The sequence below is a fragment of the Streptomyces sp. TRM68367 genome (genome assembly GCF_014495685.1).
Classification (GTDB): Bacteria; Actinomycetota; Actinomycetes; order Streptomycetales; family Streptomycetaceae; genus Streptomyces.
Map to the genome: position 1 here is coordinate 56343 of NZ_JACTVI010000016.1, position 55169 is coordinate 111511.

54 protein-coding genes and 7 pseudogenes (2 of these 61 cut by a window edge) are annotated in these 55169 nt (G+C 71.5%); 30 read left to right on the forward strand and 31 right to left on the reverse strand.

Translation table 11 applies throughout. The annotated features are described in order from the left end of the window. The 6 genes from H8R17_RS13810 to H8R17_RS13835 form a co-directional block, all read left to right on the forward strand. Positions 1-689 carry the 3' portion of an ABC transporter permease gene (locus tag H8R17_RS13810; protein ID WP_187823464.1) on the forward strand. It extends 358 nt beyond the left edge of the window, so 689 of the gene's 1047 nt are visible here — the last part of the coding sequence; its start codon lies beyond the left edge, outside the window; its stop codon occupies positions 687-689. Positions 690-781: 92 nt separating this feature from the next. After that, positions 782-2149: an L-fuconate dehydratase gene (locus H8R17_RS13815; RefSeq protein WP_187823465.1), complete on the forward strand. Its 1368-nt coding sequence runs from the start codon at positions 782-784 to the stop codon at positions 2147-2149. Then, complete coding sequence (locus tag H8R17_RS13820; protein ID WP_187823466.1) at positions 2146-2901, forward strand: SDR family NAD(P)-dependent oxidoreductase; 756 nt, start codon at positions 2146-2148, stop codon at positions 2899-2901. Before H8R17_RS13815 ends, H8R17_RS13820 begins: the two co-directional genes overlap by 4 nt. Next, positions 2898-3884 (forward strand): aldo/keto reductase, encoded by a 987-nt coding sequence (locus H8R17_RS13825; protein WP_187823467.1) that lies wholly within the window; start codon positions 2898-2900, stop codon positions 3882-3884. The genes H8R17_RS13820 and H8R17_RS13825 overlap by 4 nt, the downstream gene beginning before the upstream one ends. Beyond that, positions 3881-4195, forward strand: coding sequence for an L-rhamnose mutarotase (locus H8R17_RS13830; RefSeq protein ID WP_187823468.1), 315 nt, complete (start codon positions 3881-3883; stop codon positions 4193-4195). Before H8R17_RS13825 ends, H8R17_RS13830 begins: the two co-directional genes overlap by 4 nt. Further along, on the forward strand, positions 4180-5034 hold the full coding sequence (locus H8R17_RS13835; RefSeq protein WP_187823469.1) for an amidohydrolase: 855 nt from the start codon (positions 4180-4182) through the stop codon (positions 5032-5034). The genes H8R17_RS13830 and H8R17_RS13835 overlap by 16 nt, the downstream gene beginning before the upstream one ends. Here the strand turns inward: H8R17_RS13835 and H8R17_RS13840 are convergent. After that, the gene (locus H8R17_RS13840; protein WP_187823470.1) at positions 5022-6446 is read right to left on the reverse strand and encodes a lipase maturation factor family protein; all 1425 of its coding nucleotides are present in this window, start codon (positions 6444-6446) and stop codon (positions 5022-5024) included. The two genes, H8R17_RS13835 and H8R17_RS13840, sit on opposite strands and share 13 nt — an antisense overlap. 191 nt (positions 6447-6637) lie before the next feature. Here H8R17_RS13840 and H8R17_RS13845 point away from each other — a divergent pair, with 191 nt between their 5' ends. The 3 genes from H8R17_RS13845 to H8R17_RS13855 all read left to right on the forward strand — a co-directional run bounded on the left by H8R17_RS13845 (position 6638) and on the right by H8R17_RS13855 (position 10896). Next, a complete protein-coding gene (locus tag H8R17_RS13845; RefSeq protein WP_187823471.1) occupies positions 6638-7762 on the forward strand; it encodes a DUF6777 domain-containing protein in 1125 nt (374 codons plus the stop codon). Between the two features lie 154 nt (positions 7763-7916). Continuing rightward, entirely contained in the window at positions 7917-10001 is a 2085-nt protein-coding gene (locus H8R17_RS13850) for a SpoIIE family protein phosphatase (RefSeq protein WP_187823472.1), read from the forward strand. Positions 10002-10032: 31 nt separating this feature from the next. After that, positions 10033-10896: an Fpg/Nei family DNA glycosylase gene (locus H8R17_RS13855; RefSeq protein ID WP_187823473.1), complete on the forward strand. Its 864-nt coding sequence runs from the start codon at positions 10033-10035 to the stop codon at positions 10894-10896. A 36-nt stretch (positions 10897-10932) separates the two neighbouring features. Here H8R17_RS13855 and H8R17_RS13860 read toward each other — a convergent pair whose 3' ends face one another. The 3 genes from H8R17_RS13860 to H8R17_RS13870 form a co-directional block, all read right to left on the reverse strand. Next, complete coding sequence (locus tag H8R17_RS13860) at positions 10933-11595, reverse strand: zf-HC2 domain-containing protein (RefSeq protein WP_187823474.1); 663 nt, start codon at positions 11593-11595, stop codon at positions 10933-10935. Positions 11596-11736: 141 nt separating this feature from the next. Continuing rightward, the gene (locus tag H8R17_RS13865) at positions 11737-12252 is read right to left on the reverse strand and encodes a hypothetical protein (RefSeq protein WP_187823475.1); all 516 of its coding nucleotides are present in this window, start codon (positions 12250-12252) and stop codon (positions 11737-11739) included. 134 nt (positions 12253-12386) lie between these two features. After that, positions 12387-12932, reverse strand: a complete 546-nt coding sequence (locus H8R17_RS13870) for a sigma-70 family RNA polymerase sigma factor (protein ID WP_187823476.1) — start codon at positions 12930-12932, stop codon at positions 12387-12389. 224 nt (positions 12933-13156) lie between these two features. On the opposite strand from H8R17_RS13870, the gene H8R17_RS13875 reads away from it, so the two are divergent. After that, positions 13157-14308: a CapA family protein gene (locus tag H8R17_RS13875; RefSeq protein WP_187823477.1), complete on the forward strand. Its 1152-nt coding sequence runs from the start codon at positions 13157-13159 to the stop codon at positions 14306-14308. 108 nt (positions 14309-14416) lie between these two features. On the opposite strand, the pseudogene H8R17_RS13880 reads toward H8R17_RS13875, so the two are convergent. Both H8R17_RS13880 and H8R17_RS13885 read right to left on the reverse strand, forming a co-directional pair. Then, positions 14417-14832: pseudogene (locus H8R17_RS13880) on the reverse strand (pyridoxamine 5'-phosphate oxidase family protein). Between the two features lie 176 nt (positions 14833-15008). Next, positions 15009-15470, reverse strand: a complete 462-nt coding sequence (locus tag H8R17_RS13885; protein WP_187823478.1) for a universal stress protein — start codon at positions 15468-15470, stop codon at positions 15009-15011. 90 nt (positions 15471-15560) lie between these two features. Between H8R17_RS13885 and H8R17_RS13890 the strand changes: the two are divergent. Then, positions 15561-15695 (forward strand): annotated as a pseudogene (locus tag H8R17_RS13890) (amino acid--tRNA ligase-related protein); the annotation flags it as partial. Between the two features lie 89 nt (positions 15696-15784). After that, positions 15785-16621, forward strand: a complete 837-nt coding sequence (locus H8R17_RS13895; protein ID WP_187823479.1) for a polysaccharide deacetylase family protein — start codon at positions 15785-15787, stop codon at positions 16619-16621. Between the two features lie 15 nt (positions 16622-16636). Here H8R17_RS13895 and H8R17_RS13900 read toward each other — a convergent pair whose 3' ends face one another. Next, on the reverse strand, positions 16637-17305 hold the full coding sequence (locus tag H8R17_RS13900; protein WP_187823480.1) for a class F sortase: 669 nt from the start codon (positions 17303-17305) through the stop codon (positions 16637-16639). A 333-nt stretch (positions 17306-17638) separates the two neighbouring features. On the opposite strand from H8R17_RS13900, the gene H8R17_RS13905 reads away from it, so the two are divergent. Beyond that, entirely contained in the window at positions 17639-18136 is a 498-nt protein-coding gene (locus tag H8R17_RS13905) for a hypothetical protein (RefSeq protein WP_187823481.1), read from the forward strand. 138 nt (positions 18137-18274) lie between these two features. On the opposite strand, the gene H8R17_RS13910 is transcribed toward H8R17_RS13905, so the two are convergent. The 3 genes from H8R17_RS13910 to H8R17_RS46675 form a co-directional block, all read right to left on the reverse strand. Continuing rightward, on the reverse strand, positions 18275-18790 hold the full coding sequence (locus tag H8R17_RS13910) for a hypothetical protein (protein ID WP_187823482.1): 516 nt from the start codon (positions 18788-18790) through the stop codon (positions 18275-18277). Between the two features lie 246 nt (positions 18791-19036). Beyond that, positions 19037-19801 (reverse strand): DUF4239 domain-containing protein, encoded by a 765-nt coding sequence (locus tag H8R17_RS13915; protein ID WP_187823483.1) that lies wholly within the window; start codon positions 19799-19801, stop codon positions 19037-19039. A gap of 23 nt (positions 19802-19824) precedes the next feature. Next, the gene (locus H8R17_RS46675) at positions 19825-19953 is read right to left on the reverse strand and encodes a hypothetical protein (RefSeq protein WP_262505234.1); all 129 of its coding nucleotides are present in this window, start codon (positions 19951-19953) and stop codon (positions 19825-19827) included. Positions 19954-20131: 178 nt separating this feature from the next. On the opposite strand from H8R17_RS46675, the gene H8R17_RS46680 reads away from it, so the two are divergent. From H8R17_RS46680 to H8R17_RS13935, 4 genes are all read left to right on the forward strand, one after another. Then, complete coding sequence (locus H8R17_RS46680) at positions 20132-20431, forward strand: hypothetical protein (RefSeq protein ID WP_187823484.1); 300 nt, start codon at positions 20132-20134, stop codon at positions 20429-20431. A 301-nt stretch (positions 20432-20732) separates the two neighbouring features. Then, positions 20733-21719 carry an SCO0930 family lipoprotein gene (locus H8R17_RS13925; RefSeq protein WP_187823485.1) on the forward strand — a complete coding sequence of 329 codons (987 nt, stop codon included), beginning with the start codon at positions 20733-20735 and terminating at the stop codon, positions 21717-21719. Between the two features lie 354 nt (positions 21720-22073). Beyond that, a complete protein-coding gene (locus tag H8R17_RS13930; protein WP_187823486.1) occupies positions 22074-22886 on the forward strand; it encodes an SAM-dependent methyltransferase in 813 nt (270 codons plus the stop codon). After that, the gene (locus tag H8R17_RS13935) at positions 22883-25021 is read left to right on the forward strand and encodes a bifunctional diguanylate cyclase/phosphodiesterase (protein ID WP_187823487.1); all 2139 of its coding nucleotides are present in this window, start codon (positions 22883-22885) and stop codon (positions 25019-25021) included. Before H8R17_RS13930 ends, H8R17_RS13935 begins: the two co-directional genes overlap by 4 nt. A gap of 378 nt (positions 25022-25399) precedes the next feature. Here the strand turns inward: H8R17_RS13935 and H8R17_RS13940 are convergent, their stop codons facing one another. Then, positions 25400-26344, reverse strand: a complete 945-nt coding sequence (locus tag H8R17_RS13940) for a helix-turn-helix domain-containing protein (RefSeq protein WP_187823488.1) — start codon at positions 26342-26344, stop codon at positions 25400-25402. A 245-nt stretch (positions 26345-26589) separates the two neighbouring features. Here H8R17_RS13940 and H8R17_RS13945 point away from each other — a divergent pair, with 245 nt between their 5' ends. Beyond that, the gene (locus tag H8R17_RS13945) at positions 26590-28062 is read left to right on the forward strand and encodes an MFS transporter (RefSeq protein ID WP_262505235.1); all 1473 of its coding nucleotides are present in this window, start codon (positions 26590-26592) and stop codon (positions 28060-28062) included. 268 nt (positions 28063-28330) lie between these two features. Here the strand turns inward: H8R17_RS13945 and H8R17_RS13950 are convergent, their stop codons facing one another. Together H8R17_RS13950 and H8R17_RS13955 are read right to left on the reverse strand one after the other, a co-directional pair. After that, entirely contained in the window at positions 28331-28657 is a 327-nt protein-coding gene (locus tag H8R17_RS13950; protein ID WP_223125002.1) for a hypothetical protein, read from the reverse strand. Positions 28658-28682: 25 nt separating this feature from the next. After that, complete coding sequence (locus tag H8R17_RS13955; protein ID WP_187823489.1) at positions 28683-29567, reverse strand: LysR family transcriptional regulator; 885 nt, start codon at positions 29565-29567, stop codon at positions 28683-28685. A gap of 119 nt (positions 29568-29686) precedes the next feature. Here H8R17_RS13955 and H8R17_RS13960 point away from each other — a divergent pair, with 119 nt between their 5' ends. The 5 genes from H8R17_RS13960 to H8R17_RS13980 all read left to right on the forward strand — a co-directional run bounded on the left by H8R17_RS13960 (position 29687) and on the right by H8R17_RS13980 (position 34858). Next, positions 29687-30355, forward strand: a complete 669-nt coding sequence (locus tag H8R17_RS13960; protein ID WP_187823490.1) for a succinate dehydrogenase — start codon at positions 29687-29689, stop codon at positions 30353-30355. A 1-nt stretch (position 30356) separates the two neighbouring features. After that, complete coding sequence (locus tag H8R17_RS13965) at positions 30357-32309, forward strand: fumarate reductase/succinate dehydrogenase flavoprotein subunit (protein WP_187823491.1); 1953 nt, start codon at positions 30357-30359, stop codon at positions 32307-32309. Continuing rightward, positions 32306-33055 carry a succinate dehydrogenase/fumarate reductase iron-sulfur subunit gene (locus H8R17_RS13970; protein ID WP_187823492.1) on the forward strand — a complete coding sequence of 250 codons (750 nt, stop codon included), beginning with the start codon at positions 32306-32308 and terminating at the stop codon, positions 33053-33055. The genes H8R17_RS13965 and H8R17_RS13970 overlap by 4 nt, the downstream gene beginning before the upstream one ends. Before the next feature lie 148 nt (positions 33056-33203). Continuing rightward, positions 33204-33971 (forward strand): GNAT family N-acetyltransferase, encoded by a 768-nt coding sequence (locus H8R17_RS13975; RefSeq protein ID WP_187823493.1) that lies wholly within the window; start codon positions 33204-33206, stop codon positions 33969-33971. Then, the gene (locus H8R17_RS13980) at positions 33971-34858 is read left to right on the forward strand and encodes a 1-acyl-sn-glycerol-3-phosphate acyltransferase (protein WP_187823494.1); all 888 of its coding nucleotides are present in this window, start codon (positions 33971-33973) and stop codon (positions 34856-34858) included. Before H8R17_RS13975 ends, H8R17_RS13980 begins: the two co-directional genes overlap by 1 nt. A 93-nt stretch (positions 34859-34951) precedes the next feature. Here the strand turns inward: H8R17_RS13980 and H8R17_RS13985 are convergent. The 5 genes and pseudogenes from H8R17_RS13985 to H8R17_RS14005 form a co-directional block, all read right to left on the reverse strand. After that, positions 34952-35368, reverse strand: a pseudogene (locus H8R17_RS13985) (LLM class flavin-dependent oxidoreductase); the annotation flags it as partial. Positions 35369-35375: 7 nt separating this feature from the next. Then, a pseudogene (locus H8R17_RS48655) lies at positions 35376-35632 on the reverse strand (GTP-binding protein); the annotation flags it as partial. Between the two features lie 6 nt (positions 35633-35638). Further along, positions 35639-35809, reverse strand: coding sequence for a 50S ribosomal protein L32 (gene rpmF, locus H8R17_RS13995; protein WP_187823495.1), 171 nt, complete (start codon positions 35807-35809; stop codon positions 35639-35641). Positions 35810-35914: 105 nt separating this feature from the next. Continuing rightward, positions 35915-37522, reverse strand: coding sequence for a cation acetate symporter (locus tag H8R17_RS14000; protein WP_187823496.1), 1608 nt, complete (start codon positions 37520-37522; stop codon positions 35915-35917). After that, on the reverse strand, positions 37516-37974 hold the full coding sequence (locus H8R17_RS14005) for a DUF485 domain-containing protein (protein WP_316959394.1): 459 nt from the start codon (positions 37972-37974) through the stop codon (positions 37516-37518). The genes H8R17_RS14000 and H8R17_RS14005 overlap by 7 nt, the downstream gene beginning before the upstream one ends. A 443-nt stretch (positions 37975-38417) precedes the next feature. Between H8R17_RS14005 and H8R17_RS14010 the strand changes: the two genes are divergently transcribed. After that, on the forward strand, positions 38418-38816 hold the full coding sequence (locus H8R17_RS14010; protein WP_316959395.1) for a hypothetical protein: 399 nt from the start codon (positions 38418-38420) through the stop codon (positions 38814-38816). A 24-nt stretch (positions 38817-38840) separates the two neighbouring features. On the opposite strand, the gene H8R17_RS14015 is transcribed toward H8R17_RS14010, so the two are convergent. The 5 genes from H8R17_RS14015 to egtA all read right to left on the reverse strand — a co-directional run bounded on the left by H8R17_RS14015 (position 38841) and on the right by egtA (position 43753). Next, positions 38841-39056 carry a dodecin gene (locus H8R17_RS14015; RefSeq protein ID WP_187823497.1) on the reverse strand — a complete coding sequence of 72 codons (216 nt, stop codon included), beginning with the start codon at positions 39054-39056 and terminating at the stop codon, positions 38841-38843. Positions 39057-39175: 119 nt separating this feature from the next. Continuing rightward, positions 39176-40138, reverse strand: coding sequence for an L-histidine N(alpha)-methyltransferase (gene egtD / locus H8R17_RS14020; RefSeq protein WP_187823498.1), 963 nt, complete (start codon positions 40136-40138; stop codon positions 39176-39178). Further along, complete coding sequence (gene egtC / locus H8R17_RS14025; RefSeq protein ID WP_187823499.1) at positions 40135-40941, reverse strand: ergothioneine biosynthesis protein EgtC; 807 nt, start codon at positions 40939-40941, stop codon at positions 40135-40137. The genes egtD and egtC overlap by 4 nt, the downstream gene beginning before the upstream one ends. After that, a complete protein-coding gene (egtB, locus tag H8R17_RS14030) occupies positions 40941-42293 on the reverse strand; it encodes an ergothioneine biosynthesis protein EgtB (RefSeq protein WP_187823500.1) in 1353 nt (450 codons plus the stop codon). The genes egtC and egtB overlap by 1 nt, the downstream gene beginning before the upstream one ends. After that, positions 42290-43753: an ergothioneine biosynthesis glutamate--cysteine ligase EgtA gene (egtA, locus tag H8R17_RS14035; RefSeq protein ID WP_187823501.1), complete on the reverse strand. Its 1464-nt coding sequence runs from the start codon at positions 43751-43753 to the stop codon at positions 42290-42292. Before egtA ends, egtB begins: the two co-directional genes overlap by 4 nt. A gap of 298 nt (positions 43754-44051) precedes the next feature. Here egtA and H8R17_RS14040 point away from each other — a divergent pair, with 298 nt between their 5' ends. Next, positions 44052-44909: a TIGR02452 family protein gene (locus H8R17_RS14040; RefSeq protein WP_187823502.1), complete on the forward strand. Its 858-nt coding sequence runs from the start codon at positions 44052-44054 to the stop codon at positions 44907-44909. A gap of 18 nt (positions 44910-44927) precedes the next feature. Here the strand turns inward: H8R17_RS14040 and H8R17_RS14045 are convergent, their stop codons facing one another. Continuing rightward, positions 44928-45374: a type II toxin-antitoxin system PemK/MazF family toxin gene (locus H8R17_RS14045; RefSeq protein ID WP_187823503.1), complete on the reverse strand. Its 447-nt coding sequence runs from the start codon at positions 45372-45374 to the stop codon at positions 44928-44930. Positions 45375-45451: 77 nt separating this feature from the next. Continuing rightward, a complete protein-coding gene (locus H8R17_RS14050; RefSeq protein ID WP_187823504.1) occupies positions 45452-46879 on the reverse strand; it encodes an amidase in 1428 nt (475 codons plus the stop codon). A gap of 239 nt (positions 46880-47118) precedes the next feature. Between H8R17_RS14050 and H8R17_RS14055 the strand changes: the two genes are divergently transcribed. Then, positions 47119-48510, forward strand: a complete 1392-nt coding sequence (locus tag H8R17_RS14055) for a glycoside hydrolase family 43 protein (protein WP_187823505.1) — start codon at positions 47119-47121, stop codon at positions 48508-48510. A gap of 243 nt (positions 48511-48753) precedes the next feature. Here H8R17_RS14055 and H8R17_RS14060 read toward each other — a convergent pair whose 3' ends face one another. Then, on the reverse strand, positions 48754-49449 hold the full coding sequence (locus H8R17_RS14060; RefSeq protein WP_187823506.1) for an ester cyclase: 696 nt from the start codon (positions 49447-49449) through the stop codon (positions 48754-48756). A 356-nt stretch (positions 49450-49805) separates the two neighbouring features. Between H8R17_RS14060 and H8R17_RS14065 the strand changes: the two genes are divergently transcribed. Then, positions 49806-50678 (forward strand): phosphotransferase enzyme family protein, encoded by an 873-nt coding sequence (locus H8R17_RS14065; RefSeq protein ID WP_187823507.1) that lies wholly within the window; start codon positions 49806-49808, stop codon positions 50676-50678. Positions 50679-50699: 21 nt separating this feature from the next. Beyond that, positions 50700-50845, forward strand: a pseudogene (locus H8R17_RS48660) (IS630 family transposase); the annotation flags it as partial. Between the two features lie 84 nt (positions 50846-50929). Here H8R17_RS48660 and H8R17_RS14070 read toward each other — a convergent pair. The 4 genes and pseudogenes from H8R17_RS14070 to H8R17_RS45690 form a co-directional block, all read right to left on the reverse strand. After that, positions 50930-52105 (reverse strand): pyridoxal phosphate-dependent aminotransferase, encoded by a 1176-nt coding sequence (locus H8R17_RS14070; protein ID WP_187823508.1) that lies wholly within the window; start codon positions 52103-52105, stop codon positions 50930-50932. A gap of 162 nt (positions 52106-52267) precedes the next feature. Then, positions 52268-52540 (reverse strand): annotated as a pseudogene (locus tag H8R17_RS14075) (nucleotidyltransferase); the annotation flags it as partial. Positions 52541-52603: 63 nt separating this feature from the next. Continuing rightward, complete coding sequence (locus H8R17_RS14080) at positions 52604-53140, reverse strand: TerD family protein (protein WP_187823510.1); 537 nt, start codon at positions 53138-53140, stop codon at positions 52604-52606. Between the two features lie 102 nt (positions 53141-53242). Next, the gene (locus H8R17_RS45690) at positions 53243-53548 is read right to left on the reverse strand and encodes a hypothetical protein (protein ID WP_223125005.1); all 306 of its coding nucleotides are present in this window, start codon (positions 53546-53548) and stop codon (positions 53243-53245) included. Positions 53549-53720: 172 nt separating this feature from the next. Here H8R17_RS45690 and H8R17_RS14090 point away from each other — a divergent pair, with 172 nt between their 5' ends. Together H8R17_RS14090 and H8R17_RS46685 are read left to right on the forward strand one after the other, a co-directional pair. Then, positions 53721-54140, forward strand: coding sequence for a CBS domain-containing protein (locus tag H8R17_RS14090; RefSeq protein WP_187823511.1), 420 nt, complete (start codon positions 53721-53723; stop codon positions 54138-54140). Between the two features lie 190 nt (positions 54141-54330). Beyond that, positions 54331-54702: pseudogene (locus tag H8R17_RS46685) on the forward strand (LacI family DNA-binding transcriptional regulator); the annotation flags it as partial. Positions 54703-54941: 239 nt separating this feature from the next. Here H8R17_RS46685 and H8R17_RS14100 read toward each other — a convergent pair. Further along, positions 54942-55169 carry the final stretch of an alpha-lytic protease prodomain-containing protein gene (locus H8R17_RS14100; RefSeq protein WP_187823512.1) on the reverse strand. Its footprint extends 1146 nt past the window's final position, so the window shows 228 of its 1374 coding nt (coding positions 1147-1374); the start codon falls outside the window, past its right edge; it ends in the stop codon at positions 54942-54944.

Sequence of the window (55169 nt, forward strand, 5' to 3'; positions counted from 1 at the left end):
AACTCCCCGCCGCCCTCGCCCTGCTCGCGATCCTCGTCGCGGGCGCGGCCGTCGGCGCCTTCAACGGCATCCTCGTCGTGAAATTCAAGCTGAACGCGTTCATCGTGACGCTCGCGATGCTGATCGTGCTGCGCGGACTGCTCGTCGGCGCGACCAAGGGCAAGACACTGTTCGGGATGCCGGACGCCTTCTACTCGCTGGCGACCACCACCTTCCTGACGGTCCCGATGTCGGTGTGGCTCGCCGCGGCGGCCTTCGCCATTGCCGGGCTGGTGCTGAAGTACCACCGCGTCGGACGCGCCCTGTACGCCATCGGCGGCAATGCGGACGCGGCGCGAGCGGCCGGCATCCGGGTCGAGCGCGTCATGCTCGGCGTGTTCGTCATCGCGGGCGTCCTCGCCGCCGTCGGCGGGCTCATGCAGACCGGGTACGTCGGCGCGATCAGCGCCAACCAGGGCCAGAACATGATCTTCACCGTGTTCGCGGCGGCCGTGATCGGCGGCATCGCCCTCGACGGCGGCAAGGGCACCATGTTCGGCGCCCTCACCGGCGTCCTCCTCCTGGGCGTCGTACAGAACCTGCTCACCCTCGCCCAGGTGCCGTCCTTCTGGATCCAGGCCATCTACGGCGGGATCATCCTCGTCGCCCTCATGATCGCCCGCGTGACCACGGGGCGCGCACAGGACTGACCGCCGTGACTCCCGGATTCCGACCGACCCCGCCGACCCCGCCGACCCCGACCGACCCAGCGACTTCCCTGCCGCCGACCGAAAGGCCGTCCGTGTCCGCGACCCCCGTCCGCATCACCGCTGTCGACACCCACGACATCCGGTTCCCCACCTCGCGCGAGCTCGACGGCTCCGACGCGATGAATCCGGATCCCGACTACTCCGCCGCGTACGTCGTGCTGCGCACGGACGCCGCCGACGGACCGGAGGGGCACTTGGAGGGGCACGGATTCGCCTTCACCATCGGGCGGGGCAACGACGTGCAGGTGGCCGCGATCGACGCGCTGCGCGGACACCTGCTCGGCCGGTCGGTCGACGAGCTGTGCGCCGACCCGTCCACCCTGAACCGCGACCTGATCGGCGACAGCCAGCTGCGCTGGCTCGGACCCGAGAAGGGCGTGATGCACATGGCGATCGGCGCGGTCGTCAACGCCGTGTGGGACCTGGCCGCCAAGCGCGCGCACAAGCCGCTGTGGCGGCTGCTGGCGGAGGCCGAGCCCGAATGGCTGGTGCGCCAGATCGACTTCCGGTACATCACGGACGCCCTCACACCCGAGGAGGCGCTGGCGATCCTCGGACGGGGGAGGCAGGGCGCCGAGGAGCGCGCGGCCCGCCTGCTGGAGCGCGGCTACCCCGCCTACACCACCTCCGCGGGCTGGCTCGGCTACGACGACGACAAGCTCACCCGGCTCGTCGCCGAGGCGGTCGCCGACGGCTTCCGGCAGATCAAGCTCAAGGTCGGCGCCGACCTCGACGACGACATCCGCCGCTGCCGGGTCGCCCGCGCGGTCGTCGGCCCGGACGTGCGCATGGCGATCGACGCCAACCAGCGCTGGGACGTCGACGAGGCGATCCGCTGGACGCAGGCCCTCGCCGGGTTCGACCCGTACTGGATCGAAGAGCCCACCAGCCCCGACGACGTGCTCGGCCACGCCGCGATCCGCAAGGCGGTCGCCCCGGTGAAGGTCGCCACCGGCGAGCACGTCCACAACCGGATCGTCTTCAAGCAGCTCCTCCAGGCCGGAGCCGTCGACATCGTCCAGATCGACGCGGCCCGCGTGGGCGGCGTCCCCGAGAACCTCGCGATCCTGCTGCTCGCCGCCAAGTTCGGCGTGCCGGTCTGCCCGCACGCCGGCGGCGTCGGCCTGTGCGAACTCGTCCAGCACCTGTCGATGTTCGACTACGTGGCCGTCTCCGGCACCACCGAGGACCGGGTCATCGAGTACGTCGACCATCTGCACGACCACTTCCGCGACCCGGTGGTGATCCGCGAGGGTCACTACACGGCACCCACCGCGCCCGGATTCTCGGCCGCCATGCGCCCCGAGTCCATCGCGCGGTACACCTATCCCGGCGGCACCTTCTGGGCCGCCGACCTCGACACGCGGACGAACCCTGACAAGGAGGGGCACGCGGCATGAGCGACTTCGAGGGCCTGAAGGCCCTGGTGACGGGCGGCGCCTCCGGCATCGGCCGGGCCACCGCAGACCTCCTCGCCGAGCGCGGCGCGCAGGTCGCCGTCCTCGACCTGGACCCGTCGTCGGTCGACAAGCCACTCCTGGCGTTCCGCGCCGACGTCACCGACGACACCTCGGTCCGCGAGGCGGTGGCGGCCGCCGTCGACGGCCTCGGCGGCCTCGACGTCCTGGTCAACAACGCCGGGATCGGCGCCCAGGGCACCGTCGAGGACAACTCCGACGACGAGTGGCGGCGCGTCCACGACGTCAACGTCCTCGGCATGGTCCGCACCACCCGCGCCTGCCTGCCCCAGCTGCGCGCCTCACGGCACGCGGCGATCGTCAACACCTGCTCCATCGCCGCCACCGCCGGTCTGCCGCAGCGCGCCCTGTACAGCGCGACCAAGGGCGCCGTGTACTCCCTCACCCTCGCCATGGCCGCCGACCACGTCCGCGAGGGCATCCGCGTCAACTGCGTCAATCCGGGGACCGTGGACACCCCGTGGGTGGGCCGCCTGCTCGACGCGGCCGACGATCCCGCCGCCGAGCGCGCCGCCCTGGAGGCACGCCAGCCCACCGGTCGCCTGGTGAGCGCCGCCGAGGTCGCGGGCGCCATCGCCTACCTCGCCGGCCCGCTGTCCGGCGCCACCACTGGCACCGCCCTCGCCGTGGACGGCGGCATGCAGGGCCTGCGACTGCGACCGGTGGCCCGGTGAACCGGCTCGGCAGGAGCGGCGTCGAGATCAGCCCCCTGGCCTTCGGCACCTCCGGCATCGGCAACCTGTACACCGAGGTCGGCGAGGCGCAGGCGCGAGAGGCCGTGGACGCCGCCTGGCAGCGCGGCATCCGCTACTACGACACCGCTCCGCACTACGGCCTGGGCCTCGCCGAACGGCGCCTGGGCGACGCCCTCCGCGACCGGGACCGCGCGCAGTACACGCTCTCCACCAAGGTGGGCCGACGGCTCGAACCGGCCGACTCGCCGGGCGACGACCTCGCAAGCGGCTTCGCCGTCCCCGCCACCCACCGCCGCGTGTGGGACTTCAGCGCCGACGGCATCCGCCGCACTCTGGACGCCAGCCTGCACCGCCTCGGCCTCGACCGCGTCGACGTCGTCTACCTGCACGACCCCGACGAGCATGCCGATCAGGCCTTCCGGGAGGGCTATCCGGCGCTGGAGAAACTCCGCTCCCAGGGCGTGGTCGGCGCGATCGGCGCCGGCATGAACCAGGCGAAGATGCTCACCCGTTTCGTTCAGGACACCGACATCGACGTCGTGCTGTGCGCGGGCCGCTACACGCTCCTCGACCAGAGCGCCCTTGACGAACTGCTGCCCGCGGCGCAGGGACGCGGGGTCTCGGTGGTGATCGGAGGCGCCTTCAACTCCGGCCTGCTGGCCGCGCCGAAGCCGGGAGCGACGTACAACTACGCCGAGGCGCCCGGCGAGTTGCTCAAGCGTGCCCTGCGCCTGAAGTCCATCGCCGACCGGCACGGCACCACCCTGCGCGCCGCCGCCCTCGCCTTCTGCGCCGCCCACCCGGCCGTCGCCGGCGTCCTCGTCGGCGCCCGTTCGGCGCACGAGGTGCGCGACTGCGCCCACCAGTTCGCGGCGCCCGTGCCTGCCGCCTTCTGGCAGGAGCTGCGCGAGAAGGACCTGCTGCCCGCCGACGCCCCCGTACCCGCCGAGGAGCCGTCATGAGAGTCGCCCTGCACACCAAGGTCCGCGCCGACCGCATCGCCGAGTACGAGGCCGCCCACCGCGAGGTACCGACGGAACTCACCGACGCGATCCGCGCCGCCGGCGCCACCTCCTGGACGATCTGGCGCAGCGGCACCGACCTGTTCCACGTCCTGGAGTGCGAGGACTACGCCCGCCTCCTCGCCGAGCTGGAGAAGCTGCCGGTCAACGTCGCCTGGCAGGCCCGCATGGCCGAGCTGCTGGACGTCGTGCACGACTACTCCGGCGACGGCGCCGACGCGGGCCTGCCCGTCGTATGGGAGCTGCCGTGACCGTCGTCGACGCGCACCACCACGTGTGGGACCTGTCCGTGCGCGACCAGGACTGGATCACCGGGCCCGAACTGCAGCCGCTCCGCCGCGACTTCACAATGGCGGACCTCGCACCCGAGGCGAGCGCCGCCGGGGTCGGCCGCACGGTCCTCGTCCAGACGATCACCGTGCCGGAGGAGACCCCCGAGTTCCTGGCCCTGGCCGACGAACACGAGCTGATCGCCGGCGTGGTCGGCTGGACCGACCTCACCCGCCCGGACGTGACCGACGAACTGGCCCGGCTGCGGGAACTCCACGGCGGGCAGTACCTGAAGGGTATCCGCCACCAGGTGCAGGGCGAGCCGGACCCGCAGTGGCTGCTGCGCGCGGACGTACGGCGGGGCCTTGCCGCCGTGGCCGACGCTGGGCTGGTCTACGACCTGGTCGTCCTGCCGCACCAGCTGCCGGCGTGCGTCAAGGCGGCCGAGGCGCTGCCGCAGCTCACGTTCGTCCTCGACCACCTGGGCAAGCCGCCCATCGCCTCCGGAGCACGCGAACCCTGGGCGTCCGGCATGCGCGCCCTCGCCGCGCTGCCCCACACGGTCGGCAAGCTTTCCGGGCTGGTCACCGAGGCCGACCGGGCCGCCTGGACCGTCGGGGACCTCCGGCCGTACACCGACATCGCGCTGGACGCCTTCGGACCCGGCCGGCTGATGTTCGGCTCGGACTGGCCGGTGTGCACGCTCGCCGCGCCGTACGGCGACGTACTCGGCGCGGCACGGGAGTTGACCAAGGGCCTCGACGACGGTGAACGCGCCCAGGTCTTCGCGGACACCGCCGCCCGCGTTTACGGCCTCTGAGCCAGCTCCGCCAGCCGCGTCGGCGGCAGGTACTCCCGCACGTACGTCCGGTCCCAGCACGCGCCCGTCTCCCGCAGCTCGCGCCAGGTCGTGTAGCGGTAGCGGAAGAGACGGGCGCGGATGTAGCGCGGCGGCGCGTCCGGCGGGAACGGGGAGCGGCGCAGCAGCTTCAGCGTGGCACGGTCGTTCTCCAGCAGCCGCTCCACCAGCGCGCCGAACCACGCCCCGGCGTACGCGGGGGACAGGGCGGCGAACCACATCAGCCAGTCCAGGCGCAGATGGTACGGGGCGAACTGGCGCGGCCAGTGCCGCGGATCACCCGGCTTGCCCTTGAACTCGTACTCCCGCCAGTCTGAGTCCTCGCGCGGCACGTCGTCCGCGGTGCCCTCGATCACCACCTCGTACCGGACCCGGCTGACGCTGCCGAACGCCCCGTAGGTGTTGACCAGATGCAGCGGGTCGAAGGAGCGGTTCATGATCTGGCGGCGGGAGATCATGTTCGCGACCGGGTGGTAGCTCAGGCCCACGAGCAGCGCGGCGACCGCGAGGACCACGACCTGGTACCACAGCGGCGCCTCCGGCACTGATGACGGTGCGGTGCCCTGGAAGTCCACCGCGGACAGGGCCAGCACGATGGTGATCCAGTTCAGCCAGGAGAAGTTGCCCGACAGCACCAGCCACAGCTGGGTGACGATCATCAGGGAGGCTGCGGCCGTCGCGATCGGCTGGGGGGTGAAGAGGAGGACGGGCACCACGAGTTGAGTGACGTGGTTCGCGGCCGTCTCGACCCGGTGCAGGGGCCTCGGCAGATGGTGGAAGAACCAGCTCAGCGGGCCCGGCATCGGCTGGGTCTCGTGGTGGTGGTCGAGGCACGTCAGCTTCCGCCAGCACGCGTCGCCGCGCATCTTGATCAGCCCCGCGCCGAACTCGACCCGGAACAGGATCCACCACAGCAGGAACAGCACGACGACCGGCGGCGCAACGTCGTCGTTGCCGAGGAAGGCGGCGAGGAAGCCCACCTCCAGCAGCAGCGACTCCCAGCCGAACGAGTACCAGGTCTGGCCCACGTTGACGATCGACAGATACAGCGCCCACGGCACCAGCCACAGCAACATGGCGCCCCACAGCGGCAGCAGCGAGTCGAGCCCCGCGGCCAGCGCCGCCGAAACCGCGACCCCCGACCAGGCGCACCCCGCGAAGAACCGGTCCGAGTAGTGCAGCTGGAACACGCTCGGCGCCACCCGGAACGACACCTGCTCCACGAACCGCGGCACGGGCAGCATGCCGCGCTGCCCGATCAGCGCGCGGAACTGCAGGGCCGCCGTCAGGAACGCGACCAGGTACAGGCCGGCCAGCGCACGCTGGAAGACCAGCCGGCTCAGCCAGTAGTCGGGTGCGGTGAACCACTCCACGGCCGCGTACGCCCTCCTTTGCGGCTAGACCGCCGCCGCTCTCGCGGACCTGGCTGGTCGTCGTCGTGGTTGCTCAATTGGTGGTTGCGGTTCTCGCTGCCTCCTATCCTGGCCCTTCCTCAGGTTGCGAGCCAAATGAGTGCGCTGCAGACAATTGGGAGGAATTATCCGAGACGAGGCGGGAGGACGAGGTGCGGGCACCCACCGGAATCGTCGTGACGTCCTGCGCGCTCTCGGCGGCGCTCCTCCTCGTCGCAGGCTGCGGTGGCGGCCACGACTCCGGCGACTCCGGCGCGAGCGGGGAGCTGTTCCTCCAGCCGGTCGCGGACCGGGGCCCGGACCCCTTCACCGCCTCCACGGTCACCTCGACCGGCACCCCGCCCCCGGCGGCCCCCCGGACACCGGCGACGGCACCGGCCGAGAGCTCACCGGCCGCCCTGCGCGGAGTGCGCTCCGTCTCCGGCGGGACGCCCGGCCTGTACGGCGGCACCGAGCGGATCGGCAGCTGCGACGTCGGGCGGCAGATCGGCCACCTCTTCGCCGACCGGGCCAGGACCCGCGCCTTCGCGCAGATCGCCGGCGTCTCGCCGGCCTCGGTCCCGGACTACCTGCGCGGGCTGACCCCGGTCGTACTGCGCGCCGACACGCGCGTCACCAACCACGGCTTCCGCGCCGGACGGACCACCGCCTACCAGTCGGTGCTCCAGGCCGGTACCGCCGTCCTCGTCGACAACCGGGGCGTGCCGCGCGTGCGCTGCGCCTGCGGCAACCCGCTGAAGCCGCCGGTCGCGATGCACGGCACCGCGGCCAGCAGCGGACGGTCCTGGTCCGGCTACCGGCCCGCCGACGTGATCGTGGTGACCCCGGCCCCGCGGGCGATCACCAACATCACCATCCTCAGCGTCATCACCCACACCTGGATCGAGCGGCGGCTCGGCCACGACGTCCGCCGCGACCGTCCCGTACGCCCGCCGGACAAGGTCACCAAGACCCGCACGCCCACCCCGTACGACCGCGCCTCCAGCGGCGGGAGTTCCACGCCGGACGACTGCCTCACTCCCACGGCCACGGGGATGACCGGCCGCGCCGATGAGCCGACGGACGACCCGTGGACCGACGAACCGGCGGACGCCTCCCGGACCGACGAACCCACAGACTGCCCCTCGGCCACCGTCACCGCCACACCCCCGACGACGACCAAGCCCGACCGCCCGAGCGTCGCCACGCCCGACACCGACGACGAGATCGGCCCCGACACCGTGCCGGAGACCCCCAACCTGCCCGACGGCGGCGGACCGATCCCGGACGCCCCGTAGGACCGTTACGGCGCGGAGGCAGAGGACAGTATCTTCGGTACCCTCACGGACACCTTCGGCAGTTGACGGTCCTCGCGAAGGGCCGACGATCACCTCTCGAAGAGCGACTCCTCAAAGAGTCGAAGAATCGGACGAATCCTGGCAAGGTGGGCCCATGACTGATCGGGGAGCGAGCGCCCTGTCAGTCCCGGACGACTGGCCCGCCCACCCGGATCCGATCCTGGCGCTCAATCGCATGGGCAGCTTCGACTGGGACCTGGACACCGGTCTGATGCACATGGATGCCCAGGCCCACGAGGTCTTCGACGTGCGCCCCGAGGAATACGACGACCACCCCGAGACACTCGCGATGCGGGTCCCGCGCGGGGAGGCGCAGCGCCTGGACGCCCTGGTCTCGCAGGCGATGAAGGACGGCAGCGAGAACTACGGCATCTACTTCCGCATCCGCTGCCGCGACGGCAGCCTGCGCTGGACCCACACCCAGGGCTACATCCGGCGCGACGAGACCGGCCGGCCCCGCCGCATCATCGGCATCGTCCGCGACGCCACCGAGGAACTGAGCGACACCGAGGCCCGGCGCGAACGGGCCGGGCAGCACCAGGCGCGCCGGCAGCAGACCAACGTCGTCCAGCGCGCCACGGCCGCCCTCGCCCACGCCCGCACCGTCGACGACGTGATCGACGCCCTGAAGGACACCCACGGCCTCACCCACCTGGGCGCGACCAGCCTCGTCATGGGCCTGGTCGAGGCCGGCCGCATCCGGCTGGTCGCCGAGGGCCCCGCGGGCAGCTTCGTCCCCGGCACGCGCATCACCCGGATCGACGAGCCCTATCCGATGAGCGAGGTCGTACGGACCCTCAGCCCGCGCTTCATCGAGTCACCGGAGGATTTCGCCGAGCGCTATCCCGCCCTGTGGCCGCACCTCACCGGGCTGAACATCACCTCGGCTGCCTACCTGCCGCTGATCGCCCAGGCCAGGCCCATCGGCGCGATGGGCCTGCTCTACAACGACCGGCGCGGCTTCACACCGGAGGAACGCAACGTCCTGGTCGCGCTCGGCAGCAGCATCGCGCAGAGCCTGCAACGGGCCATGTTCTACGAGCAGGAGAAGGACCTCGCCCAGGGCCTCCAGCAGGCCATGCTGCCGCGCACCATCCCCAGCGTGCCCGGCGCCGACGTCGCCGTCCGCTACCGCGCGGCCACCATCGGCGGCTCCCTCGCCCGCGACATCGGTGGCGACTGGTACGACCTGATCCCGCTGCCCGGCGGCCGGGTCGGCGCCGTCATCGGCGACGTCCAGGGACACGACACGCACGCCGCCGCCGTCATGGGCCAGCTGCGGATCGTGCTGCGCGCCTACGCCGCCGAGGGCCACACCCCGGCCACCGTGATGGCCCGCGCCTCGGTCTTCCTGCACGAGCTGGACACCGACCGCTTCGCGACCTGCCTGTACGCCGAGGCCGACCTGGCCACCGGTGTCGTCCAGGTGGTGCGGGCCGGACACATCGACCCGCTGGTGCGGCGCCCCGACGGCAGCTGCCGCCGCGTCCGCGTGGAGGGCGGCATGCCGCTCGGCCTGTCCGCCGAGTTCGGCCGTCTCACCTACCCCGTCTCCACTCTGGAACTCGACCCCGGCGACACCCTGCTGCTGTGCACCGACGGCCTCGTCGAACAGCCCGGCGCCGACGTGGACGAGGGCCTGCAGACCCTCATCGCGCTGATCACCGGCGGCCCCGACGACGTGCGCGACCTCGCCGACCGGCTCATAGACGTGGCCGAGGAACGCAGCAGCGACGACGACGTGGCCCTGCTCCTGCTGCGTCGCCGCGCCCCGGACGCCCCGCAGCCCGGCGGCCGGCTCCAGCAGCACGTGGCCCCCGGCGACCCGGAGGCGCTCACCGAGGCCCGGCACATGATCCACGCCGCCGTGCACGCCTGGGGCGGCGGGGACCGCGCCGACGAGGTCGTCCTGGTCGCCGACGAGCTGATCACCAACGCCCTGATCCACACCGAGGGCTCCGCGATCGTCACCCTCAGGGTCCTCACCGCCTCCGACCGCCGGCTGCGGGTCGAGGTCGAGGACTCCTCCAGCGCCCTGCCGCGCCGCCGGGACGCGGGGGAGTCGGGCGTCTCCGGGCGGGGCCTGCTCCTGGTCGACCTGCTCACCGATGTGTGGGGGGTGGAGGCGCGGGGCGGGGGCAAGGCCGTGTGGTGCGAGTTCGTGGTGGAACGGAGCTGACCACTCCGGTCCCGGGTGGCACTCTGGACGTATGCCGGAACTCCCCGAGGTCGAGGCGCTCAAGGACTTCCTCACCGAGCACCTCGTCGGCCACGAGATCGTCCGGGTGCTGCCCGTCGCGATCAGCGTCCTGAAGACGTACGACCCTCCCGTCACGGCCGTCGAGGGCCGCGCGGTCACCGCCGTGCACCGCCACGGCAAGTTCCTCGACCTCGCCACCGACGGCGGCCCGCACTTCGTGACCCACCTGGCGCGTGCGGGCTGGCTGCACTGGCGGGACAAGCTGCCGGACGGCCCGCCCCGCCCGGGAAAGGGCCCGCTGGCCCTGCGGGTGGCCCTGGAGACCGGCGCGGGCTTCGACCTCACGGAGGCGGGCACCCAGAAGCGCCTGGCCGTGTACGTCGTGGCGGACCCGCAGCAGGTGCCGGGCGTGGCCCGCCTCGGCCCCGACCCGCTCGCCGACGACTTCGACGGGCCCCGCTTCGCGGCGCTGCTGGCCGGGGAACGCAGACAGCTCAAGGGCGCCCTGCGCGACCAGGGCCTGATCGCCGGCGTGGGCAACGCCTACAGCGACGAGATCCTGCACGTGGCGAGGATGTCCCCCTTCAAACTGGCCGCGTCCCTGACCCCCGAGGAGACCGGCCGTCTGTACGAGGCCCTGCGCACCACCCTCACCGAGGCGGTCGAACGCTCCCGCGGCGTGGCGGCGGGCCGCCTCAAGGCCGAGAAGAAGAGCGGCCTGCGCGTCCACGGCCGCACCGGCGAACCCTGCCCGGTGTGCGGCGACACCATCCGCGAGGTCTCCTTCAGCGACTCCTCGCTCCAGTACTGCCCCACCTGCCAGACGGGCGGCAAACCACTCGCGGACCGTAGGCTGTCGAGACTGCTGAAGTGACGCGACGCAGGACGGGAAACCACAGCGGGCCGAGCGTCACCGGCTCGTCGGCGACTCCATGGTCACCAGGCGTTCCCCTTTGGCGGTGCGGACCTCGTAGCGGGCGATCTGGTCCGCGTACAGGGCGGAGCCGCCCATCATCGTGTTGGAGCGGGCGTCGAGGTGGGGCGTCATCCAGCTGGTCACCGTCTCCTCGGAGCCGTCGCGGCCGATCGCGACCAGGTGGCAGGCGCGCGGTCCCGCCGCGTCCTTGACCTCCAGCTCCACCTGGCTGCCCCAGACCTCGCGCTCGGTCGTGACCTGCGCCCACACCCCCGATCGCTCGTCGGTCGCGGCGACCCGGACGACAGAGTCCCCGCCGCCCGCGACGACGGCGATCGCCGGCCCGGCCACCGCGAAGGACACCGAGGCGGCCACGGCGAACAGCAGTCGTCTGCGCCCGGCCCGGTGCCGCGCCGCCACCTCGCCCAGCAGCCGGTCCAGCAGGCGCTGCCCGGGCCTGGCCGTCGGGTGTACAAAGCGCGGCGTGGCCCGCCGGTACAGCATCAACTGCCGTGTCGTAGCGCCGAATTCGGTCACCTGCGCCGCGCACCGAGGGCACTCCATGAGGTGGTCCTCGAAGCGGAAGGCCTCCGCCTCGTCCAGCACGCCGAGCGCGTAGGCGCCGACGTCGCGATGCCTCTCCAGGGACGACCTCATGCCGAATCCTCGTGCCTTTGGGTGCGGGTGGGGTTACTCCTTGCTCCCACCGGTACGCACCAGACAGCGGAATCACTCAAGGACGTTTTGGAATCGCAACCAAAGAATTCGGAGCGGTCCGGCCTGCGGATTGGTCCGGAATCAAAAAAGATGGATGGCGAGATGCCCCAGCGGCAGCCCCAGCTGCCAGGCGGGCGTCCACACCTTCGGGCCCTCGTCCTCGCTGATCACGGGCGCGCCGCCGGGCACCGCGTCCAGATCGGGCGCGAGCAGTTCGGTCTCCTGCAGCCAGCGCCACGCGGCCTCGGCCAGCACCAGGTCCGGCGCGTGCCGGCCGGCGGCGGCCGCGTCGGCGGCCAGCTCGGTGAGTCTCTCGCGCACCCACTCCTGCCACGGCTGGTCGTACGCCGTCAGCGACAGCCAGGTCTCCAGCTGGGAGACGACCCGGATGCCGGAGAGCTCCCCGTCGGTGTCGGACAGGAAGATGGTCAGCGCCAGGGCATCCCGCCCGGCGCGGAACTCGAAGGACGTCGGCGGCATCAGATCGCCCGTCCGCAGCAGCTCGTCCGCAATGTATTCGGCGTACAACCACGCCATCGGGACGGTGAGTTCGCCGCCGCCGGCGCCGTCCGTGCTCTCTTGACCTCTGTGCAGCATCCCTTCCTGCCTTCCTCCGGTACGTCGCGTCACCCGATACCGGGTCCCAGTCCGGAACACGGATGGGAACAGCCGATTACTCAACCGGGGTGTTCAGCAAGGCGCTTTACGGAGGTTTGACTCAGCTATTGGTTTCACCGCAGGTCGGTGGCGTATCCCGGAAGGACCCGGCGCAGGGCGCGCAGCGCGTAGTACGCGCGGGACTTCACGGTACCGGGCGGGATGCCCAGGGTTTCCGCGGCTTCCGCCACACTCGCCCCCTGAAAGTACACGAGCACCAGGACTTCACGGTGCTCGGGAGTGAGTGTCTTCACAGCCCGGCGTACGTCGAGCATCGCCGCGGCCCGCTCGGCGTGGTCGGAGATCACCCGCGCGTTCTCCAGGACCGCGTCGCCGACCTCGGCGGGCCGCGCCTGCCGGGCTCGCCGCGCGTCGATGGCGAGCCGCCGGCCCACGGTCATGAGCCAGGGGCGTACGGACTCGAAGTCGTCGGCGCGCAGGGCCTCGGGGTGCTGCCAGGCGCGCACCAGGGTCTCCTGCACCAGGTCCTCGGCGCGCTGCCGGTCGCCGTCGCAGAGCCGGAGCAGCAGCGCGAAGAGCGGCCGGCCGTGCTCCCGCTGCAGTGCGGCGAGCTCGTGCTCGGCGGTCGTCCCGTTCGTGATGGTGGATCCGGCCGTCATGGGCGTATGGCATCGCAGAGCGCGGCCGGTGGCACAGAACACGGACGCGGCTCTGCGGCGGACGGTCGATCGGATCGGCGAACGGTTCGACGAACGGTCGCTACCCGCCGTATTCGTACCCGCCGAACGGGTCAATGAGCGTGTCGGAGCCATGCCCCACCGAACAGGGATTCTTACCTATTTAGGAGCATTCGTATGTAAATACATCTACAGCGGGGTGACTGATGATCGCACGCAGACGACAGCTGGCCCTGGCCCTGACCGCCGTCCTCGCCGCGGGCGCCGCCTGCCAGGCCGACGGCCGCGAGGAGCCGCGGGGCGGCCGGCCCGCCCCGTCCACCGCGGCGCGCGGTTTCACCCTGGTCGCCTCCGGCGACGTCCTCCCGCACAGCTCGATCATCGACCGGGCGCGCTTCGACGCCGACGGCACCGGGTACGACTTCCGCCCGATGCTCTCCGGCGTCCGGCCCGTGGTCTCCCGCGCCGACCTCGCGCTGTGCCACATGGAGACCGTGTACGGCGCGGACGGCCACTACACCGGATACCCGACCTTCAAGTCCCCGCCCGAGGTCGCCCGCGGCCTCGCCGCCACCGGCTACGACGGCTGCTCCACCGCCTCCAACCACACCCTGGACGACGGCGCCGACGGCATCCGCCGCACCCTCGACACCCTCGACCGCGCGGGCGTCCGGCACGCCGGCTCGGCCCGCAGCGAACAGGAGGCGCGCAGCGTCCCGATCCTGCGCGCGGGCCCCGCGCAGGTCGCCCACCTCGCCTACACCTACGGCACGAACGGCATCCCGCTCCCGCCGGGACAGCCCTGGGCGGTCAATCTGATCGACGAGGCCGCGATCCTCGCCGACGCCCGGGCCGCCCGGGAGGCCGGCGCCGACGTCGTCGTCGTGTCCCTGCACTGGGGCACCGAATGGCAGGACGCCCCCGACGACCAGCAGCTCGCCCTCGCCCGCACGCTCACCGCCGCGCACAGCGGCCGACGGCCCGACATCGACCTGATCCTCGGCACGCACGCCCATGTCCCGCAGGCGTACGAGAAGGTCAACGGCACCTGGGTGGTCTACGGCATGGGCGACCAGATCGCCGGCGAGATGCGCAACCACGCGGGCCTCGCGGATCCGCGCGGCAACCAGTCCACCCTCGCCCGCTTCACCTTCGCCCCGCCCGCCCGGCCGGGCGGGCGCTGGGAGGTGAAACGGGCCGAGTTCGTCCCGCAGCTGTTCGACGTCGACGCCGGCCGGGTCGTCAACCTCAACCGCGCCCTCGCCCAGGGCGCCGACGTGCGTGCCGTACGGGACCGGATCCGGGACGTGGCGCTCAGCAGGGGCGCGGCGGCCGACGGGCTGGTGATGGGGGAGTAGGGGCGAGGGCGGACCTCGTCTCGTTGCTCAAGCCGGCCCAGCGGCAAAGGGCTGCTGGCGGATCATGATGCTCCAGTGGCGCCGGTGACGGAAGGCGCCGCGCACCGATCAGCCGGGCACGGTGTAACTCAGGTCCGTCGCCGTCAGGGATGCGGGTTCACGCGCAGCCACACCGTGCCCCGCTGCGCCGGATCGTCGTGCAGGTAGTGGACGAACCGCTCGTCCCACCGCGCCTCGTCCGCCCCCAGATAGCGTGCGAGCTTGCGCCGGCCCCGCGGCACGTCGAACGGCACCACCTCGCCCCGCCCCGGGCGATCACCTGCCGTACGAGCCCCGTCGCCGGATCACACTCGTCCACCACGAGCGCGACCCGCGGGTCGGCCGTGACCCGGCCGAGCAGGCGGGCCCACGGCCCGGTCAGGATCCAGAACGCCCCGTTCTCCCAGAGGGAACCAGACGGGGCGCACAGTGGGCCCGTTGGTGGCGAGGCGTGCGGCGAGGGGACGGCGCAGAAAGGCGTCCACCTCGAAGTCGGGAGAAGTCACGGCAGCATCCTCGACCGTGCCGGGCTTTTCGTACACCGACCAGCGACCTACGACCGGACCTACGACCGGGACCTACGACCGGGACCTACGACCGTGACCTCGGACCGGGACCTGGGACCGGGACCTGGGACCGGACCGCCAGAGCACCGAGTCGGCTACGGCACCACCGTCACCGGCCACCGTCCCGCCTTCACCAGGCGGATGGCGACCGATCCGACGATCCGGTGGCCGGCCTGCTCGGAGGCGCCCACGACGACGGCGTCCGCCTGCAGGTCTTCCGCGGCCTTCACCAGGCCGTTGTAGGGGTCGCCGGGGAAGGTGTGGAACTCCCAGCGGACGTCGAATGTCCCCTTGAGCCGCTCGGCCGCGTCCCGGATCTGCGCCACCAGGTCCTCCGCGATCCGGTCGGTCGTCTCGGCGACCGCTACCCCGAGCGCCGCGCCCGCCGTCATCACCGGCTGCACATACACCACCGCGAGCAGCGCGTGCTGCCGCCGCGCCAGGCCGGCGGCGTAGGCCGCGGCGCGCAGGGAGGACTCCGACCCGTCCACCCCGACCACGATCACCTTGGGCCCGTCCGTACCCCGTTCGAACTGCTGGGAACGCTGATCCGTCACGCCCGCCAGGCTATCCGCCCGTCGCCCGTCGCCCGTCGCCCGTCGCCCGCCGCGAGTTCTACGCCGCCTCCCGCCGCGCCGCCGTCCGGCGCTTTCCTCGACGCCCTCGAATACGCCATGCCGCCCACCGGAGGCCTCCGCATCGGCGTCGACCGCCTGGTCATGTACCTAACCGGCCTGACGATCAGCGAGACCCTGCCGTTCCCCCTGATGCGCCGCCGCTGACCCGTGGCGCTCGGCCGAGCGGGTGGAATCATGCCGCCGCTCCGGTGTTGCTGAAGTGCGTCGGCCGTCCGCCGGGCGACTGATGAGTCATGACGAAGGATCAGTTGCTCACCCGGCGCCGGGCCTTGCTCGCCGGCGCCGGTGCTCTGGGGGCCGCCGGAGTGGCCGGGGCGTTCGCGGCGGTCACCGCGGGCGAGCCCGCCGCGCCCCCGGCCCTTGCCCCGGGGCCGCAGGCACACCGCCCGCACAGGCCCTCCGCCTACCGCCTGCGGCCCCTGACCGGCTACGGCCCGCCGCGCACCGCGCCCGGCCGCACCCCGGTACGGCACACGCCGCTGCTGCGCGTGTCCGGCCGGGGCCGCGCGATGGTGCTGACCTTCGACGACGGACCCGACCCCCGCTACACCCCCGACATCCTCGACACGCTCGCCGCCTACGACGTGCGCGCCATGTTCTTCGTGTGCGGCGAGATGGCCGCCGGCAACCGGGACCTGCTCGCCCGCATGGCCGACGAGGGACACGTCGTCGGCAACCACACCTGGTCCCACCCGCTGCTCACCCGTCTGACGCGCCGCCAGATCCGCTCCCAGATGGAACGCACCAGCGAGGTGATCGAGGAGGCGTACGGCGACCTCCCGCAGTGGTTCCGCGCCCCCTACGGCGCCTGGAACCGCGCCGCCTTCCAGCTCGGCGCCGAACTCGGCATGGAACACCTCGCCTGGACCGTCGACACCCTCGACTGGACCAACCCCGGCACCCGCACCATCGTCCATCGCGTCGAGGACGGAGCCGCCCCCGGCGTCGTGGTGCTCTCGCACGACGCCGGGGGCGACCGCACCCAGAGCGTGCGTGCCCTGCGCGCCTATCTGCCGGCCCTGCTGGACTCCGGCTACCACATCACCGTGCCCCGGCGGCATGACAAGTGAGCCGCCGGGGGACGCTCAGCGGACCTCGACCAGGCGGGCGAAGACGACCACATTGCCCTGGTAGCCGTTCTGCTTCGAGAAACCGCCCCCGCAGGTGATGACCCGCAATTCCGGGCCGCCTTTGGAGCCGTAGACCCGGTCGCCGGGGAAATTGTCCTTCGCGAAGACCTCGATGCCGTAGATCTCGAACACCGCGGTCTTTCCGTCCTGCCGCGTCACCTCGACGCGGTTTCCCTTCTTCAGCGCCCCGAGTCCGTAGAACACGGCGGGTCCCTGCCTGTTGTCGACATGGCCGACGACAACAGCGGTGCCCTTTTCGCCGGGGGAGACGGCACCGGTGAACCAGCCGGCCAGGTTCGGGTCCTCCGGCGGCGGCGCGTCGACCCAGCCCTGCGCGTCCAGGCCCACCGCCATGACCGGCGCGTCGACCTGGATCGCCGGGATCCGCACCCGGTCCGGGACGGCGTACGGCAGCGGCTGCACGGCCCCGGCGAAGGTGCCGCCGGGCACCCGGCTGTCCGCCGCGGCCGCCGTGGCGGGCTGCGGCGGACCGACGTCGAACTCTCCCGAACCGTTACGGATGAGCGCGAGGCCGGTCAGCAGCACCAGCGCTATCACGCCCCACGGGGCGCGCTTCTTCCGCCGCGCCTCCTCCTCGGCCTCGGCCAGCTCCGACGCAGACATTCGCCATCCCCTCTCGACACGGCCGTCGCCGCGTCGTTACGCGCATACGAGAACGCTAAATCCGGTGCGCGCGACCGGCGACGGGGCGGCGGCGAACGGGTGGTCCGGGCGCCTTTCGGTGCGCCATCCGAGGCGCCGCCGAGAGGAAATTTCTGACGGTCCGTGACCTGCGGTGATATCCCGCTGCGCGGTTTTCCCGCGGCGTGTTCGCTCACCAGGACGGACTATTCCCGAAATGCGGTGCCGTGCACGGCAACTGAGGGTCTTTCTGGGAGGCGCTTTCTCGCCGATCGACCGGGGACGGGTCCCGGGGCGTCTTCCGCGGAGGATGACATGCGTACTACTCGTGCCCTGGCGGCCACCTCAGCCGCGGTCGCCGCGCTCGGCCTCGCCGCACCCGCGGCCGCCGCGTGGGACGGCGTGCACGCCAACCCGAGGAACATCGTCGCGCTGCCCAGCGTCATCGCCCGCGGCGGTCAGCTGACCATCACGGTCGACGGCTGCCCGCAGGGTGGTACCGCGACTTCCGACGCGTTCCCCTCGACAACGCTCACCCCGATCCACGGCGCCAACCAGACCGCCAAGGGCACCGCCACCGTCCGCACCAACGCCCGCCCGGGGGCGCACAACATCACCGTCACCTGCGACAGCCGTACGCTCACCAAGCCGAATGCCTTCACCGTCATCGGCGGTGTCCGCGGCGGCGTCGGCGGCAGCAGCTCCACCGGGGCCACGCCGACCGACATCGCCATCGGCGGCGGGCTCGTGGCGGCGGCGGTCGTCGGCGGCGGCGTGTTCTGGATGCGCCGCCGGGCCGAGAAGCGGATCTGACCGCCGTACCGGCCAGGAGCCGGACTCCCTCGGATCGCACGTCTCTACCCGGACTCCTTCGGAACGCACGTCCACAGGGCTTCGCCCCGGACCCTCGCGGGATCCGGGGCGAAGCCCCGGGCCGTGGCGGACGGCCCGTCAGGTGCCCTCCTTGCCGGTGTCGCGGCGCGAACGGCGGTAGGCCACCCCGAGCGAGCCCGCGATCAGCGCGGCGCCGAGGCCGATCTCCCGCAGCTCGAAACCGGCCGAGCTGCCGCCTTCCCCGGCCTGCACACCATGCCGGGGCACAGGGTGCGGCCTCGGGTCCGGATCCGGACGGCCGCCGGCGATCGTGAGGTCGACGGTCTGCCAGAAGGTGCCGCAGTGGAACGTCACCTCATACGCGGCGCCCGGTTCGGTGTCCCAGTCGACCACCGCGTGGGCCGAGGTCTGCCCCCGGCGGATGGTCACCGTGTCGAAGGCACGCGAGGAGACGATCACGTCCTGCTCGCAGCCGGTCGCGCGCAGGGTCACCTGTTCGCCGGCCTCGACGGCCGAGGGCACGACCCCGACCCGGAAGCCCGCGCCCTCGGCCCATGCGTGCGGGGCGCAGGAAGTGAGGGCGAGGGCGCTGACGCCCAGCAGTGCGGCCGAAGCGACGCGTATCACGCGCATGGTGAATCCTCCGGGTCCCCGAGGAGCAGCAGCGGACCTCTTCCGCTCGCGCCAGAAATGCACCTCGTTGACCGAAACGCTAGGAAGATCCGCACGGGTGCGCGATCGCAGTCGCGCGAATGGGGCACGGCTGTGGGCCGCTCAGGCGACAGCGCTTCCGCCGGTCGGGGGACGGCAGCGGCGTGGCGCCGCCGCCCCCGGCCCGTCATGGGGTGAGGGGCCGTCAGCCCTTCAGCTGGGAGAAGATCAGCCCTTCACCTGTGGGAAAAGACGCAGGAACGGGTCCGCCGACGCGGCGATGCCGCGACTGTAGGGCGCATCGAAGTCCCAGATCAGGAAGAGCAGGAAGGCGATCAGCGCGGAGAACAGCCCCGCCAGGATCAGCTCGCGCGCCGAACGCCGGATCTGCAGCGCGAAGACCATCCCGATGGTCACCACCCCTCCGGTGATCAGCCCGAACCACACCACGCCCGGCATGGTCGCCCCCATCGACTCCGCCCGGGCGGTGCGCGCCTGGTCCGCCGCGGTCACCTGGTCCAGGAGGGGCTGGTAGGCCTGGGCCTGGAAGTCGGACTTCGGCTCGTAGTCGGTGACGTCCGCGCGGACGCGCGCGAGCAGTGCGGTGCCGCGCTCGGTGACCCGGCTGTGGTCGGCCATGGTGTCCCACTCGGTGCTGACGACGTGTCCAACATAGGCATTGACATCGTCCCGAATGCGGTTTCGGACGTCGGCCGGGTAGACGCGGACGCGTTCCGAGATCTCGTGCAGCGCGGCGGCCTCCGTCCGCACGTGCTCCAGGGCCGCGCTGCGCGCCTCCCAGACGCCGGCGATGGCGAGCCCCAGGACGATGGCGTAGACCACGCCGATCCACATCGTCATGTACTCGATGACGTCCGGGGTCTCGCTGGGATCCTCGTCCTCGGACGCTGCGCGGTCCCGTACGAGGGTGATGACGACCACGACGGCACACGCGGCCACCATCGCGAGGGTGAGAACAAGCCATTCCGGCAAGAGGTGCCTCCAGGGCCAATGGATCAGCGCGGACGCAGCGCGGCGACAGCGATCACCGCGGGCGTGAGAACGAGCAGGACGAAGACGAGCGGCGACGGGGCACCGCCGGACGGCCGCTGACGCGGCGCGGCGCGATGGCGCGGGTAGTGCACGGGGGCCACGGAGGGGCGTGGCGGCCCGGGCCGGGCCGACGGCTTCGGCGCCGGCGTGGCCGGTGGCGCCGGTGCCGGTGGGTCCGGTGGGGCCTTGAACGTGGGCGTCGGAGTGGGGGTCGGTCGTGGGCGGGGTTCCGCCGGCCGGGGTGGCGGCGGCGGTGGCTCGGGTTTCGCCGTGGGGCTCGGTTTCGGCGGCGGCTTCGGGGCGGGCGGCGGTGGTGTCGGTTTCGGTGGCGTCGGCCTGGGTTTCGGTGGCGGCTTCGGCGTCGGTGACGGCGTGGGGGCCGGCGCCGGCGTCTGGCACGGCGGCGGGGTCGGCCAGGTGAGGTCACCGGCGACCGCCGCCCACCGTGTGCCGCCCGGGCCCGTCGAGGCGGACGCGCAGGCGTCGGCAACCGCGGCGCCGGCCGGGGCGCCGACCAGCGCCCAGGTCAGCGTCATCAGGGCCAACGTCCTTGCCGCGAGGGCGGATTGAAGAGGTGAAGGTCCATGCACGACGAAGATCCTCAGGGCTGTCGCGCCCGCGGCGCGCCGGAGCCGCCGGGGATCGCCCCGAAGGAGGGACGCGCGGCATCGGTGGTTGACCGGCGGCCGGGTACGGCGGCGCCACAGGCTCCGGCGCGGGTGACATCACAGGTCCCAGACGGGCGGGAGCACAGGTTCCGGAAAGAAATTTGAGCGCCGGTTGAACACAACCACGCCCGCAATGCGTACCCAGTGTCGTGCGGCGGCGCAGCAGGGCGCTGCAACACCCTTGTGAACATGGGGAGTTGACGATGAAGACCTCCTGGCGGAGCGCCTCACTCGTGGCGAGCGCCGCGGCGGTTCTGGCGCTGACGACGGCGTGCGGTCAGGAAACCCCTTCGGCGGGCAGCCAGAACGTGGGTGCCACGGCGGCGCCCGGTGACTACGGCAGCATCGGCGCCGGAGCCCAGAACAGCGGCGTCGGCAACGGCCAGGGTGCCGCGAGCCCGACTCCCACCGGTGCCGCGGGCGCCCCGGTCGCCCCCGCGGGCAAGCTGTCCGTCTCCACCAACGCGGAACTCGGCAAGGTCCTGACCGACAGCGTCGGCCTCACCCTGTACCGCTTCGACCAGGACACCGCCGAGCCGCCCAAGACCAACTGCGAGGGCGACTGCGCCACGACCTGGCCGCCGGTGCCCGCGGACGACGCTACGGCCGGCGAGGGCATCGACAAGGCCCTGCTGGGCGAGGTCGCCCGCCCCGACGGCACCAAGCAGCTGACCGTCGGCGGCTGGCCGGTCTACCGCTACGCCAAGGACGTCAACGCGGGCGACGTCAAGGGCCAGGGCGTGGGCGGCAAGTGGTACGCGCTCTCTCCCGACGGCAAGAAGGCGCAGAGCGCGGCGGCCGAGGATCTGCCGGGGCTGTCCACCCGCAACGACCCCAAGCTCGGCGAGATCGTCGTGGACAAGAACGGTCACACGGTCTACCGCTTCATGAAGGACACACAGTGGCCGATGTCCACCGCGTGCACCGGCAAGTGCCTGGACAAGTGGCCCGTCGTCGCCCCGGTCGCCGAGAAGGACACCAAGGGCATCGACCTGCAGGGCTCCACCCCGAACCGGGGCTACGTCGTCTTCGACCGCCCCGACGGCATCAAGCAGCAGAGCATCGACTGCGTCCCGATCTACACCTTCGCGGGCGACGAGAAGCCCGGCGACACCAACGGTCAGGGCGTCGGAGGCACCTGGTTCGCCGTCCGGCCCGACGGAAAGCCGGTCGGCGCGTCGGAGAAGTAGCGAAAGCTCCCCAGGGTTGATCGTCTCGTCCACCCGGCATGCCGACCCACGGTCCGCCCCTTCGCACCCCCGCGAAGGGGCGGACCGGTTTGCCATGATTAACCTGAACTCTTCGAATTCTTCAGTCATCTTTCACGCCACATCGGACATCTTCCACGCCACATCGGAACTCTCCGGAATGCCTCGAACACTGTTCGTAGCGTGTTCGGGAGGTTCCCAGGCGGGTATCAATTCGGCACGTGCCGCAGGCAGTGACCGGGAACGGACGGTCAATTTCCGTTTCGGCTCGCTCCATTGGCGGGCGATCAGTAGCCTCAGCTCGAACGCCGGATCGCCTACGCCTTGGAGAGATAGATGGAGCGTCCCGCCTGGGCCCCACGGAGCATCGACATCTCGGTGCCCAGCGTCTCCCGGATGTACGACTACTATCTGGGCGGTTCGCACAACTTCGAGGTCGACCGGGAAGCGGCCCGCAAGGCCATGGAGTTCATGCCGGGACTCCCCAAGATCATGCAGGCGAACCGGGCGTTCATGCGCCGCGCGGTGCACTTCGCGGCCGGTGAGGGCATCACGCAGTTCCTGGACATCGGCTCCGGCATCCCGACCTTCGGCAACGTCCACGAGGTGGCCCAGGAGGCGAGCCCCGGCGCGCGCGTGGTGTACGTCGACCACGACCCGGTGGCCGTCGCGCACAGCCGGGCCGTCCTGGACGGCAACGAGGACGCGGACATCGTGCCCGCCGACCTCCGCAAGCCCGGGGACGTCCTGAACAGCCCGCAGGTGCAGCGGCTGATCGACCTGAATCGCCCGGTGGCGCTGATGCTCGTTGCCATACTGCACTTCGTGGAAGACGCGGACGACCCGTACGGGGCGGTGGCCGAGCTGCGCGACGCGCTCGCGCCCGGCAGCCTGCTCGCCCTCACGCATGCCTCGTACGAGGGAATCCCGCTCCCGCCCGAGCGGGCCGATGGCGCGGTGGACGTATACAAGGACATTCGCAACCCGCTGGTCATGCGCTCGCGCGAGGAGATCGCGCAGTTCTTCGAGGGGTACGACATGGTGGAACCCGGACTGGTGCCGATGCCGCACTGGCGGCCGGACACCGCAGCCGAGGGCGAGGATCCCTATGCCTTCTCCGGTTTCGCCGGCGTGGGGCGTACGGCGTGAGGGCGGAGCCGGACGGGCCGGAGGACAGACTGCGCCGGTTCGCGACGATCTGGAGCCGTGCGGTCTTCCCGGTCACCTCGACATCGTCGACCCGGCCCGAGTTCGCGGAACTGCTGCTGCCGCTGGCCCGGCGCCTGAGCCGGGCGCTGCGGGACCGCGCGTTCGACGCCGAGGAGGCCACGGCGGTCGGCGCCGCCCTCGTCGCCGCGCACTGCACGGACCCGGACGCGCTCACCCGGACCCTGGACTGCGTCGACGCCTACCTGGTGCTCTACTGTGGCGAGGACGGCGACCCCGAGGACCTGCGGGCGCGCTGCGCACGGCTCCAGCACGCCATGGCCGCCGGGTTCGCGCAGGCGCTGCGTGAACGGACCCTGGCCGAGCAGGAGTCGATCGCCCAGGCCGCCCTCCAGGCGCAGGGCGTGGTGGCGCAGGCGCTGCACGCCAGCGAGGCCCGCTTCCGCGCGGTCTTCGAAGGCGCGGCCATAGGAATCGGCATCGCCGACCTCGACGGCAACGTCCTCCAGGTCAACGGCGCCCTGTCCCGCATGTTCGGCATGTCCGAGCAGACCCTGCGCAGCCGCAACGTCAAGGACTGGACCCACCCCGAGGACGCGTCACATGCCTGCAAGCTCTACGACGAACTCGTGCGCGGTGAGCGCGAGCACTACCACGTGGAGAAGGCTTTCCCCCGCACTGACGGAACGGTCCTGTGGACCAACCTCACCGTCTCCCTGCTGCGCGACGCCGACGGCGACCCGCAGTACCAGCTCGCCCTCATGGAGGACACCACCGAGCGACGGCTGCTCAACTTGCGGCTGCGCTACGAGGCCACGCACGACGCCCTGACCGGCCTGCCCAACCGCACCCTGTTCTTCGAACGCCTGGAGAAGGCGCTGGGCGCGGGCGGGGGACAGCGGTTCGGCCTGTGCTACCTCGACCTGGACGGCTTCAAGACCATCAACGACAGCCTCGGCCACGCGGCCGGCGACCGGCTGCTGGTGGAGGTCGCCGACCGGCTGCAGGCCTGCGCCACCGCACCCGGCGAGATGGTCGCCCGGCTCGGCGGCGACGAGTTCGTGGCACTGACCTGCGGCCCCGACGCCCAGCGCGAGGTCGACGACCTCGCCGCCCGCATCATGCACAGCCTGCTCGCCCCGGTCCGCATCGACGGCCGCGAGCTGACCGTGCGCGGCAGCATCGGCATCGTCGAGGGCCCGGCGGGCGGCGAGCGGAGCCCGGCGGAGGTGCTGCGCAGCGCCGACATCACGATGTACCGGGCCAAGTCGGCGGGCGGCAACCGCTTCGAGCTGGCCGACCCGGAGGCCGACGCCCGCGCCATCACCCGGCACGGCCTGACCACCGCCCTGCCGGCGGCGCTGGAGCGCGGCGAGTTCTTCATCGAGTACCAGCCGCTGGTCCGCCTCGGCGACGGCGGTGTGCGCGGCGCCGAGGCCCTGGTGCGCTGGCTGCACCCGCAGCACGGCGTCCTCGGCCCGGACCGCTTCATCCCGCTCGCCGAGCACACGGGCCTGATCGTTCCACTGGGCCGCTGGGTCCTCGCGCAGTCCGTACGGCAGGCCCGCGAGTGGCGCGAACTGCACGGCGCCACGGAGCCGCTGCAGATCAACGTCAACCTCTCGCCCTGCCAGCTCACGCACCCCGGCCTGGTCCAGGACACCGTCGACATCCTGGAGCGCGCCGGCCTCGAGCCGGACGCCCTCTGCCTTGAGGTCACCGAGTCCGCCCTGATCGGCGCCGACGACGACCTGCTCAAACCGCTGCGCCAGCTGGCCGAGATGGGCGTCGACATCGCCCTGGACGACTTCGGGACCGGCTACTCCAACCTGGCCAACCTGCGCCGCCTCCCGGTGAGCATCCTCAAACTGGACCGCTCCTTCACCCAGAGCATGCAACAGTTCCCGGCCGACCCCGTCGACCTCAAGATCGTCGAAGGCATCGTCTCCCTGGCCCACAGCCTCGACCTCGCGGTCACAGTAGAGGGCGTGGAAACAGGAGCCCAGGCAGAACAACTCCGCATACTGGGCTGCGACACAGCCCAGGGCTGGTACTACGCCCGCCCGGGCCCTCCGGAGCGCCTGCACGAGCTGGCCCTCGCAGACGCAACGGGGTGAGCGGACCAACCGACCAGCCTGAGACGCCATCCGCTTTCCGAACGTGATCGCTTGGTTCGGGCTGTGGGGGCCGCTGTGGCACCGTCCAGGAGCAGGATCCAGCGGCACCGGGTGGGGCCGCATGCCGAGCCGGATCGTCTGGGTCGCTGGGTCGACATCGATGATTCTCAACATGCGGACCACTGTGCTCGAGGCGCCGTACAGCAGGGCGAGGAAGCCGAGCAGGGCATCGTGCGGGTGCACCGGTCGCCCCCACACCCTGCGGGCCGAACACGTGGGCGTGCTGGTCGAGCATGTGGGCCAGTGCTGGAACGCCCTGGGTAACCGCGCTTTCGCCGGGGCCGAGGTGTCCGAAGAGGCGAGGGTGGCGGTCCGGGCTCAGTTGGCGGAGGCGTGGGCCGGGGAGGGCATGCTGGCGGGGTATGGCTCGGCGGCTGGCTCCGGATGGTCCGAGGGCGCCGACTCCGGTCGGGTGTCAGCGGACTCTAGGCGGAGCATGGCCGTCTCGTCCGGGGTACCGGGGGCTGCCTGGTAGACCACCATTCGCTGGCCGCCCGTCCGGGACAGTCGCATGACCTCGTAGGTCAGGGTCATCGGGCCGGCCTTCGGGTGCCGGAAGCACTTTTGCCCGCCGCCGCGTTCGCAGACGTCGTACCGCTCCCAGAGCCGCGTGAACTCCGGTGATTTCAGCATCAGTTCGCCGACGAGCGCCGTCAGCTCGGGATCGTCCGGGGCGGCCCCGGCGACCGCCCGCAGATGCGCCACCGAGAGGGCGACGGTTTCCTCCCACGGCTCGTAGAGCGTCCGGCCGACCGGGTGGAGGAAGACATAGCGGGTCAGGCTGCGCTGGTCCTCTGGCCAGTCCCAGAGCCCGGGCATCAGCCGTCGGCCGGGCGGGTTCGCGGCCAGTACGCGGTTGTAGCGGCTCACCACATAGGCGGGCAGCGGGCGCACCGACTCCAGCATCCGCAGTACCGAGTCGCGGACGGTGTGGTCCGAGCAGGCCGGTAGCTCGGAGGACCGGCCGGAGGCCAGTTCCGCGAGCTCGTGCAGGCGTTCGTAACCGTCGCCACGCAGCCGCAGGGCGCGGCCGAGGGCGTCCACGACGGCGGGGGAGGGGTTGGTCTCCCGGCCACGCTCCAGGCGGATGTAGTAGTCGACGCTCACTCCGGCCAGCGCGGCCAGCTCCTCCCGGCGCAGTCCGGGAGTGCGGCGCAGGCCTGTACCGGCCGGGAGACCGACATCCTCCGGGCGTACCTGCGCCCTGCGGGCCTTCAGGTATCGGCCGAGCTCCGTGCCCCTCGTATCCGCTGCTGCTGCCATTCGGCCATTGTCGCAGGTGGTCAAGGAGCGTGGGGGGCCGTGTCAGGGCCTGGAACGCCGCACCCCGGGCACAGCGCGGTCTGCCGGGCGGCCGCGCGCGGGCGGAGAGTTGATCCGCCGGAGCGGGCGGCCCGTCCGCCGGGGCCCAGGGGGTGCGAGACACCGGTCCGCGGCCCAGGCGGGCTGCGGCCGCCCGCCCGGTCATCTCTGATGAGCCGTCCCTTGCAGTCGCCCAGGAGTTCCCCATGCCCGCCACCCCTGCCCCGTCCACCGCCTCCGCCCCCGGGCACGACTCGGAGCCGTCGGCGCCCGGGCTGCGGCGACGACAGCCGGGCCGAGCCCGGCCAGCCGCGCCGCCTGCCGAGGCACCCGCCGTGCCGCGGCGCAGCGGCGTTGCGCTGGTCGCTTCGCTTCTCGGCTTCACCGTGATCACCATCGACGTCTCGGCCGTGAACATCGCGCTGCCCGCGATCCGGGACTCTCTCAGTGGCGGGATGGCCGGGCTTCAGTGGGTGGTTGACGCGTACACCCTGATGTTCGCGGCCCTGATGCTCTCCGCGGGAGCCCTCGCCGACCGTAGCGGCGCCCGCCGCGCCTACGCATGGGGCGTGGCCTTGTTCACCCTCGCCTCGCTCGGCTGCGCGCTCGCGCCCGGCATCGGCGTGCTGGTCGGCGCACGCGTCGCGCAGGGCGCCGCCGCCGCGGTTGTGATGCCGGCCTCGCTGGCGCTGATCCGGCAGGCCTACGAGGACGCCCGGGCGCGTGCCCGCGCCATCGCGCTGTGGACGGTCGGCGGCTCGGTGGCGATGGCCGCGGGTCCGGTGCTGGGCGGGCTGCTCACCGACTCGGCCGGCTGGCGGGCGGTCTTCCTGCTCAACCTCCCCGTGGGCGCGGTGATCCTGGGCCTGCTGGTCCGGGTGCCGCGCTCCCCGCGCCGGCCCGCCGCGCTGGACGGCGGCGGCCAGCTCACCGCCGTACTGGCCCTGGCCGGACTGGCCTTCGCGGTGATCGAGGGCGGCCACCTGGGCTGGACCAGCGGACCCGTGCTGGCCGCCGCGGCGCTCGCCCTCGCCTCCGGGTACGCCTTCCGCGTGGTGGAGTCCCGGCACCGCCAACCCATGGTCCCGCTGGGCATGCTGATGGACCGCCGGGTGGCCGTCCCGCTCGCGGTCGGTTTCGCCGCCAACGCCGCCTTCTACGGCGGGATCTTCCTGCTCGGGCTGTACTACCAGCAGTTGCGCGGGATGTCGGCGATCGCGGCCGGGCTGATGTTCGTCCCGATGTCGGCGGTGGTGACGGCGACCAACCTGGTGTCGCCGCGGCTGGCGGAGCGGATCGGGCGACGGCCGGTGATCGTCGCCGGGCAGCTGGTCTTCACCGGAGCGATGCTGGCCATGCTGCCGCTGGCCGCGCACACCCCGGTATGGCTGGTGCTCGTCCTGCTGCTGCCGCTGAGTGTCGGCGGGGCGCTCGCGGTGCCCGCGCTGACCGCGTTGCTGATGGACGCCGTCCCGCAGGAACGCGCGGGGACCGCGTCCGGGCTGCTCAACTCCCTTCGTCAGACCGGCGGTGCGCTCGCCGTCGCCCTCTTCGGCAGCCTGCTCTCCGGCCCCGGCGCAGGCTTCTCCCTCCCCGGCATGCGCATCGGCCTCCTCACCGTCGCCGCCCTCCTCCTCGCCACCGCCGCCCTCTCCCGTCTCCTCCTGTCCCGTGACTGACCCCATCAATCGGCTCCACTCGCCCGCCTGCAGCCGCTCCAGGTCCACGAGCACGACCCCGTCGCGCCGCCCCTCCTCACGCAGATCGGGGCCGAACCTCTCCCGCCGTAGCAGGCGGTACGGGCGCAGCTCGTCATCACCTCGGGCAAGAACAAGGGCAAGCGACTCTCGGTCGCCAGCGTCCGTCGCATCCTCGCCGAGGGCAGCGCGGCCGACGGCACGGGCTGAGCATCACGCACAGCTGCTTTGCGATGATTTCACTGCGGTATTACGCCGAGCTGGCACGGGGGTCAGCGTGCTGCGGGTCGATCCGTTCGGCAAGTCGGCGCAGGGTGGAGGCGGCTGCGCGGCGCAGGTGGTCGGTGCGTACCGACCGCCTGCGCCGCGTGCGGACCGAGTCGTCCACGACGGGTGCGCCGGGCTGGGCGGACAGGGCATGCCGGCGGGTGGCGTCGGCGGCGGCGCTGATGGCGGCGTTGATCGCTGTGGGTTCCTCTGGAACGATCCAGTCCGAGATCACAGCGATGCGGCGATGCCCGAGTGCCGTGAGGTGCCGCCCCGCCGTGCGGGTCGCCCCTGCCTCGTCGATGCCCACGAACGCGTCGTCGGGGCCACACACCTCACCGTTGGAGCAACATCCGCTGCAACTCCTGCGCAGCCCGCGGCGGCGCCACGTCACTACGATGCGCCAACGCGATCGTCCGACGCAGCCCGGGCCGAGCCAACGCAGTGACCCGCAACCCCCGCCCGGCCCGCGCCGCCACCATCCGCGGCACCACAGCAACCCCCAACCCCGCCCGCACAAACCCCAGCACCGCATCCATCTCCCCGCCCTCAACCGCGAAATCCGGCTCGAACCCAGCGGAGCGACACGCCGCCACGGTCAACTCCCGCAGGTCGTAACCATGCCGGAACATCACCAACCGCTCACCCTCCAGATCAGCGACCCGCACCGTCCGTCGCCCCCGCCCCGGCCGCTCCGCATCCGGCGACGACACCACGACCAGATCCTCCCGCAGCAACTCCACCGTGGTCAGCGCCGGAGACGGCGTAGGCAACGGCAGCACGACCAGCGCCAGATCCAGCGCACCCCGCGCCAGCTCCCGCACGAGATCGTGCGAACCCCCCTCCTCGATCAGCAGCTGGATACCCGGATACCGGTCGTGAAAGGCCCGCAGCACATCCGGCAGCAGCCCTGTGCACAGACTCGGCGTCGCCCCCAGCCGCACTCGCCCCCGCCGCAGCTGCACCAGCTCCTGCACCTCGTGCCGGGCCGTGTCCGCGTCCGCCAGGATCCGCCGGGCCAGCGGCAGCAGCGCCTCGCCCGCATCGGTCAGCGTGATGTTCCCGCGCGCCCGCAGGAACAGATCCGCGCCCAGCTCCCGCTCCAGCGCCTTGATCTGCTGCGACAGCGACGGCTGCGCGACATGCACCAGATCGGCGGCCCGGGTGAAGTGCCGGGTCTCGGCGACCGCAACGAAGTACTGAAGCTGCTGGATCTGCATCCCTCTACGATAGCCCCTGCCTATGGAATCAAGCCGGACCATGTCTTGGACCGATGGCACCTCGCACGCCTAACGTGCGGGACATGGCTCTGGCAACGCGGACGGACCGACGGCCGTCCATGGCACGCACCGTGTGGGACTCCACCGTCGGCAAGAAGACCGTCATGGCGGTCAGCGGTCTGATCATGCTGCTGTACCTGATCGTCCACATGATCGGAAACCTGAAGATCTTCTTCGGGGCGGGCGAGTTCGACCACTACGCGCACTGGCTGCGCACCATCGGCGAGCCGTTCATGCACTACGAGTGGACGCTCTGGCTCATCCGCGTCGTCCTGGTCGTCGCCGTCGTCGCACACGCCATCTCCGCGTACCAGCTCAGCCGCCGCGACATCAGGGCGCGGCCCAGCAAGTACGTGCACAAGAAACCGCGGGCCGGCTACGCGACGCGCACCATGCGCTGGGGCGGCATCATCCTCGGCCTGTTCATCGTCTGGCACATCCTCGACCTGACCACCGGCACCGTGCACCCCGGCTTCCGGCCCGGCCACCCGTACCAGAACGTCGTGGACACCTTCTCCACCTGGTACGGCAACGTCATCTACATCGTCGCGATGCTCGCCCTCGGCCTGCACGTCCGGCACGGCTTCTGGAGCGCCGCCCAGACCCTCGGCGCCGGCAGCCGAACCCGCGACCGCGCCCTGAAGACCGTCGCCAACGTCCTCGCGCTGCTGCTCACGGCCGGCTTCATCGCCGTACCCGTGGGCGTCATGACCGGAGTGGTGAGCTGACATGACCGCTGAATACACGAACTACGCGACCGGAGAACCGGTCGCCGACTCCAAGGCTCCGTCCGGCCCGGTCCACGAGCGCTGGGACAAGCGCCGCTTCGAGGCCAAGCTGGTCAACCCCGCCAACCGGCGGGGGCACACGGTCATCGTCGTCGGCACCGGCCTGGCCGGCGGCTCCGCCGGCGCCACGCTCGCGGAACAGGGCTACCACGTCGTCCAGTTCTGCTATCAGGACTCCCCGCGCCGCGCCCACTCCATCGCCGCGCAGGGCGGCATCAACGCGGCGAAGAACTACCGCAACGACGGCGACTCCATCCACCGCCTGTTCTACGACACCGTCAAGGGCGGCGACTTCCGGGCGCGCGAGTCCAACGTGCACCGGCTGGCGCAGATCTCCGTGGAGATCATCGACCAGTGCGTGGCGCAGGGCGTGCCGTTCGCGCGCGAGTACGGCGGTCTCCTCGACACCCGTTCCTTCGGCGGCGTGCAGGTCTCGCGGACCTTCTACGCCCGCGGCCAGACCGGACAGCAACTCCTCCTCGGCGCCTACCAGGCCCTCAGCAGGCAGATCGCGGCGGGCAACGTCGAGATGCACCCGCGCACCGAGATGCTCGACCTGATCGTCGTCGACGGGCGGGCTCGCGGGATCGTGGCCCGGGACCTGATCACCGGGAAGATCGACACGTACTTCGCGGACGCCGTCGTACTGGCGAGCGGCGGCTACGGCAACGTCTTCTACCTGTCGACGAACGCCATGAACTCCAACGCCACCGCCATCTGGCGGGCGCACCGGCGCGGCGCCTACTTCGCCAACCCGTGCTTCACGCAGATCCACCCGACGTGCATTCCGCGCACCGGCGACCACCAGTCCAAGCTGACGCTGATGAGCGAGTCGCTGCGCAACGACGGCCGGATCTGGGTGCCGAAGGCCAAGGGCGACGACCGGCCCCCGAACAAGATCCCCGAGGACGAGCGCGACTACTACCTGGAGCGCATCTACCCCTCCTTCGGCAACCTGGTCCCGCGCGACATCGCCTCCCGCGCCGCGAAGAACGTCTGCGACGAGGGCAGGGGAGTGGGCCCCGGCGGACAGGGCGTGTACCTGGACTTCGCGGACGCCATCAGGCGGATGGGCCGGGGGGCCGTCGAGGCGAAGTACGGCAACCTCTTCGACATGTACCAGCGGATCACCGACGAGGATCCGTACGAGGTGCCGATGCGGATCTACCCCGCCGTGCACTACACGATGGGCGGCCTGTGGGTCGACTACGACCTGCAGACCACCATCCCCGGCCTGTTCGCGATCGGCGAGGCGAACTTCTCCGACCACGGGGCGAACCGGCTGGGCGCGTCCGCGCTGATGCAGGGCCTGGCCGACGGGTACTTCGTGCTCCCGGCGACCATCAACGACTACCTCGCCCGCAACCCGCACCAGGACCCGGTCACCGCCGGACACCCCGTTGTCAGGGAGGTGCTGGCCGAGACCGAGGACCGTATCAACCTGCTGCTGTCCGTCGACGGCGACCGCACCCCCGACTCCTTCCACCGTGAGGTCGGCGAGCTGGTGTGGGAGTTCTGCGGAATGGCCCGCACCGAGGCCGGGCTGCGCAAGGCGCTGGAGCGGATCCCGCAGATCCGGGAGGAGTTCTGGCGGCGCATCAAGGTCCCCGGCACCGGCGAGGAGTTCAACCAGTCCCTGGAGAAGGCCAACCGCATCGTCGACTACCTGGAACTCGCCGAATTGATGTGCCTCGACGCGCTGCACCGAGCCGAATCCTGCGGGGGCCACTTCCGCGAGGAGTCCCAGACGCCGGACGGCGAGGCCGAGCGCCAGGACGACGACTTCTCCTACGCCGCGGCCTGGGAGTTCACCGGCACCGGTGAGGCGCCCGTCCTGCACAGGGAAGACCTGGTCTTCGAGTACGTCCACCCCACCCAGCGGAGCTACGCATGAAGCTCACCCTGCGCGTCTGGCGGCAGAAGAACGCCGACGCCGAAGGCACCATGTCCACGTACGAGGTGGACGGCATCTCGCCCGACATGTCCTTCCTCGAGATGCTCGACACGCTCAACGAGGAGCTGATCCTCCAGGGCGAGGAGCCGATCGCCTTCGACCACGACTGCCGTGAGGGAATCTGTGGTGCGTGCTCGCTTGTGATCAACGGGGACGCGCACGGACCCGAGCGGACCACCACCTGTCAGCTGCACATGCGGTCCTTCAAGGACGGCGACACGATCGACGTCGAGCCGTGGCGGGCGTCGGCGTTCCCGGTGATCAAGGACCTGGTGGTGGACCGGTCGGCATTCGACCGGATCATCCAGGCCGGCGGGTACATCACCGCGCCGACGGGATCAGCGCCGGAGGCCCACGCCACGCCGGTACGGAAGCCGGACGCGGACTTCGCCTTCGAGCACGCCGAGTGCATCGGGTGCGGTGCCTGCGTGGCGGCCTGCCCGAACGGCGCGGCGATGCTGTTCACCTCAGCCAAGATCAACCACCTCAACGTCCTGCCGCAGGGCGCCCCCGAACGCGAGACCCGCGTGCTGGACATGGTGGCTCAGATGGACGAGGAGGGCTTCGGCGGCTGCACCCTCACCGGAGAGTGCGCCACGGCCTGTCCCAAGGGCATTCCGCTCGTGTCGATCACCAGTATGAACAAGGAGTGGCTGCGGGCCACGCGCAAGGTGGCGAAGCGCTAGGCACGAGCTCGCGCCCCTGCCATTCAACAAGCGCACATCCGCTCTCCTGGCGTTGGTCATGCGTCGGTCAGGCGGCATCGGAAGAACAGAAGTGGTAGTCGGACCACCCCCGTCTGCCCGATGCCTCGCCCTCGACCAGGAGAGTGCCATGACCGGCGTACTGACCGTCGATCGTCGCCCGCTGCCCGCGGCACCCATCCGCTACACCGTCGGCCTTGCCCGCGACGAGGAGGACGTGCGTGCCGCGCAGCGGCTGCGGCACGACGTCTTCGCCCTGGAGATGGGCGCGCTGCTGGCCACCGCGCAGCCCGGCCACGACATCGACGCCTTCGACGCGTACTGCGACCACCTGCTCGTGCGCGACACGGCCACCGGTCAGGTGGTCGGCACCTACCGGCTGCTGCCTCCGGAGCGCGCCGCCGTCGCCGGGCGGCTGTACTCCGAGGGCGAGTTCGACCTGTCCGCGCTGGACCCGATCCGGCCCGGCCTGGTCGAGGTCGGCCGCTCCTGCGTGCACCCCGACCACCGCGACGGCGCGGTGATCAGCCTCATCTGGGCCGGTATCGCCCGCTACATGGTCGACCACGGCCACGAGTGGCTGGCCGGCTGCTGCTCCGTCCCGCTCGCCGACGGCGGCGCCCTCGCGTCCGCCACCTGGGACAGGGTGCGCGCCAAGCACCTGGCCCCCGAGGAGTACCGCGTACGGCCCCTGCTGCCGTGGATCCCGGGAGAGCCCGGTACGGGCAGCAAGGAGCTGCCCGCCCTGCTGCGCGGCTACCTCCGCCTCGGCGCCTGGGTGTGCGGCGAGCCAGCGCACGACCCGGACTTCGGGGTCGCCGACCTGTATGTGCTGCTGCCGATGCGCCGGGTCAACCCGCGCTATCTGCGGCACTTCCTCTCCCTCGTCCCGGCCTGATGAGCGCCTGGCTGCCGAGCGCGCCCTGCACCCCGAGGGCGTGCGTGGAGCCGACGAGGGACGCGGCGGCACCGCTGCGTGCGGTGCTGCGGCTCACCGCGGTCGCGCTGCTCGTCCTCGCCGGGATCGCCCTGTCACCGCTCGGCTGGGCGTGCCCCCGCTCGCGGGGGAGCGTCCCGGCGGCCTGGGTACGGCGGTGGTGCCGGTGGATCGTGCGGGCCGCAGGGGTCCGGGTCCGCGTCACCGGCGCTGCCGCTCCCGCCGGTGGGCTGCTTCTCGTCGCCAACCACATCTCCTGGCTGGACATCCCGCTGCTCGCCGCCGTCCGCCCGGCCAGGATGCTCGCCAAGACCGAGGTCCGGCAGTGGCCGCTGGCGGGGCCGCTGGCCGCGCGCGGCGGTGCCCTGTTCATCGAGCGGGACCGGCTGCGCGCCCTGCCGGACACGGTGGCGAGGATCGCGCGGGCGCTGCACGAAGGCGCCGCGGTCGCGGCCTTCCCGGAGGGCAGCACCTGGTGCGGCCGCGCCCAGGGCACCTTCCGGCGGGCCGTCTTCCAGGCCGCCCTGGACGCCGGTGTGCCCGTCCAGCCCGTCCGCATCCACTACTGCGGCACCGACGGCGCCCCCGGCACCGCGGCCGCCTTCGTCGGCGACGACACGCTGCTCGCCTCGCTGTGGCGGGTGGCCTCGGCGCGCGGGCTGGTCGCGGAGGTCGAGGTACGGGACCCGATCCCGCCGAACCGCCACCCCGACCGCCGCGCCCTGGCAAGGGCCGCCCAGCCACAGCCCGCGGACGCGCCCCTGTGGACCCACGCCGCCCTGGTCGCGTCCTGGACGGACGCGTCGAGGGGAGTCCCGTCCGGCGAGGCGGTCACTCAGGCGAGCTGACCGCCCGACTGGTGGGGTGGCGCCTCAGGCGAGCTGACCGCCCGGCCCTGCCGGACCGTCCCGCCGGCCCCAGCCGCGTCCGCCGGTGACGGGTCAGCGCGCGGCGATCCGGGCGAGCCGCCGCCAGGAGTCCAGCAGGGCCGCGCGGTCGTACGTGCTGGTGGTGACGAGGACCTCCTGCGCGCCCGTCTCCTTCAGCACGGTCTCCAGCTCGTGCGCCACCTGCTCCTCGGTACCGGCGATGTGCCCGGCGAGCCCGGACTCGTAGAAGCCGCGCTCCTTGCCGGTCATGGTGAGGGTCTCGACGCGCTCGGCGGGCGGCAGCGGCGGGAAGGTGCCGTGCGTGCGCGAGTACGCCATCGACCAGGCCTCCGGGACCAGCAGCCGCCGGGCCGCCTCGGGCGTGCCGGCCACCGACACCGTGCCGGAGATGACCACGTACGGTTCCCTCGCCCACGGGGAGGGGCGGAAGTGGGCGCGGTAGTGGTCGATGCCGCGCGGCCCGCGCTCGGCGACGGTCGTCGCCGCTGTCCAGCTCGGTCAGAAAGTTGGCCCCGTCGACCACGGTGACCATGGTGTCCAGCTCGGCCACGCCCCCGAGGGCGGCCTCCCCGCCGCGCACAGCGCCGCGTCGATGTTGACCTCGCTCATGTCGTTGAGGATGACGGCGACCCGCAGCCCCTCACGGTTCGCCAGGACATGGTTGAGCCGCGTGGTCTTGCCTGCCCCCAGGAACCCGGACAGGACGGTGACGGGCAGCCGTTCGTGCGACATCGGCGCTCAGTCCTCGAGGCGCAGCAGCCCGCGCTCGTACGCCTTGACCAGGTTCTGCGGCACGAGGTGCCGGACCCCGTCGACGGTGACCGGTACGAGCGTGGGCGCGCTGGCCTTCCACTGGGCGCGGCGGTGACGGGTGTTGCTGCGGGACATCTTCCGCTTCGGGACAGCCATGGGACTCCTCCTCGGTGGGCAAGCACCGAGGACGCTACATGAAAATGGATCCCATTAACAATTTTCGCCCATGGCTGTCCCGGCCCCCGGCCCGGTCACCGCGGTTCAGTCATCGGCCCCCACTCCCACGAGCGCGCGTGCCTCGAACTCCTCGTAGACGGCGTCGTCCTGGCGGCGGTCACCCATCACGGTGCCGAGCCAGCCGAGCAGGAAGCCCGCCGGGATGGAGACGATGCCCGGGTTCTGCAGCGGGAACCAGGCGAAGTCGACGTCCGGGTAGAACGAGTCGGGCGTCGAGGACACGACGGGGGAGGAGACGACGAGGAGGACGGAGGACAGAATGCCTCCGCACAGGCTGAACAGGGCGCCGCGGGCGTTGAAGCGCCGCCAGAACAGCGTGTAGAGGATCGTCGGCAGCAGGGCGGACGCGGCGAGGGCGAAGGCGAGGAACGCCAGTGTGGCCGTGTTGGACCCCCAGGCGACGAGGGCGAGCAGCATGCCCAGGACGCCGATGAACACACCGGCCAGCCGGGCCACGAGCATCTCCTCCGTCTCGCTCGCCCGCCCCTTGCGGATCACCTCGCCGTACAGGTCGTGGGCCAGCGACGTGGCCGCCGAGAGGGTCAGGCCGGTCGAGACGGCGAGCAGCGTGACGAAGGCCAGGCAGGTCAGCAGGGCGGTGAGGATGCTGCCGCCCAGGGCGTTGCCGAGGAGCAGGACGGCGGCGTCGCCCTTGTGGTCCGTCTCGAAGAGGCTCTCCCGGCCGACGATGGCGGTGGCACCGAGGCCGAGGACGCCGGCGAGGAGGCAGACCCAGCCGACCAGGCCGACGGCCCAGACGTGGGAGGCACGGAGCGGTCCGGCGCTGCGCGGGGCGGCCAGCAGCCGCATCAGCATGTGGGGGAGCGCGCTGAGACCGAGGACGATGGCCAACTGCAGGCTGAAGAAGTCCAGCCTGTTCGTGACGCTGCCGCCGTAGCGCAGCCCGGGTTCGAGGAACTGCGTGCCCATCCCGCTGTGGTCGGCCGCCGCTTCGAGCAGGGCGTTGGGGTTCCAGTCGTAGTGGTGGAGCACCAGGGCCGCGGTGACCGTCACGCCAAGCACCAGCATCACGGCCTTGACGATCTGGATGAACGTAGCGCCGGGACCGCCGCCGAGGGAGGCGTACATGATGACGATGCTGCCGATCACCACGACCACCAGAGTGCGGGTGGTCGAGCTGGGTTCGCCGGTGAACTGGGTCAGCAGCGCGACGCCGCCGACGAGCTGGGCCACCAGGTAGAGGGTCGCGATGACCAGGGTGCAGAGGGACAGCACCAGCCGGACCGGCCGGTGCTGCTTGGGCATCCGCAGGGCCAGTGTGTCACCCAGCGTGAACTTGCCCGCCCGGCGGAGGGGTTCGGCGACCAGCAGCAGGACCATCATCCAGGCGACCGTGGTGCCGCCGAGGTACATCAGCCCGTCGTACCCGGTCAGGGCGACCAGTCCGGTGCTTCCCAGCAGGGTCGCGGCGGAGAGGTAGTCGCCGCACATGGCCAGGCCGTTGCGCAGCGGCGACATGGTGCGGTTGCCGAGGTAGAACTCGCTGATCTCGTCGCGCTGAGGGGCCGTCAGCAGCACCGAGAACAGCGTGATCACGACCACCGACAGGAACAGGACGAACGTCAGCTGCAGACTGCTGTCGTCGACGGCGCCGGCGGAGAGCCTCACCACGTGCGGTACCCCCTCATGCCCTGATGGGTGGTGTTTCCGGGCCCGCGGCGCTGCGCGGCCATGCCGGGGCGGCGGGCCTCCTGCTGTTGTTGCTGGTGCTGTTGCTGCGCGTTCAGTTCCTCGGCGACCGGGTCGACCCGCTCACCCATGTACCGGACGTAGCGCCACACGACCACGGCCATCAGGACGAACTGGCCGAGACCGAGGGTGAGCCCGACAGTGAAGCGTCCGACCAGGGGAGCGTTCATCAGGGCGGGCGCGAAGCTCGACAGCAGCACGTACAGCAGGAATCCGCCGACGGAGACAACTGTCGCCAGAGCGCCGAAGCGATATTGGTTGCGCCGCAGGGAGTGAAATTCGGGAAGGTCCGATATTGACGGTGATTTAACCGGTTCGGAGTGTGGGACTTGGAATGTCGACATGTCGTTCTGCCGGAACGGTTTCTCGGGCACCAAAGCACCTTCTTCGCTGCTTCTTGCCGCGCACTCGACTCCCGGGGGTCGGTGGGCCTGCTCCGGTGCTTGGTGGGGGAGTTGGAGCGACCTTGAGGTGCGGGCTGTGTGGGGGACTCGTGAATCCGAATTTCTCGGTTGTCGAATGATGAGCGGATGTCGTCCAGGGGTCGGGGGTGCGATCCTTCCATCCTCGCCCGTGGGGTGGGAACAAGGACGGAAGCGGAGTATGGCAGCGCGTTCCTTGGGCAATCAACTGCGCACGTAAAGGAAACGTGTGGATGGCCCGTTCGTGCTCCCGATGGGCGGGCCGGGGTGCGGCACAGCCTGCGGAAAGAGGGGTGCCGGGAAATAGTCCGGACCACTTCTTTCAGCCAGACTGTCAAATCGCCCCATCAGGAGGCGGTGCCACGCCCCCGCCGAGCGCGTCTAGTGTGGGCGGTGTGACCGACAGCAGCAGGCCACCGCTGGCGGAGGGCATCGCGCTGGCGCTGCGCAGCGCCGAGGAGTGCGAGGTCGTCCACCTGACCGGGCGGCCCGAGCGCTGCCGGCGCGACACACTCGACTGGCTCGCGGCCCAAGGGCTGCCCGAAGGGCACGTGTACATGCGACGAGACGCCGGGTGGGCGGGCGGGGGCAAAGGTGACCGCAGACCCGCCCGGTACACCAAGCTGGAGATCCTGCGCCGTCTCGCCCGGACGCGCGAGATCCGCGTCCTCGTGGACGACGACGAGCTGGTGTGCGAGGACGCCGAGCGGGCCGGCTTCACCGTCGTACGGGCGCGCTGGACGGCGCCCTGCGCCGAGCTGAAGGTGGCGCAGGAGCGGGAGGGGCGGACCTGAGGGCCCGCCGGGCCTCCCGGACCGTCAGCCGGCGTCCTCCAGCCGGAAACCGACCTTCAGGGTCACCTGCCAGTGCGCGATCTGCCCGTCGTCGAGCTGACCGCGCACTTCCTTCACCTCGAACCAGTCCAGGTTGCGCAGGGTCTGCGAGGCGCGGTCGATGCCGTTGCGGATGGCCTGGTCGACGCCCTCGGGCGAGGTGCCGACGATCTCCGTGACCCGGTAGATGTGGTTCGTCATGCGGGTGCTCCTCTCCCGGTGACGGCGTGTGTGCCACTCGTCACTCCACCGTGCCCCAAGCCGCGGCGGAGCGCGAGACGGAGCGCCCGCGGCCGGGCCGCGGGCGACGGCGCCCTGCCTCACCGCGCCACGCTCGACGACAGCGCGAACCTCCCCTCGCCGTCCGTCCACCAGTGAGTCAACTCCAGACCCGCCGCGGACAGTTCGCCGCGCACGCCCTCCTTGCGGAACTTCGCCGACACCTCGGTGCGCATCTCCTCGCCCGCCGCGAAGTCGACGGCGAGGTCGAGCGCGGGGACCTTCACCGTCTGCGCCGTACGGGAACGCAGCCGCATCTCGATCCACTCCCGCTCGGCGTCCCACAGGGCGACGTGGTCGAAGCCACCGGGGTCGAAGTCGGCGCCCAGCTCGCGGTTGATCACGGTCAGGACGTTCTTGTTGAACGCGGCCGTCACCCGGGCCGCGTCGTCGTACGCCCGGACCAGGACCTGCTCGTCTTTCACCAGGTCCGTGCCCAGCAGCAGGGCGTCGCCGGGGGAGAGCAGGGCGCGCACGGAGGCCAGGAACGTGGCGCGCTCGGCCGGCACCAGGTTGCCGATCGTGCCGCCGAGGAACGCCACCAGCCGCGGGCCGGGCGTGTCCGGCAGGGTCAGGGCGGCGGTGAAGTCGGCGATCAGCGCGTGCACGTGCAGTCCGGGCCGCTCCGCGGCCAGCGCCTGCCCGGCCTGGGTGAGGGCGCTCTCGCTGACGTCGACGGGGACGTAGGTGTGCAGGCCGGTGAGCGCGTCGATCAGATGACGGGTCTTCTCGGAGGAACCGGAGCCCAGTTCGACCAGCGTGCGGGCGCCCGTCGCCGCCGCGATCTCGCCGGAGCGGGCGACGAGGATCTCGCGCTCGGCCCGCGTGGGGTAGTACTCGGGCAGTTCGGTGATCTTCTCGAAAAGGTCGCTGCCGTGGGCGTCGTAGAACCACTTCGGCGGCAGCGTCCTGGGGCTGGAGGTCAGGCCCTGGTGGACATCGGCGCGCAGGGCTGCCTCGGTGGCGTCCTCGGGCAGCGTGCGGGTGAGACGGAACGGGCTCACGTACGGGACTCCTTCGTGAGTGCGGGCGCCAGGGGGTCGCTCGGTTCACTGAGCTGAGGTTCCTTGAGCGGCGTGAGCAGCACGTCCGTGCGGCTCGCCGTGAGCAGGGTGCGGTCGGGGACCTCCCGCCAGTGCGGATCGTCGTCGTACGGCTCGGAGGCCACGACGGTGCCGCCGCCGGGCCGGGTGAGATACCAGAGGGTGTCGCCCCAGGCGGTCGCGGTGATGCTCGCGCCGTCGGTCAGGAGCAGGTTCAGCCGGGAGCCCGGTGCCGCCGCGGCGACCTCCGGCACCATGTCCGCCAGCGCCTGCCCCGCGTCGTCGCCGGCGCGCAGCCGGGCGAGGACCAGCGCCCACACGAACGCGGAGTCGTTGCGGGCCTCCAGCGACAGCACGTCCTCGGCCGGCAGGGTCGGTACGAGCGGCGCGAGCGAGCCCGGCCAGCCCGGCACCGCGCCGTTGTGGCTGAACAGCCACGGACCGGACGCGAAGGGCGCCGCGGCGGCCTCCGCGTCCGCGCCCGCCAGCGTCGCGTCCCGCACCGCCGCGAGCAGCGCACGCGAGCGCACCACCCGCGCCAGATCGGCGAAGGACTGGTCGGCCCAGATGGGCCCGGCCCGCCGGTACCGGGCCGGCGCCGGGTCCCCCTCGGCGTACCAGCCCACCCCGAAGCCGTCGGCGTTGACCGTCCCGTACCGCTGCCGTCTGGGCGCCCACGACTGCCGGTACGGGCCGTGCGGGGGTTCCACGACGAGCCGGCCGAGCAGCTCCTCGGGTCCCACGTAGGCCATGTGACGGCACATCAGACGTCCCCCGAGCGGGCCGTGCGGAACCCGGAGAAGATCTGCCGCCGGATCGGGTAGTCCCAGTTGCGGAACGTGCCCCGGCAGGCCACCGGCGCCACGGCGAACGAACCGCCGCGCAGCACCTTGTACTCCGGCCCGAAGAAGACCTCCGAGTACTCCTTGTACGGGAACGCCCGGAACCCCGGGTACGGCAGGAAGTCGCTCGCCGTCCACTCCCACACGTCGCCGATCAACTGCCGCACGCCCAGCGGCGACTCACCGGCCGGATAGCTCCCGGCGGGCGCCGGCCGCAGGTGGCGCTGGCCGAGGTTGGCGTGCTCGGGAGCCGGGTCGGCGTCGCCCCACGGGTAGCGCATCGGGCGGTCGCCGGCCGGGTCGTGGCGGGCCGCCTTCTCCCACTCGGCCTCGGTGGGCAGCCGCCGCCCGGCCCATCGGGCATAGGCGTCGGCCTCGTACCAGCTCACGTGCACCACCGGCTCGTCGGCCGGTACGACCTCGGTGACGCCGAAGCGGCGCCGCAGCCACTGCTTCCCGTCCCGGTGCCAGAACAGCGGGGCGGTGACGGAGTGCTGCCGGATGTGCGCCCAGCCGTCCGGTGCCCACCAGCGCGGGTCGTCGTAGCCGCCGTCCTCGATGAACGCCTGGTAGGCGCCGCTCGTCACCGGGACCGTGTCGATGTAGAACGGTGCCACCTCGCGCCGGTGCGCCGGGCGTTCGTTGTCGAGCGCCCACGGCTCGTCCGAGGTGCCCATCGTGAACGGGCCGCCGGGGACGAGGACTTCGGCCGGGCCGGCGAACAGCGGCACCGGCTCCGGTTCCGGGGCGGTCAGGGCCCGTGGGCCCTTGCGGAGCTGATGGGTGATCAGCATCGTCTCGTCGTGCTGCTGTTCGTGCTGGGCGATCATTCCGAAGGCGAAGCCCGCCTCCGTCAGCCGCGTCCCGTGGAACGCGGTGCTCTCCAGCACGTCCAGCGCCCGGCCGCGCACGTCGGCCGCGTACGTGCGGGCCTCGGCGGGCGACAGCAGGGGCAGCTTCGGCCGCTCGGTGCGCGGGTGCTCGAAGGCGTCGTACAGGCTGTCGATCTCGGGCCGGATCGCCTCCTGCCCGGCGACGGCCCGCAGCAGCCACTGCTCCTCCTGGTTGCCGATGTGCGCGAGGTCCCACACCAGCGGCGACATCAGCGGCGAGTGCTGCGCGGTCAGGTCGGGGTCCTCGACGCACGAGGTGAGCAGGGTGGTGCGGTCGCGGGCGGTGGTGAGCGTGCTCAGCGCGCGCTCGCGCAGGGCGTCGGCGTCGGGGGCGGGATCCGCCGTGAGAGCGGCATCGGTGTCGGGGGCGGGATCGGTCATGGGCGGCTGTCCTTCCCGTGCAGGTGCGTCCCGCCGGGGTGCTTTCCGGGGGCGTGCGTTCCGTCGGCATGTGTGCCAGGCGTGTGCTGTGCGCGGGCGTCCGGTCCGGGGGTGTGCTGTGTGCCGGCGTCCGGTCCCGGGACGTGCTGTCGGCCGGCGTATGCGCCGGAGGCGCTGCGGTCCGTGCCGCTGAGGCCGTCGAGCAGGTCGTCGGCGGGGCAGCGGCCCCGGGTGACGTAGCCGTCCAGGTACGCCGCGACGGCGTCGGTGACCTCGGCGGTGGCGCCGAGCCGGGGCAGGGCCCCGAGCGCCGCCGTGAAACAGGTGACGGCGATCTCGTGCAGCTCGGGGTCGGTCAGACCGCGCCGGGCCGCGTCGATCCACAGCGGATTGTGCGGCGCGGGCAGCGACAGGGCCCGCTCGGACAGGGGTTTGACGCACCGGTAGGCGGTCTCCGCGGCCTCCGGGTCGTCGAACAGGGCCGTCGCGACGGCGAGCGGAACGATCCAGCCGTCGTCTCCGGGCTGTGCGTCGATCATGCGCAGTTCAAGGTGGCCGCGCGGTCTGACCGGCGGGAACAGCGTCGTGAGGTGGTAGCCGAGGTCCTCCTGGGTGGGCGGTCTCGGCCTGCCGTGCCGGGTCCACTCCCGGAAGGTCAGCCCCTCCGGGACGTCCCAAGGCCCGCCGTCCTGCCGTACGCACATCACCGGGGTGTCCAGCACGTGCCGGGCCCAGGCACCGCGCGGATCCGCGTCCAGCGGGGGCCCGCCGGCCCGTTCGGCGCCGATCTGGGTCCACCGCAGCTGCCGGGTGGACAGCCAACCGGTCGGCTCCCGGCCCGCGAGCGGCGAGTTGGCGAACGCGGCCACCAGGACCGCGCCCAGGTGGTGGGCCAGCCACCAGCGCCGTACGTGACCGAGGGTGCCGGGCTCCTCGTACCCGGCGTCCAGGCACACCTGGACCGAGGCGGAGCTGCACATCATGGCGCGGCCGGCTGGTCCGGTGCGGTCCAGGCAGGTCTCCAGGGCGTCGTAGCGCGGTTCGCGCAGGAACCGGCGGGGAGCGTGCCAGGGATCGTGGCCGATGCCGACGAGGGCGAGTTCGTGCTCGCGCAGCAGGGTGCGGGCGGCGTCGAGGTCGGCGGAGACGGTACCGATGCACTCCATCAGCGAGGCGGCGGGCGGCGAGCTGAGCTCCAGCTGGCCGCCGGGTTCGACGGTGAGCGCCGACCTCAGGGGCAGGGTCCGCAGTGCGGCGTAGGCCGCTTCGAGTCTCTCGGGTGTGACGGGGAGCTGCGGGCGACGCAGCTCGTGGACGAGCCATTCCACTTCTACCCCGAGGCGCCGGGGCGGGCCGGTCTTGAAGCAGATGCCGCGGACCAGGGCCTCGACCTCCGCTTCGGTGACGGCGGTGAGTGGCTCCGTACAGTCACTCACCGCATCGGATGACGCTTCGGACATGTCGGGATCCTCCTGAGATTCCACCATGTCGCCGGCCCGGGATCGGTGGTCCGGGTCGGCACACTCGTCCCACCCAAGACCACTCGTGTCGATTCGCACAAGGGTGCGTACCGGGATGTTCCGCCTCGGTAATCTCCGCTTTCTGCTCGTTGGCGGGGGCTTCTCCTGGGGTTTCCGGGGTTTCCCGGGGCCGGGAAACTCTGTTGCGCAATATGACCAGGATCGCTCACGATGCGTTCATGAGCACGACGGGGGAGGCCGCGCCGGGCGTGGCCGAGGCGCTTACGGGGGTGGCGCCATGAGCGCACGCCTGCGCGCCGTCGCACGGGAGACGGAAGAGATCGTGGCGGCGGGGTCCTACCGCGCCGCCGACGGTCGCGAGGTACCGATCGCGGCGGCCGTTGCGGCTGCCCGGGACGGTACGCGGATGTACGGGCCGGAACCGGTGCGGGTGCCGTCGGCCGCCCCGGTCGAGACATCGGTCGAGGCCACAGGGGGTCCGGTGGAGACGTCGGTCGAGGTCACGGGGGAGAGCAGCCTGGAGGCCGCCCGGCGCCTCGGTGGCGGGACGGCCGTCCTGAACTTCGCCTCGGCCCGTAATCCGGGCGGCGGGTATCTGAACGGAGCCCAGGCCCAGGAGGAGGCCCTGTGCCGCGCCTCCGCGCTGTACACGTGCCTGTTGCGGGCGAGCGGGTTCTACGACCACCACCGCGCCCACCGCGACCCCTTCTATACGGACCGTGTCATCCACTCACCGGCCGTTCCCGTCCTCCGCGACGACCGCGGTCACCTGCTGGACGAGCCGTACACCACCGGATTCCTGACCGCGGCCGCGCCGAACGCGGGCGTGATCCTGAGCCGGACGCCGGAGCGCGCCGCCGAGCTGCCCCGGGCGCTGGCCGTGCGCGCCGAGCGCGTCCTGGAGACCGCCGCTGCCCACGGCTACCGGCGGCTGGTGCTGGGCGCCTGGGGCTGCGGTGTGTTCCGCAACGACCCGGCGCAGGTGGCGGGCGCGTTCCGGACGTTGCTCGGGCCGGGCGGGCGGTTCGCCGGGGTCTTCGAGCAGGTGGTGTTCGGGATCCTGGACCGCACGCCGGGCACGGTGATCCGGGAGGCTTTCGTACGGGCGTTCCCGCAGCGGGAGCTGCTGCGGTGAACCCCGTTGGGGTGCGCGTCAGTTCCAGCTGTACCGCTCCCGCAGCCGGTGCCGGACGAGGTTGAACCGCATCCGGTCCAGGGCGCACGCCTCCCGGCGCATGCCGTCCTCGTGCAGCCGCAGGATCCGGTCCACGTCGACCCACGACTCCCGCCCCGACCGGTCCCACGGCCCGCTGCCGATCGGGACCCACTCGCGCCGCCCGTCGTGCCGCTTGCTGGTCAGCTGCACGGCGAGCACGGTGCCGGCGGCCTCGCGGGCGACGACGAGCACCGGGCGGTCCTTGCCCCGGCCGTCGTTCTCCTCATACGGCACCCAGGTCCAGACGATCTCCCCGGGATCGGGGTCGCCGTCGTGCGCCGGCGCGTACTCGGTGCGCACCGGGCCGACTTCGCGGGGGTCGGCCTCGGTGGTCGCGGAGGGGCCGTGGCGGCCGGGGACGTTCTCATCGGTAAACGCAGTCACAGGCGTACCGTACGGGACGTTCGGCGCGAGCCTCCGCGGGGGCCGAAGCCGGTTACGCGCGCGGGGGTCGAACCCGGTTACGCGGCAGGGGAGCCGGAGACGAGCTGCTCCGCCGGCCACACCTCGTGCCAGCGCAGCTCGGCCTCCAGCTGTGCCGCCAGCTGGATCAACAGGGGCTCGCTGCCCGCCGGTCCGAGCAACTGCGCGCCGACGGGCAGACCGCCGTCGACGAATCCGGCGGGGACGTTGACGCCGGGCCAGCCCAGCACGTTCCACGGCCAGGCGTACGGGCAGGCGGCGATCATCGCGCGGTCGGTGGCGACGCCGCTGAGGCCCAGCAGGGCGCCGATGCGCGGCGGGGGATCGGCCGTGGTCGGCGCGAGGACGACGTCGTACGACGTGAACAACGTGCCGATACGGCGGTGCAGGACCGCCTCCGCGCGCCGGGCCGCCCGCAGCGGAGCCCCCTCCAGCAGCCGCCCGAGCCGGGCCGTGTCCCGGGTGCGCCGGTCCAGGAGTTCGGGGAAGGGCGTCTCCCGTACGCGCTCGGCGATGCCGACCGTGGCGCGCGGCACGAAGGCCAGCCCGATCTGCCCGTACGGCGGGTCGGCCTCCTCCACGGTGTGCCCCAACGCGGCGATTCTGTCGGCGAGTTCGACGACCCGGGTACGGACCTCCGGCCGCAGTCGCGCGGGCACGGCGGTGAACGGCGGCTTCAGGGAGAGCGCGATCCGCAGCCGCCCGGGGTCGCGGCCGACGGCCTCGCAGGCGTGGACGGCCGGCGGCTGATGGGGGTCGCCGGCGTGGTTGCCGCTCGCCGCGTCCAGCAGCAGGGCCGCGTCGGCGACCGTGCGGGCCAGGGTGCCGTTGACGGTGATGCCCTGGAACGACTCGCCGCGCGGCCAGGTGGAGATGCGGCCGCGCTGCGGCTTGATGCCGATCAGGTGGGTCCAGGCGGCCGGGATCCGCACCGATCCGGCGCCGTCCGAGCCGAGCGCGGCCGGGACGAGACCGGCGGCGACCGCGGCTGCCGAGCCGCCGGACGAGCCGCCCGGTGTGTGCTCCGTACTCCACGGGTTGCGGGTCGCGCCGAACGCCGGCCCCTCGGTGAACGGCCACTGCCCGAACTCGCAGGTGTTGGTCTTGCCGACGATCACCGCCCCCGCCGCGCGCAGTCGCAGTACCGCCTCGCCGTCCTCCGCGACCGGCGGGAACTCCCCCCGGCAGCCGAACGCGGTCGGCTCGCCGGCCACGTCCATGTCGTCCTTCACGGCGACGGGCACGCCCAGGAGGGGCTGGTGCAGGCCGCCGTTCGCGAGCTGCTCGTCCGCGGCGTCGGCCTCGGCGAGCGCGGCTTCGGCCCGTACGACACGGAAGGCGTTGAGCGTGCCCTGCGTCGCCTCGATCCGGGTCAGGGCCTGTTCCACGAGCGCCCGGGACGTCACCTCTCCGGCGGCCAGCGCGCGGGCGGACTCCGCGAGGCCTGCGGAACGGTCGAGCGTCATACGGACACCTCCGGGAGCGCGTTGTCTACCGAACGGTAACGTCCTGGGGCGCGCGGAGGAACGCTCGCGGCGGGACCGGACGGTCACGCGCGACGTCCCTGGTGGTCACAGCGTTGGCCACAGAGCACAGCGGTTCGTGCTCAAACCATTGACGGACCCCTGCCTCGCCCTTACTTTCTGATCGAATTTCCGAACTTCGTTCGAAATATCGAACTCGCTTGAGTAGAGGGAGAGTCGCCGTGACACCACGCACCTCCGCCGCACCGTCCCGCCGTGCGCTGCTGCGCGCGCTGGCCGCCCTGCCCGCCTCCGTCGTGCTGCTGGGCGAAGCCCCGGGACTGCTCGGCGCCGCGCTGGCCGCCGCCCCGCCGAGCGGCTCCGCCACCCGGTACACCATCGTGCCGTTCCTCAACAGCACCGACGGTACGGTGAACGTCTACCAGTCCGACGACGCCACCGACTTCCGCCTGCTGAAGTCCTCCGCGTACACGCCGCCCAGCAACCGGATCCGTGACGCGAGCATTCTCAGACACACGGACGGCTACTACTACATCGTCTACACGACCCACACCTGGCAGGACACCAGCACGACCATCGGCTTCGCGCGCAGCTCCGACCGCGTCAACTGGACGTTCCTGTACGACTACCCGGTCCCGATCGCGAACCTGTCCCGTGCCTGGGCGCCCGAGTGGTTCGTCGACAGCGACGGCAGCGTGAACGTCATCGTGTCCTGCTCCACCGCCAACGACCAGTGGATCTTCACCCCGTACCGGCTCAGAGCCACCAACTCCGCGCTGACGGCGTGGAGTTCAGCGGTCGCCCTGTCCGGCATCGGCGCCAACCACATCGACACGTACATCGTGAAGCTCGGCTCCACCTACCATGCCTTCACAAAGAACGAGACGACCAAGTACATCGAGTACGCGACAGCCACGAACCTCACCGGCCCGTACACGATCCGCAGGACCGGCGACTGGGCGGGCTGGGGCAGCTACCGCGAGGGCCCGGCGCTGGTGCAGCTCGACAACGGCAGCTGGCGGATCTTCTTCGACGGCTACGGCGACGGCAGCTACTACCACAGCGACAGCCACGACACCTTCGCCACCTGGTCGGCACCGGCCAGACTGCCCGGGATCTCCGGCACGGCCCGCCACTTCACGGTCGTGAAGGAGACGGTCTCGGGCGGCCCCGCCCTCGCGAAGAACGTCAGACGCTCCCTCCGGTCGGCCAACTTCCCCACCCGCTACTGGCAGGTGCAGTCCTCGCTTCTCAACCTCCCCGTGGTGAGCGGCTCCAGCACCACGGCGGAGAAGCAGGCCTCCTCCTTCACGGTCGTCCCCGGCCTGGCCGACGCGAACGCCTACTCCTTCCGCGACGGCGCCGGCAACTACCTGCGCCACTGGGACTTCCGCGCCCGCTTCGACGCGAACGACGGCTCGTCGACGTTCGCCAAGGACGCCACGTTCATCGCCCGCACCGGCACGGCGGCCGGCTCGATCCGCTTCGAGTCGTACAACTACCCCGGCGACTACCTGCGCCACTACAGCTACCAGCTCCGCGTGGAACGCGCCGACGGCACGGACCTGTTCCGGCAGGACAGTTCGTTCGTGCCGGTGACGGCCTGGGACTGAGCTGGGGGCTTGCTGGCGGGGCTCCCTGCCACCATCGGCCGCTTGAAGCCAGGGCCCGCATGCTCGACGCCCGTCACCGGGAACTGCATCAGCGCCCTGCGTCAGCTGAAACGCTCCGGAAGGCACATCGACAGCGTGATGAAGTGGAAGCGACGGGGCAGGCGTCCCGGGTGGCGCTGGACAAGCAGCCACTGCTGCGCGGGCAGCAGCGGTCCCGCTGCGGTGGCGCCTGAGGCCCGTGGATCAGGCCTCCACGGCCCCCAGTTGCCGCAGCAGCCCGAGATCGTCCCAGTTCCACCAGCTCTCGGCGATCTTGCCGCCCTCGCAGCGGAACGTGGCGTGCCCGGTTCCGGCGATGTCCCGGTTGGTGGCCTCCATCCCCTGGTAGCTGCCGGTGTGCCGGCCTTGGAAGGTGATCCGGCAGGTCACCAGGTCTCCCTCGGCGATCATGCTCTCCAGCGTGAGCCGGGGGCTGAAGGCGTTGATGATCTCGCCGTTCTCCCGTTTGGCCTGGGCCAGGTCCACGTCGTAGGAGGACAGAGCGGGGTCGTGCTCTCGGTAGTTGCCGGTGCACAGTTCGTCGGCGAGGTCGAGGTTCTTGGCGTTGATGACCTCGTCGAAGAAGCGGCGAACGACCATCTTGTTGAGTTGTTCGTCCCGTACGACGTCGAGATCAGTGAAGGCGGGCGTCTCGTCGCAGGCGGCGACCAGTTCCTCGAAGATGCGGTTGGTCTCGGGGAGGTTGGAGTTCTTCACCGCCTCCTCGTACGACGGGAACTCCACGATCTCGACGACATGTGTCGAGTCCGCACGGTCCCGCCCGACGATCGAGTGCGTGGCGGTCCGCTTGCCCTGTGTCGCCTCCACCCAGTTGTCCATCAGCCGGTTGAGCTGGTCGACATTCCTGGTCTTGCAGTCGATGAGCTGAACGAAGGTCATGATCCCCTCCCGCACGATGAGCGGCTAATATAGCGAGCTATTTCAGGCTATATCGGACCTTTCGTTCTTGCCTGGTGAAGGTGCGGGGCCGTGAACGAGGAACCGCCCTGCTTGCCGAAGATGCTGTTCGCGCCGCTCGCCGAGGTTTCGTGACGTCGGTCGACATCAGCGGCGAGAGATACGTGTCGAGGCACGCAGCGCGACCGATGCTGCATGGCCATGAGAAGGTCCAAGGAGCGGGGCGGCGAACAGGTTCGTGGTGCCGTGCCGGACGTAGTCGTGGCCAACTTGGTATGGTGCGCAGGTTCACCGCTTGAGATTTGTGGCAGCGCTCAAGGGAGAGGGGCCAGGCGGCGATGCAGGCGTCAGAGGTCCCGCGTGCGGTGGCCGCGGCCATGTCGACCGCCTCATCACTTGGCCTGACAGTCGACGACGTGATCGTTCTTCATGACTCGAACAAGCTCACTCTGCGTCTGCTGCCTTGTGACGTCCTGGCCCGGGTGGCACCTGTAGCGCATCAGGTCGCACGGTTCGAAGTCGAGCTCGCTCAGCGGCTCGCCGAATCCGGGTGCCCTGTGGCTGCTCTCGAGCCTCGAGTGGAGCCGCACGTCTATCAGCGTGACGGCTTCGTGGTCACGCTGTGGACCTACTACGAACCCGTGTCACCGCGAGAGGTCTCACCAGCCGACTACGCCAATGCGCTCGAGCGGCTGCACGCCGGCATGCGCAAGCTCGATGTCCCGACGCCGCACTTCACGGATCGAGTCGAGCAGGCTCAGCAACTCGTGGCGAACCGCGACCACACTCCGGCGCTCTCCGACGCGGACCGGGAGCTGCTCGGCGACACGTTACGAAGCCTGAGACGAGTGATCGGCGAGCGCGGCGGCGCCGAGCAACTGCTGCACGGCGAACCGCACCCGGGCAACGTGCTCACCACGAAGAGCGGGTTGCTGTTTGTAGACCTTGAGACGTGTTGCCGGGGGCCCGTCGAATTCGACCTCGCCCATGCGCCCGAAGAAGTCAGCGAGCACTATCCCGGTGTCAATCAAGACTTGCTGCGCGAGTGCCGGATCCTCGTGCTGGCGGTGATCACAACGTGGCGCTGGGATCGAGGCGACCAACTCCCAAACGGGCGCCAGCTGGGCACAGAGTGGCTCAGCCGGATCCGGGCAGCACTCGATCGCAACGGCCTGGACACCACGGCTGATCGCGGACCTTCGAGGTCGTAGCCGGCCGGTTGTTGATGTCGGATCACCCGCAGAGGCACCGGGTCGGTGGTGACCTGGCGGCGGGCCCAGAGGTGCTGCCGTCCGCGCAGGGCATGCCCGCGGCGAAGATCGCCGAGGTAACGTTCACCAGCGCGGACCGGGTCCGGAACGTGATCCATAACTTCAACGACCCGCAGCGACAGGGGAACGCTCGCGGGAACTCGGCCCCCCTCCAGGGCGCCGCGGCACGGAAGGACAGTTGGCCGCCCGCGCTACTCGAGCGTGGCCAGGAACTTCCCGAGCCGGGCGATTCCCTCGCGCAGTGCGTCGGCCGACGCCGCGTAGGAGAGCCGTACGTGCGTCTCCGCCGTGTGCACGCCGAAGTCCCGGCCGGGCGTGAGCGCGACGTGAGCGTCCCGGAGTGCTCGCTCGCAGAACTCCCAGGAAGTGAGCCCGGTGCCGCTCACGTCGAAGTAGACGTAGAACGCGCCGTCGGGCGGCACGGGAACCGGCAGTCCGAGCCGATCCAGGCCGTGCAGTACGAGGGCGCGCCGCTGGGCGAACTCGGCGCGGCGGGCCTCGCAGACCGCGAGGGCCTCGGGGGTGAAACAGGTCAGAGCCGCGTGCTGGGCAGGAGTGGAGGCGCAGAGGAAGTAGTTCTGGGCGAGGCGCTCCATCGCCGGTACGAGGGGCTCGGGGACGACGCACCAGCCCAGCCGCCAGCCGGTCATGCCGAAGTACTTCGAGAAGCTGTTGATGACTACGGCGTCGGAGTCGAAGGAGAGGGCGCTGCGTGGTGGCCGTCCTTGGTCGTCGTGGTCGCTGAGGTTGAGGTAGATCTCGTCGACGATGCGCCACGCCTCGCGCTCGCGGGCGTGCTCGCAGATCGCCGCCAGTTCGTCGGCCGGTACCGAGGTGCCCGTCGGGTTCGACGGGGTGGCGATCATGATCCCGCGGGTGCTGTCCGTCCATCGCGACCGGACGGATGCCGCATCCAGTTGGAAGCGGGTCTCGGCGGTGGCCGGGACGAGCGTGACGCGGGCGCCGAAGCTCTCGACTATCTGCCGGTTGCAGGGGTACGACGGGTCACCGATGACCACCTCATCCCCGGGGTCGACGAGGGCGGCGGTGGCCAGCACCAGGGCGGCCGACGCCCCCGCGGTCACGACGACGCGGGACGCGTCGACCTCGACGCCGTGCTGCTCCTCGTAGAACCGCGCGATCGCCTCCCGCAACGCGGGCAGCCCGAGGCTCGCGGTGTAGGGCATGGGTCGTCCGTCCATTGCCTCGCGCATCGCGTTCCGGACGGCCGGGGGCGCGCCGAAGTCCGGTTCGCCGATGCTGAGTTTGACGACGTGGTGGCCGTGGGCCTCCAGCGCCGCGGCCTGCTTGCCGAACTCCATCGCATAGAAGGGGGCGACGGCCTGGGCACGTTGCGAGATCTTCATGCGCTCATGGTGAGGCCTCCGGCTCGATCACGGCCAGGAGTGAGAGGACGGAGCAGTTTCCGAGTCGTCCGTGCATGGCCCTGCGCATCGCGTTCCGCACGGCCGGGGGTGCGCCGAATTCGGCGGAGGCGCCGTTCTGCCCCGTCGTGGAACGGGTGGCCGTCAGGAGCGTCGGGCTTTCCCGCCGTGCACGGCTGGGTATTCGGCTGCGAGCCAGGGGCCGAGATCGTTGATGAGCATCCCGAGCACCGCCGGGTCTGGTGAGGGTGCGCGGCCGGTGGACGCGGCGACGCGCATCTGCTCGACGCGCTCGGGGTAGTAGCGGCCGAAGAGTTCGGCGGACTGGTCGAGGTCGCTGGTCCAGCCGCCCCATCGGGGCATGATCAGGGTGAATCCGGTGCGGACGATGCGGCGGCTGAGGGTTCGGCGATCGGCGTGGGGGCCACCGGGGCCGGGCCTGCGGCGGCCCCCACGACCGGGTCCGCGCGGGCTGCCCGGTCAGGGCCGTCGGGGGATGCTGCCCATCTGCGCGAGGAAGGCTGCCGGGTCGCTGTCGAACCCCCGGATCATCTCCTGAAACTCCCACGCGCCGGAGCCGTCCCGGCTGAACTCCGCGACGGTCGCGGCGGTCGATGCGGAGACCTGCGCAAAGTCGTCTGCCAGCAACTGCGTGTACCTCTCGACGATCACCAGCCTGGCGTTCGCTATGTCGTCGAAGGTTCTGTGGCCGTGGTCCTGATGGATGACTGCCCCGACGACCACTCGCGCGTAGGCGGAGGACAGCCGGTCGAACTCCAGGACCATCTCCTCAACGAAGCCGAAGCCCTGGCCGGTCTGGCTGTGCCGACGCATGTTGATGGTCCCGTCCGGCGACCGGCTGTCGTAATGGACGACGTACGCAGGTTGCCCGTAGGGGTCGTCCGCGAGATAGGTCGCGGCGATGATGTCGAGGTGACGAGGCGGCTGCCCCAAGGGACTCGGGTCCCACTGAAGTTTTACTTCGACCTTCCCGAGTCCCTTGCTGACACTGCTCACCGGACGTGGCCTCCTCGCGTCGTTCCACTGCGGGACGGACGTGAACCCGCATCGTCAAGTATGGCCAGCGACCAGCACTTTGATGCTTCGTTGACCTTCTTCTTACCCAGAAGCGGACGTACCGGCGGCCCGCGATCGGGAGCGTGGCGGCTCCATCACGGTCCGGAGCGACTCCAGGTCGTCCCGGGAGGCTCTCGCGCAGCGCGGCGGGGCCTGCTCCAGCCGACGGGTGCGCAGATCGGCGACGGTCGGGAGCTTCGCCACGGGGATCCGCTGTCCCGTCGTGCGTTCGATCGCCTTCACCTCCGGTGCTCGCGGCTCGGCCAGGGTGACCGCGACACTCCCGCCTCCGGCCCGGCCCACCCGGCCGACGCGGTGCACGTACGTCTTACGGACATGCGGGGCCATGGCCACCTCCGTCTGCTTCCGGAACGGGCACGCTCGTCCCGGCCGCACCCGCGAAGGGGCGTCACCCAAGTGGCGTATCAGGACACCAGGTAGTGAACAACCCAGGAATAGCGTGGAATCGCCCTACGAGGCCCAGGGGGGTACGTCAGAACCCATCCCATCAGGAGGACTCATGCCGGTTGCCGGGCAGATCATGCACCGAGGCGCAGAGTGCATCAACAAGACGGAAACGCTCACTCGTGCCGCCGAGATGATGAAGCGACTGAAGGTCGGCGCACTGCCGGTCTGCGAGGACGACGGCAGGATGTGCGGCATCATCACCGACCGTGACATCGTGGTGAAGTGTGTTGCCGACGGGCGCAACCCCGCCGAGACTCAGTGCACGGAGCTGTGCGAAGGCACCCCGCAGTGGGTCGATGTCAACGCCGACGTCAGCGAGGTGCTCGCCACGATGGAGCGGCATCAGATCAAGCGGCTCCCGGTGATCGAGAACAAGGAGCTGGTCGGCATGATCAGCGAACGGGACATCGCCCAGCACCTCAACGAGCACCAGATCGCCGAATTCGCAGAACGGGTGTACGCCACATCCTGAGCACGTTCCCGCGTGCACTCCTGCGTCCTCAGCGGCGCGCTCGTCGGCGTGGGCACCGCTGAGGACGGGAGTTGTGCTCCAGAGTTGCCGGGTTCATATGCCTGCGCAGTCATGACAGCGCAGGCATATCGCTCACCCCACCAATGACGCGAGTGGGAGGACGGGGCGGGGCCCCGGCGCGCCGCGCAGCGTGGACGTGGCCCGGTTGGCCGGCGTCTCGCAGAAGACGGTGTCGAGGGTTTTCAACGGGGAGCGGTACGTCTTCGACGAGGTGCGCCGCCGCGTGCTCGGGGCCGCCGAGAACCCGGCTACCGGCTGAACAGCGCGGCCCGGGTAATGGCCTCGCGTCGACGTGCCCGTCCTCGTGCTCGGCGCGCCGGCGGCGTGCGGCGGCCCCCGGGAGGTGGCCGCGGGGTGGGCGCCGAGCTCCTGGCGCGGGCGGCCACCGAACACGCTGGACCTCGGGCACGTGACGGCCCATCACCTCGCTCGCCTGGCTGTCCGCGGACCGCGGCTGGCACAGCCCCCGTCGGACCCGCTGCACGGGTACGCGTCCGACCTGTTCCTCGGTCTACTCCGTCTTCGCGGCGGCCGGGCTACGGCACTCCGGGTACGAGGCGGCCGCCGCCACAACGCCCGCACCCGGGGCTGGCGGCTCACCGAGCAGGAACCGACGCGCCCGACGTCGTCCTCGCCGTCTCCCGGTACGGCCGCCGCATGCTGCACTGCGGCGGCAGCGCCCCCGCCCCCGACGGTTCCCCGGCAGGACCTGCGCTACGAGATCGGTTCGCCGTAACACTGCTACAGACGATGCCAGAGGGCCGGAGTGCCGGCCGGCGACCACGCGCCCTGGGCCTGGTGGGTCTGCAGGCACTGGTAGCGCACACCCGCGTGGGTCACCGTGGCGCCGGCCTCGTAGACGCGGCCCGCGGCCCACGCGTCCGTCGCCCCGTTGTCCTGCGGAGCGGGCGTGTCGGTCTGGGCGGAGGCGGTCGTCAGGACGAGGCCGAAGTCGCCGAGAATCGGATT

Coding starts and splice junctions, on each gene's coding strand:
- H8R17_RS13820 (WP_187823466.1), top strand. CDS start 2,146: ATGAGCGACTTCGAGGGCCTGAAGGCCCTGGTGACGGGCGGCGCCTCC.
- H8R17_RS13830 (WP_187823468.1), top strand. CDS start 3,881: ATGAGAGTCGCCCTGCACACCAAGGTCCGCGCCGACCGCATCGCCGAG.
- H8R17_RS13835 (WP_187823469.1), top strand. CDS start 4,180: ATGGGAGCTGCCGTGACCGTCGTCGACGCGCACCACCACGTGTGGGAC.
- H8R17_RS13850 (WP_187823472.1), top strand. CDS start 7,917: ATGACTGATCGGGGAGCGAGCGCCCTGTCAGTCCCGGACGACTGGCCC.
- H8R17_RS13855 (WP_187823473.1), top strand. CDS start 10,033: ATGCCGGAACTCCCCGAGGTCGAGGCGCTCAAGGACTTCCTCACCGAG.
- H8R17_RS13860 (WP_187823474.1), bottom strand. CDS start 11,595: ATGAGGTCGTCCCTGGAGAGGCATCGCGACGTCGGCGCCTACGCGCTC.
- H8R17_RS13865 (WP_187823475.1), bottom strand. CDS start 12,252: ATGCTGCACAGAGGTCAAGAGAGCACGGACGGCGCCGGCGGCGGCGAA.
- H8R17_RS13870 (WP_187823476.1), bottom strand. CDS start 12,932: ATGACGGCCGGATCCACCATCACGAACGGGACGACCGCCGAGCACGAG.
- H8R17_RS13875 (WP_187823477.1), top strand. CDS start 13,157: ATGATCGCACGCAGACGACAGCTGGCCCTGGCCCTGACCGCCGTCCTC.
- H8R17_RS13895 (WP_187823479.1), top strand. CDS start 15,785: ATGACGAAGGATCAGTTGCTCACCCGGCGCCGGGCCTTGCTCGCCGGC.
- H8R17_RS13900 (WP_187823480.1), bottom strand. CDS start 17,305: ATGTCTGCGTCGGAGCTGGCCGAGGCCGAGGAGGAGGCGCGGCGGAAG.
- H8R17_RS13905 (WP_187823481.1), top strand. CDS start 17,639: ATGCGTACTACTCGTGCCCTGGCGGCCACCTCAGCCGCGGTCGCCGCG.
- H8R17_RS13910 (WP_187823482.1), bottom strand. CDS start 18,790: ATGCGCGTGATACGCGTCGCTTCGGCCGCACTGCTGGGCGTCAGCGCC.
- H8R17_RS13925 (WP_187823485.1), top strand. CDS start 20,733: ATGAAGACCTCCTGGCGGAGCGCCTCACTCGTGGCGAGCGCCGCGGCG.
- H8R17_RS13930 (WP_187823486.1), top strand. CDS start 22,074: ATGGAGCGTCCCGCCTGGGCCCCACGGAGCATCGACATCTCGGTGCCC.
- H8R17_RS13940 (WP_187823488.1), bottom strand. CDS start 26,344: ATGGCAGCAGCAGCGGATACGAGGGGCACGGAGCTCGGCCGATACCTG.
- H8R17_RS13945 (WP_262505235.1), top strand. CDS start 26,590: ATGCCCGCCACCCCTGCCCCGTCCACCGCCTCCGCCCCCGGGCACGAC.
- H8R17_RS13955 (WP_187823489.1), bottom strand. CDS start 29,567: ATGCAGATCCAGCAGCTTCAGTACTTCGTTGCGGTCGCCGAGACCCGG.
- H8R17_RS13960 (WP_187823490.1), top strand. CDS start 29,687: ATGGCACGCACCGTGTGGGACTCCACCGTCGGCAAGAAGACCGTCATG.
- H8R17_RS13965 (WP_187823491.1), top strand. CDS start 30,357: ATGACCGCTGAATACACGAACTACGCGACCGGAGAACCGGTCGCCGAC.
- H8R17_RS13970 (WP_187823492.1), top strand. CDS start 32,306: ATGAAGCTCACCCTGCGCGTCTGGCGGCAGAAGAACGCCGACGCCGAA.
- H8R17_RS13975 (WP_187823493.1), top strand. CDS start 33,204: ATGACCGGCGTACTGACCGTCGATCGTCGCCCGCTGCCCGCGGCACCC.
- H8R17_RS13980 (WP_187823494.1), top strand. CDS start 33,971: ATGAGCGCCTGGCTGCCGAGCGCGCCCTGCACCCCGAGGGCGTGCGTG.
- rpmF (WP_187823495.1), bottom strand. CDS start 35,809: ATGGCTGTCCCGAAGCGGAAGATGTCCCGCAGCAACACCCGTCACCGC.
- H8R17_RS14015 (WP_187823497.1), bottom strand. CDS start 39,056: ATGACGAACCACATCTACCGGGTCACGGAGATCGTCGGCACCTCGCCC.
- egtC (WP_187823499.1), bottom strand. CDS start 40,941: ATGTGCCGTCACATGGCCTACGTGGGACCCGAGGAGCTGCTCGGCCGG.
- egtB (WP_187823500.1), bottom strand. CDS start 42,293: ATGACCGATCCCGCCCCCGACACCGATGCCGCTCTCACGGCGGATCCC.
- egtA (WP_187823501.1), bottom strand. CDS start 43,753: ATGTCCGAAGCGTCATCCGATGCGGTGAGTGACTGTACGGAGCCACTC.
- H8R17_RS14040 (WP_187823502.1), top strand. CDS start 44,052: ATGAGCGCACGCCTGCGCGCCGTCGCACGGGAGACGGAAGAGATCGTG.
- H8R17_RS14050 (WP_187823504.1), bottom strand. CDS start 46,879: ATGACGCTCGACCGTTCCGCAGGCCTCGCGGAGTCCGCCCGCGCGCTG.
- H8R17_RS14060 (WP_187823506.1), bottom strand. CDS start 49,449: ATGACCTTCGTTCAGCTCATCGACTGCAAGACCAGGAATGTCGACCAG.
- H8R17_RS14065 (WP_187823507.1), top strand. CDS start 49,806: ATGCAGGCGTCAGAGGTCCCGCGTGCGGTGGCCGCGGCCATGTCGACC.
- H8R17_RS14070 (WP_187823508.1), bottom strand. CDS start 52,105: ATGAAGATCTCGCAACGTGCCCAGGCCGTCGCCCCCTTCTATGCGATG.
- H8R17_RS45690 (WP_223125005.1), bottom strand. CDS start 53,548: ATGGCCCCGCATGTCCGTAAGACGTACGTGCACCGCGTCGGCCGGGTG.
- H8R17_RS14090 (WP_187823511.1), top strand. CDS start 53,721: ATGCCGGTTGCCGGGCAGATCATGCACCGAGGCGCAGAGTGCATCAAC.